This is a genomic window from Malikia granosa (assembly GCF_002980595.1).
Classification (GTDB): Bacteria; Pseudomonadota; Gammaproteobacteria; order Burkholderiales; family Burkholderiaceae_C; genus Malikia; species Malikia granosa.
Map to the genome: position 1 here is coordinate 56,589 of NZ_PVLQ01000008.1, position 55,397 is coordinate 111,985.

The 55,397-nt window shown below is 68.0% G+C and carries 51 protein-coding genes, 5 tRNA genes and 1 riboswitch (2 of these 57 cut by a window edge); of the genes, 34 read left to right on the top strand and 22 right to left on the bottom strand.

Annotated features, from left to right (window positions below; translation table 11 throughout):
- A protein-coding gene (glnE, locus tag C6P64_RS01365; RefSeq protein WP_105746986.1) for a bifunctional [glutamate--ammonia ligase]-adenylyl-L-tyrosine phosphorylase/[glutamate--ammonia-ligase] adenylyltransferase crosses the window boundary here: on the top strand, positions 1-2,337 show its 3' portion. Its footprint begins 441 nt before the window's first position; the window shows 2,337 of its 2,778 coding nt (coding positions 442-2,778); the start codon falls outside the window, past its left edge; the stop codon is at positions 2,335-2,337.
- Between the two features lie 84 nt (positions 2,338-2,421).
- On the opposite strand, the gene C6P64_RS01370 is transcribed toward glnE, so the two are convergent.
- Positions 2,422-3,039 (bottom strand): glutathione S-transferase C-terminal domain-containing protein, encoded by a 618-nt coding sequence (locus C6P64_RS01370; RefSeq protein ID WP_105746801.1) that lies wholly within the window; start codon positions 3,037-3,039, stop codon positions 2,422-2,424.
- Between the two features lie 79 nt (positions 3,040-3,118).
- On the opposite strand from C6P64_RS01370, the gene purB reads away from it, so the two are divergent.
- Positions 3,119-4,567 (top strand): adenylosuccinate lyase, encoded by a 1,449-nt coding sequence (gene purB, locus C6P64_RS01375; RefSeq protein WP_105746802.1) that lies wholly within the window; start codon positions 3,119-3,121, stop codon positions 4,565-4,567.
- Positions 4,568-4,646: 79 nt separating this feature from the next.
- On the opposite strand, the gene C6P64_RS01380 is transcribed toward purB, so the two are convergent.
- Positions 4,647-5,345, bottom strand: coding sequence for a ProQ/FinO family protein (locus C6P64_RS01380; RefSeq protein WP_105746803.1), 699 nt, complete (start codon positions 5,343-5,345; stop codon positions 4,647-4,649).
- Positions 5,346-5,402: 57 nt separating this feature from the next.
- On the opposite strand from C6P64_RS01380, the gene C6P64_RS01385 reads away from it, so the two are divergent.
- The 7 genes from C6P64_RS01385 (at position 5,403) to C6P64_RS01415 (ending at position 9,581) form a co-directional block, all read left to right on the top strand.
- Positions 5,403-5,478 (top strand) — tRNA-Lys (locus C6P64_RS01385).
- A gap of 85 nt (positions 5,479-5,563) precedes the next feature.
- Positions 5,564-5,639, top strand: a tRNA-Lys gene (locus tag C6P64_RS01390).
- 73 nt (positions 5,640-5,712) lie between these two features.
- A tRNA-Lys gene (locus C6P64_RS01395) sits at positions 5,713-5,788 on the top strand.
- 266 nt (positions 5,789-6,054) lie between these two features.
- A complete protein-coding gene (locus C6P64_RS01400) occupies positions 6,055-6,984 on the top strand; it encodes a branched-chain amino acid ABC transporter permease (RefSeq protein ID WP_105746804.1) in 930 nt (309 codons plus the stop codon).
- 15 nt (positions 6,985-6,999) lie between these two features.
- On the top strand, positions 7,000-8,076 hold the full coding sequence (locus C6P64_RS01405; RefSeq protein WP_105746805.1) for a branched-chain amino acid ABC transporter permease: 1,077 nt from the start codon (positions 7,000-7,002) through the stop codon (positions 8,074-8,076).
- Positions 8,077-8,092: 16 nt separating this feature from the next.
- Positions 8,093-8,863, top strand: a complete 771-nt coding sequence (locus tag C6P64_RS01410) for an ABC transporter ATP-binding protein (protein WP_105746806.1) — start codon at positions 8,093-8,095, stop codon at positions 8,861-8,863.
- A 1-nt stretch (position 8,864) separates the two neighbouring features.
- Positions 8,865-9,581, top strand: coding sequence for an ABC transporter ATP-binding protein (locus C6P64_RS01415; protein ID WP_105746807.1), 717 nt, complete (start codon positions 8,865-8,867; stop codon positions 9,579-9,581).
- A gap of 27 nt (positions 9,582-9,608) precedes the next feature.
- Here C6P64_RS01415 and C6P64_RS01420 read toward each other — a convergent pair whose 3' ends face one another.
- Both C6P64_RS01420 and C6P64_RS01425 read right to left on the bottom strand, forming a co-directional pair.
- A complete protein-coding gene (locus C6P64_RS01420; protein WP_146115839.1) occupies positions 9,609-10,919 on the bottom strand; it encodes a DUF5666 domain-containing protein in 1,311 nt (436 codons plus the stop codon).
- A gap of 204 nt (positions 10,920-11,123) precedes the next feature.
- Positions 11,124-12,074 carry a cation diffusion facilitator family transporter gene (locus tag C6P64_RS01425; RefSeq protein ID WP_105746809.1) on the bottom strand — a complete coding sequence of 317 codons (951 nt, stop codon included), beginning with the start codon at positions 12,072-12,074 and terminating at the stop codon, positions 11,124-11,126.
- Positions 12,075-12,242: 168 nt separating this feature from the next.
- Between C6P64_RS01425 and rsmB the strand changes: the two genes are divergently transcribed.
- From rsmB to C6P64_RS01470, 9 genes are all read left to right on the top strand, one after another.
- Positions 12,243-13,580 carry a 16S rRNA (cytosine(967)-C(5))-methyltransferase RsmB gene (gene rsmB, locus C6P64_RS01430; RefSeq protein WP_105746810.1) on the top strand — a complete coding sequence of 446 codons (1,338 nt, stop codon included), beginning with the start codon at positions 12,243-12,245 and terminating at the stop codon, positions 13,578-13,580.
- 25 nt (positions 13,581-13,605) lie between these two features.
- A complete protein-coding gene (locus C6P64_RS01435; protein WP_170073019.1) occupies positions 13,606-14,235 on the top strand; it encodes a DUF4390 domain-containing protein in 630 nt (209 codons plus the stop codon).
- Positions 14,235-16,514 (top strand): sensor histidine kinase, encoded by a 2,280-nt coding sequence (locus C6P64_RS01440; RefSeq protein WP_105746812.1) that lies wholly within the window; start codon positions 14,235-14,237, stop codon positions 16,512-16,514. The genes C6P64_RS01435 and C6P64_RS01440 overlap by 1 nt, the downstream gene beginning before the upstream one ends.
- Positions 16,515-16,531: 17 nt before the next feature.
- The gene (locus C6P64_RS01445; RefSeq protein WP_105746813.1) at positions 16,532-17,197 is read left to right on the top strand and encodes a response regulator; all 666 of its coding nucleotides are present in this window, start codon (positions 16,532-16,534) and stop codon (positions 17,195-17,197) included.
- A gap of 45 nt (positions 17,198-17,242) precedes the next feature.
- A tRNA-Phe gene (locus tag C6P64_RS01450) sits at positions 17,243-17,318 on the top strand.
- 125 nt (positions 17,319-17,443) lie between these two features.
- Entirely contained in the window at positions 17,444-17,827 is a 384-nt protein-coding gene (locus C6P64_RS01455; protein ID WP_105746814.1) for a hypothetical protein, read from the top strand.
- Positions 17,828-17,935: 108 nt separating this feature from the next.
- A complete protein-coding gene (locus tag C6P64_RS01460) occupies positions 17,936-18,538 on the top strand; it encodes a hypothetical protein (protein WP_105746815.1) in 603 nt (200 codons plus the stop codon).
- Complete coding sequence (locus tag C6P64_RS01465; protein ID WP_105746816.1) at positions 18,535-19,029, top strand: TlpA disulfide reductase family protein; 495 nt, start codon at positions 18,535-18,537, stop codon at positions 19,027-19,029. Before C6P64_RS01460 ends, C6P64_RS01465 begins: the two co-directional genes overlap by 4 nt.
- Before the next feature lie 311 nt (positions 19,030-19,340).
- A complete protein-coding gene (locus C6P64_RS01470) occupies positions 19,341-26,426 on the top strand; it encodes an ExeM/NucH family extracellular endonuclease (protein ID WP_170073020.1) in 7,086 nt (2,361 codons plus the stop codon).
- 201 nt (positions 26,427-26,627) lie between these two features.
- Here C6P64_RS01470 and C6P64_RS01475 read toward each other — a convergent pair.
- Positions 26,628-26,704: transfer RNA gene (locus tag C6P64_RS01475), tRNA-Pro, on the bottom strand.
- A gap of 82 nt (positions 26,705-26,786) precedes the next feature.
- Positions 26,787-27,770, bottom strand: a complete 984-nt coding sequence (locus C6P64_RS01480) for a polyprenyl synthetase family protein (protein ID WP_425436664.1) — start codon at positions 27,768-27,770, stop codon at positions 26,787-26,789.
- Positions 27,771-27,833: 63 nt separating this feature from the next.
- Positions 27,834-27,936, top strand: a riboswitch (S-adenosyl-L-homocysteine riboswitch).
- 76 nt (positions 27,937-28,012) lie between these two features.
- On the opposite strand from C6P64_RS01480, the gene ahcY reads away from it, so the two are divergent.
- From ahcY to C6P64_RS18415, 4 genes are read left to right on the top strand one after another with little or no spacing between them, the layout of a single operon-like run.
- Positions 28,013-29,449 carry an adenosylhomocysteinase gene (ahcY, locus tag C6P64_RS01485; protein WP_105746818.1) on the top strand — a complete coding sequence of 479 codons (1,437 nt, stop codon included), beginning with the start codon at positions 28,013-28,015 and terminating at the stop codon, positions 29,447-29,449.
- Positions 29,449-30,210 carry a TlyA family RNA methyltransferase gene (locus C6P64_RS01490; protein ID WP_105746819.1) on the top strand — a complete coding sequence of 254 codons (762 nt, stop codon included), beginning with the start codon at positions 29,449-29,451 and terminating at the stop codon, positions 30,208-30,210. Before ahcY ends, C6P64_RS01490 begins: the two co-directional genes overlap by 1 nt.
- Positions 30,195-31,025, top strand: coding sequence for a methylenetetrahydrofolate reductase [NAD(P)H] (gene metF / locus C6P64_RS01495; protein WP_105746820.1), 831 nt, complete (start codon positions 30,195-30,197; stop codon positions 31,023-31,025). The genes C6P64_RS01490 and metF overlap by 16 nt, the downstream gene beginning before the upstream one ends.
- Before the next feature lie 36 nt (positions 31,026-31,061).
- Complete coding sequence (locus C6P64_RS18415) at positions 31,062-31,706, top strand: septal ring lytic transglycosylase RlpA family protein (RefSeq protein WP_245911588.1); 645 nt, start codon at positions 31,062-31,064, stop codon at positions 31,704-31,706.
- Here C6P64_RS18415 and C6P64_RS01505 read toward each other — a convergent pair.
- From C6P64_RS01505 to C6P64_RS01515, 3 genes are all read right to left on the bottom strand, one after another.
- Entirely contained in the window at positions 31,700-32,617 is a 918-nt protein-coding gene (locus C6P64_RS01505) for a 23S rRNA (adenine(2030)-N(6))-methyltransferase RlmJ (protein ID WP_105746821.1), read from the bottom strand. The genes C6P64_RS18415 and C6P64_RS01505 overlap by 7 nt on opposite strands.
- Positions 32,618-32,709: 92 nt before the next feature.
- The gene (locus C6P64_RS01510) at positions 32,710-33,885 is read right to left on the bottom strand and encodes a branched-chain amino acid ABC transporter substrate-binding protein (protein ID WP_105746822.1); all 1,176 of its coding nucleotides are present in this window, start codon (positions 33,883-33,885) and stop codon (positions 32,710-32,712) included.
- Between the two features lie 97 nt (positions 33,886-33,982).
- Entirely contained in the window at positions 33,983-35,167 is a 1,185-nt protein-coding gene (locus tag C6P64_RS01515) for a branched-chain amino acid ABC transporter substrate-binding protein (RefSeq protein ID WP_105746823.1), read from the bottom strand.
- Between the two features lie 261 nt (positions 35,168-35,428).
- Here C6P64_RS01515 and rplM point away from each other — a divergent pair, with 261 nt between their 5' ends.
- From rplM to erpA, 3 genes are all read left to right on the top strand, one after another.
- Positions 35,429-35,863: a 50S ribosomal protein L13 gene (gene rplM / locus C6P64_RS01520; protein WP_105746824.1), complete on the top strand. Its 435-nt coding sequence runs from the start codon at positions 35,429-35,431 to the stop codon at positions 35,861-35,863.
- A gap of 9 nt (positions 35,864-35,872) precedes the next feature.
- The gene (gene rpsI, locus C6P64_RS01525) at positions 35,873-36,265 is read left to right on the top strand and encodes a 30S ribosomal protein S9 (RefSeq protein WP_105746825.1); all 393 of its coding nucleotides are present in this window, start codon (positions 35,873-35,875) and stop codon (positions 36,263-36,265) included.
- A 176-nt stretch (positions 36,266-36,441) separates the two neighbouring features.
- The gene (gene erpA / locus C6P64_RS01530) at positions 36,442-36,807 is read left to right on the top strand and encodes an iron-sulfur cluster insertion protein ErpA (protein ID WP_105728279.1); all 366 of its coding nucleotides are present in this window, start codon (positions 36,442-36,444) and stop codon (positions 36,805-36,807) included.
- Between the two features lie 130 nt (positions 36,808-36,937).
- Here the strand turns inward: erpA and C6P64_RS01535 are convergent, their stop codons facing one another.
- Both C6P64_RS01535 and C6P64_RS01540 read right to left on the bottom strand, forming a co-directional pair.
- A complete protein-coding gene (locus C6P64_RS01535) occupies positions 36,938-38,110 on the bottom strand; it encodes an anhydro-N-acetylmuramic acid kinase (RefSeq protein WP_281257928.1) in 1,173 nt (390 codons plus the stop codon).
- Between the two features lie 3 nt (positions 38,111-38,113).
- Entirely contained in the window at positions 38,114-39,445 is a 1,332-nt protein-coding gene (locus C6P64_RS01540; protein ID WP_105746826.1) for a M23 family metallopeptidase, read from the bottom strand.
- Between the two features lie 193 nt (positions 39,446-39,638).
- Between C6P64_RS01540 and tyrS the strand changes: the two genes are divergently transcribed.
- The 4 genes from tyrS (at position 39,639) to dbpA (ending at position 43,644) form a co-directional block, all read left to right on the top strand.
- A complete protein-coding gene (gene tyrS / locus C6P64_RS01545) occupies positions 39,639-40,904 on the top strand; it encodes a tyrosine--tRNA ligase (protein WP_105746827.1) in 1,266 nt (421 codons plus the stop codon).
- Positions 40,901-41,344 carry a D-aminoacyl-tRNA deacylase gene (gene dtd, locus C6P64_RS01550; RefSeq protein ID WP_105746828.1) on the top strand — a complete coding sequence of 148 codons (444 nt, stop codon included), beginning with the start codon at positions 40,901-40,903 and terminating at the stop codon, positions 41,342-41,344. Before tyrS ends, dtd begins: the two co-directional genes overlap by 4 nt.
- A complete protein-coding gene (locus C6P64_RS01555; RefSeq protein WP_105746829.1) occupies positions 41,337-42,050 on the top strand; it encodes a hypothetical protein in 714 nt (237 codons plus the stop codon). The genes dtd and C6P64_RS01555 overlap by 8 nt, the downstream gene beginning before the upstream one ends.
- 187 nt (positions 42,051-42,237) lie before the next feature.
- On the top strand, positions 42,238-43,644 hold the full coding sequence (gene dbpA / locus C6P64_RS01560) for an ATP-dependent RNA helicase DbpA (RefSeq protein WP_105746830.1): 1,407 nt from the start codon (positions 42,238-42,240) through the stop codon (positions 43,642-43,644).
- Here the strand turns inward: dbpA and C6P64_RS01565 are convergent.
- From C6P64_RS01565 to C6P64_RS01575, 3 genes are read right to left on the bottom strand one after another with little or no spacing between them, the layout of a single operon-like run.
- A complete protein-coding gene (locus tag C6P64_RS01565) occupies positions 43,622-44,809 on the bottom strand; it encodes a YbfB/YjiJ family MFS transporter (protein WP_105746831.1) in 1,188 nt (395 codons plus the stop codon). The genes dbpA and C6P64_RS01565 overlap by 23 nt on opposite strands.
- A 9-nt stretch (positions 44,810-44,818) precedes the next feature.
- Positions 44,819-45,277, bottom strand: coding sequence for an rRNA maturation RNase YbeY (gene ybeY, locus C6P64_RS01570; RefSeq protein ID WP_105746832.1), 459 nt, complete (start codon positions 45,275-45,277; stop codon positions 44,819-44,821).
- Position 45,278: 1 nt separating this feature from the next.
- Entirely contained in the window at positions 45,279-46,217 is a 939-nt protein-coding gene (locus C6P64_RS01575; protein WP_105746833.1) for a PhoH family protein, read from the bottom strand.
- 30 nt (positions 46,218-46,247) lie between these two features.
- On the opposite strand from C6P64_RS01575, the gene ruvA reads away from it, so the two are divergent.
- Together ruvA and ruvB are read left to right on the top strand one after the other, a co-directional pair.
- A complete protein-coding gene (gene ruvA / locus C6P64_RS01580) occupies positions 46,248-46,829 on the top strand; it encodes a Holliday junction branch migration protein RuvA (RefSeq protein ID WP_105746834.1) in 582 nt (193 codons plus the stop codon).
- A gap of 23 nt (positions 46,830-46,852) precedes the next feature.
- On the top strand, positions 46,853-47,917 hold the full coding sequence (gene ruvB / locus C6P64_RS01585; RefSeq protein ID WP_105746835.1) for a Holliday junction branch migration DNA helicase RuvB: 1,065 nt from the start codon (positions 46,853-46,855) through the stop codon (positions 47,915-47,917).
- A 21-nt stretch (positions 47,918-47,938) separates the two neighbouring features.
- Here ruvB and C6P64_RS01590 read toward each other — a convergent pair whose 3' ends face one another.
- The 6 genes from C6P64_RS01590 to C6P64_RS01615 all read right to left on the bottom strand — a co-directional run bounded on the left by C6P64_RS01590 (position 47,939) and on the right by C6P64_RS01615 (position 52,034).
- Positions 47,939-48,577 (bottom strand): histidine phosphatase family protein, encoded by a 639-nt coding sequence (locus C6P64_RS01590; RefSeq protein WP_105746836.1) that lies wholly within the window; start codon positions 48,575-48,577, stop codon positions 47,939-47,941.
- A gap of 80 nt (positions 48,578-48,657) precedes the next feature.
- The gene (locus tag C6P64_RS01595) at positions 48,658-49,350 is read right to left on the bottom strand and encodes a hypothetical protein (RefSeq protein ID WP_146115840.1); all 693 of its coding nucleotides are present in this window, start codon (positions 49,348-49,350) and stop codon (positions 48,658-48,660) included.
- Between the two features lie 66 nt (positions 49,351-49,416).
- A complete protein-coding gene (gene ttcA / locus C6P64_RS01600) occupies positions 49,417-50,382 on the bottom strand; it encodes a tRNA 2-thiocytidine(32) synthetase TtcA (RefSeq protein ID WP_105746838.1) in 966 nt (321 codons plus the stop codon).
- 40 nt (positions 50,383-50,422) lie between these two features.
- Positions 50,423-50,806, bottom strand: coding sequence for a dihydroneopterin aldolase (locus tag C6P64_RS01605; RefSeq protein WP_105746839.1), 384 nt, complete (start codon positions 50,804-50,806; stop codon positions 50,423-50,425).
- Positions 50,803-51,195, bottom strand: a complete 393-nt coding sequence (locus tag C6P64_RS01610) for a dihydroneopterin aldolase (RefSeq protein ID WP_105746990.1) — start codon at positions 51,193-51,195, stop codon at positions 50,803-50,805. The genes C6P64_RS01605 and C6P64_RS01610 overlap by 4 nt, the downstream gene beginning before the upstream one ends.
- Before the next feature lie 38 nt (positions 51,196-51,233).
- Positions 51,234-52,034, bottom strand: coding sequence for an SDR family oxidoreductase (locus C6P64_RS01615; protein ID WP_105746840.1), 801 nt, complete (start codon positions 52,032-52,034; stop codon positions 51,234-51,236).
- Between the two features lie 65 nt (positions 52,035-52,099).
- On the opposite strand from C6P64_RS01615, the gene C6P64_RS01620 reads away from it, so the two are divergent.
- The 3 genes from C6P64_RS01620 (at position 52,100) to trxC (ending at position 53,962) form a co-directional block, all read left to right on the top strand.
- A complete protein-coding gene (locus C6P64_RS01620) occupies positions 52,100-53,227 on the top strand; it encodes a class I SAM-dependent methyltransferase (RefSeq protein WP_105746841.1) in 1,128 nt (375 codons plus the stop codon).
- Positions 53,228-53,230: 3 nt separating this feature from the next.
- The gene (locus C6P64_RS01625; RefSeq protein WP_105746842.1) at positions 53,231-53,425 is read left to right on the top strand and encodes a DUF2905 family protein; all 195 of its coding nucleotides are present in this window, start codon (positions 53,231-53,233) and stop codon (positions 53,423-53,425) included.
- Between the two features lie 84 nt (positions 53,426-53,509).
- Positions 53,510-53,962: a thioredoxin TrxC gene (gene trxC, locus C6P64_RS01630; protein WP_105746843.1), complete on the top strand. Its 453-nt coding sequence runs from the start codon at positions 53,510-53,512 to the stop codon at positions 53,960-53,962.
- 42 nt (positions 53,963-54,004) lie between these two features.
- Here the strand turns inward: trxC and C6P64_RS01635 are convergent, their stop codons facing one another.
- Both C6P64_RS01635 and C6P64_RS01640 read right to left on the bottom strand, forming a co-directional pair.
- Positions 54,005-55,366 (bottom strand): multifunctional CCA addition/repair protein, encoded by a 1,362-nt coding sequence (locus C6P64_RS01635; RefSeq protein WP_105746844.1) that lies wholly within the window; start codon positions 55,364-55,366, stop codon positions 54,005-54,007.
- A protein-coding gene (locus C6P64_RS01640; RefSeq protein WP_105746845.1) for a metal-sensitive transcriptional regulator crosses the window boundary here: on the bottom strand, positions 55,363-55,397 show its final stretch. 277 nt of this gene lie beyond the right edge of the window; the window shows 35 of its 312 coding nt (coding positions 278-312); the start codon falls outside the window, past its right edge — the gene reads right to left on this strand; its stop codon occupies positions 55,363-55,365. Before C6P64_RS01640 ends, C6P64_RS01635 begins: the two co-directional genes overlap by 4 nt.

The window sequence follows — 55,397 nt, forward strand, 5'->3', positions numbered from 1 at the left end:
GTCGGCATGGGCAAGTTCGGCGCGCGCGAGCTCAACGTCTCGAGCGACATCGACCTGATCTACGTCTACGACAACGACGGCGACACCGCCGGCAACGCGCTCGGGCGCAACCGCATCAGCAACCGCGAGTATTTCGCCAAGGCGGTCAAGCGCATCTACGCCACCGTCGGCGACATCACCGAGCATGGCCAGGTGTTCCGCGTCGACCTGATGCTGCGTCCCAACGGCAGCTCGGGCCCGCCGGCGGTCTCGCTCGGCGCGCTGGAGGAATATTTCCTGATCCAGGGCCGCGAGTGGGAGCGCTTCGCCTGGCTCAAGAGCCGCATCGTCGCGCCGCAGGCCTCGATCCGCGACGGCAGCGCGGGCCAGCTGCGCGGCGTCGTGCTGCCCTTCGTGTTCCGCCGCTACCTCGACTACAACGTGTTCGATTCGCTGCGCAGCCTGCACCGCCAGATCCGCGAGCATGCGGCCAAGCGCGCTGCCGGCTACCCCGAGCGCGCGCATGACGTCAAGCTCTCGCGCGGCGGCATCCGCGAGATCGAATTCACCGTCCAGCTGCTGCAGGTGGTGCGCGGCGGCGCCTTCCCCGAGCTGCGCAAGCGCCCGACCCTCGACGCGCTGCAGCGCGTGACCCGTGCCAACCTGATGCCGGCCGCGACCGCGCAGCAGCTCGCCGCGGCCTACGACTTCCTGCGCCGGGTCGAGCACCGCATCCAGTACCTCGACGACCAGCAGACCCATATCCTGCCGACGCGCGACGACGACCTGGCCTGGATCGCGACCACCATGGGCCATGCCGATACCTGCGCCTTCCTGCATGCGCTCGACGCGCACCGGGAACTGGTGGCGCAGGAGTTCGACACCCTGCTCGGCCACTCGGGCCAGGGTGGCTGCAACGGCAACGGCTGCAACGGACAGCCGCGCAACGGCGTCGAGAGCCTGCAGTCGGTGCTGCCGCAGCTGCCCTCCGCCTTCGCGGCCAAGGTTGCCGAGTGGCTCGAGCACCCGCGCGTGCTGGCGCTGCGCGAGGATGCCCGGGTGCGGCTGGCGCGCCTGGTGCAGCGCACCGGGGCCTGGATCGAGGAAGGCAAGGTCAGCGAGCAGGGCGCATTGCGCATGGCCGACTGGATCGAGCCGCTGCTGCGGCGCGAGAGCTACCTGGCGCTGCTGCAGGAGCGGCCGGCGGTGCACGAGCGGCTGCTGCGCATCTTCGGTGCCGCCAAATGGCCGGCGCGCTACCTGCTCAAGCACCCGGGCGTGATCGACGAGCTCGCCAGCCACCAGCTGTTCGAGGACCGCTTCGATCCGGCCCAGTTCGAGTCCGAGCTCGAGGCGCGCCGCCAGTCGCTGGCCGCCACTGGCGAGGACGACGACGAGGCGCTGCTCGACCTGCTGCGCCGCGCCACCCATGCCGAGACCTTCCGTACCCTGGCGCGCGACGTCGAGGGCGTGCTCAGCGTCGAGCAGGTCGCCGATGACCTCAGCGCGCTGGCCGACACCGTGCTGCGCGTGACCGGGCGCTGGTGCTGGCAGCGCCTCAAGCAGCGCCACCGCGACGAACCGCGCCACGCCATCATCGGCTACGGCAAGCTTGGCGGCAAGGAGCTCGGCTACGGCAGCGACCTCGACATCGTGTTCGTCTACGAGGATGACGACGAGCGCGCGCCCGAGGCCTATTCGGCCTTCGTGCGCAAGCTGATCAACTGGCTCACCGTCAAGACCGGCGAGGGCGACCTGTACGAGATCGACACCGCGCTGCGCCCGAACGGCAATTCGGGCCTGCTGGTCACGACCTTCGACGCCTTCGCCGACTACCAGCAGCAGCGTGGCAGCAACACCGCCTGGACCTGGGAGCACCAGGCCATCACGCGCGCGCGCTGCGTGCTCGGTGCGCCCGAGCTGGCGGCGCGCTTCGACGCCGTGCGCGAGGCCGTCATGAGCGCGCCACGTGACATCCCGGCGCTCAAGGAAGAGATCCGCGCCATGCGCGAGCGCATGCGCGAGGCCCAGCATCTGCAGGCCGGGCGCTTCGACATCAAGCACAGCCCGGGCGGCATGATCGACGTCGAGTTCATCGTCCAGTTCCTGGTGCTGTCGGCCTGCGCCGACCATCCTGAGCTGCGCGGCAACGTCGGCAACATCGCGCTGCTGCAGCGTGCCGAGGCCGCCGGACTGCTGCCGGCCGGCATGGGCGAGGCGGCCGCCGCGGCCTACCGCGAGCTGCGCCACCTGCAGCACCGCGCCCGCCTCGACGAGTCCAGCACCCAGTTCGATCCGGCGCCGCTGCAGCCGCATATCGACGCAGTGCAGGCGCTCTGGACCCAGGTGCTGGGCTGATCCTGGCCGCGGCTGGCGGCGGTGCGCGCCTGCCGCTCGCAGCGCGCAGTCGCCAAGCGCTTGCTGCGAGCCCGTAGCTGCCGCTTACTGCGGCGGGCGCGTGTCGGCGAAGCTAGGCCGGGCCATGAGCTTGTCGTGCAGCTTGAGCAGCCTGGGGTGGCGCTGCCGCCAGTCCAGCTGCGGGAAGCGGAAGTCCAGGTAGCCCAGCGCGCAGCCCAGCGCCACGTCGGCCAGGCTCATGTGGATGCCGTGGCACCAGGGCCGCTCGCCCAGCTGGCGCTCCATCAGCGCCAGCGCGGCCTCGACCTTGCCGAGCTGGCGCGCGATCCAGGCCGGCGAGCGCTCGTCCTCGGCCCGGCCCGGCCAGTGCGATTCCTGGCGCGCCAGCACCGCGGCGTCGAGCAGGCCGTCGGCCAGTGCCTCCCATTGCTTGACCTCCATGCGCTCGCGGCCCGCCGCCGGGATCAGCCGGCCGACCGGCGACAGTGCATCGAGGTATTCGACGATCACGCGCGAGTCGAACACCGCCTCGCCCCCTTCCAGCAGCAGGCAGGGCACCTTGCCGAGCGGGTTGTGCCGCGCGGCCAGGCTGTCGGGCGCCATCACGTCGTCCTCGACATAGGGGCAGTCGAGCTTTTTCTCGGCCAGGACGATGCGTACCTTGCGCACGAAGGGGCTGGTGGCGGTGCCGATCAGTTTCATAGAGTCTTGTTGTCTGGGTGTTCCCTGAGCGGATCATTCTAGTCATGCCACCGCCCGCTCTTCTACAATCCGGGCCATCATGCAAGCAACCACTTCCGTCGAATTCTCCCCCGTCACGGCGTTGTCGCCGCTGGACGGCCGCTACGTTGGCAAGCTCGCCGCGCTGCGCCCCTTCATGAGCGAGTACGGCTACATGCACCGCCGCGTGCAGGTCGAGCTGGCCTGGTTCGAGCATCTCAGCGATGCCGGCTTCGCCGAATTCCCGCCGCTGTCCCCGGCCGCCCGCGCCCATCTGCGCGCCGTCGTCGCCAACTTCAGCCCGGCCGACGCCGAGGCGATCAAGGCGATCGAGAAGACCACCAACCACGACGTCAAGGCGGTCGAGTACTGGATCCGCGGCAACGCCGCCATGGGCGTCAAGGGCGCCTTCGACGGTTGGCCCGAGCTGCAGCAGGCCGGCGAGTTCGTGCACTTCGCCTGTACCTCCGAGGACATCAACAACACCAGCCACGCGCTGCAGATCAAGGCCGGTCGCGACCAGGTGCTGCTGCCGGGCCTCGACGGCATCATCGCCAAGCTGCGCGCGATGGCGCACCAGTTCGCCGCCGTGCCGATGCTCAGCCGCACCCATGGCCAGACCGCCAGCCCGACCACCGTCGGCAAGGAGCTCGGCAACGTCGCCGTGCGCCTGGCCACCGTGCGCGCCAAGATCGCCGACGTCAAGCTGATGGGCAAGATGAACGGCGCCGTCGGCAACTACAACGCCCACCTGAGCGCCTGGCCCGAGTTCGACTGGGAGGCGTTCAGCCGCGCCGTGGTCGAGACCCCGGAAGCCGATGCCGCCACCCCGGCCGACGCGAAGATCGGCCTGGGCCTGACCTTTCAGCCCTACTCGATCCAGATCGAGCCGCACGACTACATGGCCGAGCTGTTCGACGCCATCGCGCGCAGCAACACCATCCTGATCGACATCGCGCGCGACATCTGGGGCTATGTCTCGCTGGGCTACTTCAAGCAGAAGCTGAAGGCCGGCGAAATCGGCTCCAGCACTATGCCGCACAAGGTCAACCCGATCGACTTCGAGAACGCCGAGGGCAACCTGGGCCTGGCCAACGCGGTCCTGAAGCACCTGTCCGAGAAACTGCCGATCAGCCGCTGGCAGCGCGACCTGACCGACTCGACCGTGCTGCGCAACATCGGCGTCGCCATGGGCTACGCGGTGCTGGCGCACCAGTCGCTGCTGACCGGCCTGAACAAGCTCGAGCTCAACGAGGAAGCGCTGGCCGCCGACCTCGACGCAGCCTGGGAAGTGCTGGCCGAGCCGATCCAGACCGTGATGCGCCGCTACGGCGTGCCGGGCGCCTACGAGAAGCTGAAGGAAGTCACGCGCGGCAAGTCGGTCACGGCCGAGGCGCTGCACGCGCTGATCGTCTCGCTCGAGATCCCGCAGGCCGACAAGGATCGCCTGCTGGCCATGACCCCGGGCAGCTACATCGGCAAGGCGGTCGAGCTGGCTCAGCGCGTCTGACGGCAACTCCGCCCATTTGGGGCGGATCGCGCGGCAAAAAGCCCCTTTCCAGGGGCTTTTTGCATTCATGGGGCGGGCTTCAGGCCTGCTGGCTGCGCCGCTTGACGCGCTCGAGCATGCGCTGGACCTCGGCCGCAGGCAGGCCGTAGCTGTCGGCGAAGGCCGCCGGCTCCAGGCCGCTGGCGCTGTAGGCGCGGTGCAGCGCCGCGTCCTTGGCCGCGCGCGCCGCTGCCTCGTCGAGCGCCTGGTCGAACAGCGCCTGCACCGCCGGGTCGCGGCTCGGCAGCAGCGCGGCGTAGTCCTCGCGGCTCAGGCCCGAGGCCTCGAAGGCCTGCGCGATGCGCTGGCGCAGTTTTGGCTTGAGGTCTTCCTGGCTGCGCGCCTGGCGGCGGCGGTGCACTTCGAGCAGGGCATGCAGCACATGCTCGGGTGCCATTGCCTCGACCGCCTGGCCGGCCAGGTCGTGGCGCGCCTGGCCGGCGGCGACGCTGCTGAGGTAGCGGGTAGAACGGGTGTGCAGCGCCAACGCCGCCTTCAGTCCCTCGGCGTCCAGCCCCTCGGGTTGGGCCGCCAGCAGGTCGGCATAGATGCCGCGCTTGAGCGGGCGCGGCTGTTCGCCGAACAGCTTGGGATACCAGCCGGCCAGCTGCTGGAGCACCGGATGGGCAGGCGCTTGCGCGCGCTGCTGACCCTGGCCAGCCGGGGCCGGGCCACGGCGCCGACGCGGCTGGCTGGAGGGTTGGGTGGAGCGGGGCTGCTTGACTTGTGTATCGTTCATGAAAAATTGTCGCCGATTTTTCGGTATCCAGAATTTATGCCATAATAGCCGCTTCTCGGGTTCTTAGCTCAGTTGGTAGAGCAGCGGACTCTTAATCCGTAGGTCGAGTGTTCGAGTCACTCAGGACCCACCAAATACCGAGGAGCAGCGTAACTGCTGCAAATCTTCTTCCGTCAAGGAAGTTCAGCCTCCCGTTGGGAAGCTGGTGCCAGATGAATGGGTTCTTAGCTCAGTTGGTAGAGCAGCGGACTCTTAATCCGTAGGTCGAGTGTTCGAGTCACTCAGGACCCACCATTCAAGGCGCTGCAGGCGAAAGTCTGCAACGCCAGACTTTCGAGCAGATGGCGATCCGCCTTCACGCTTGATTGGGTCGTTAGCTCAGTTGGTAGAGCAGTTGACTTTTAATCAATTGGTCGCAGGTTCGAGTCCCGCACGACCCACCACACACAACCCCGCAGTCACAAGCTGCGGGGTTTTTTGTTTTTGAAAACACCGAGCTTGTCGAGCCAGGGTGTCCACGCGGGCGCAATTCTTGCAAGCGGGATCCTGGTCCGATGCGCGGTCTGTCCTCGTCCCGAGGGTGGACGCAGCGCTCGGTCGAGGGAAAACCCTTGGTGATGCAGCCGGTGCCGCCAAAAGCCGCTGCATACAATCGTCGCACCCGCTTGGCCCGCCCTGCCGGGCCGAGTCACCAGTCAATGGAGTTTTTATGGAAGTCTTGCTTCAGCAGATCATCAACGGTCTGGTGCTGGGCAGCATGTATGCCCTGGTCGCCCTGGGCTACACCATGGTCTATGGCATCGTGAACCTGATCAACTTCGCCCATGGCGAGGTGTTGATGGTCGGCGCACTGACCTGCTGGACCCTGGTCGGCTTGCTGCAGGGGGCCTTTCCCGCCTTGCCGGGCTGGGTCGTGCTGTTGGTCGCGATGGTGCTGGCCAGCGTGGTCGCCGCCGCGCTCAACTGGACCATCGAGCGCGTGGCCTACCGGCGCCTGCGCAACAGCCCCAAGCTGGCGCCGATGCTGACCGCGATGGGCATGAGCATCCTGCTGCAGACGCTGGCCATGATCATCTGGAAGCCCAACTACAAGTCCTTCCCGACCCTGCTGCCGAGCACGCCCTACGAGTTCGCCGGCGCCGTGATCACGCCGACCCAGATCATGATCCTGGGGCTGACGGCGGTGTCGCTGGCGGTGCTGATGTGGCTGGTCAACTCGACCAAGCTGGGCCGCGCGATGCGCGCGACCTCCGAGAACCCGCGCGTGGCCAGCCTGATGGGCGTGCGGCCCGATTTCGTGATCGGCTCGACCTTCGTGATCGGCGCCGTGCTGGCGACCATCGCGGGCGTGATGTGGGCGTCGAACTACGGCACGGTGCAGCACACCATGGGCATGCTGCCGGGCCTCAAGGCCTTCACGGCGGCGGTGTTCGGCGGCATCGGCAACCTGGCCGGTGCCGTGGTTGGCGGCCTGCTGCTGGGCTTGATCGAGGCGATCGGTTCCGGCTACATCGGCGAGCTGACCGGCGGCCTGCTCGGCAGCCACTACACCGACATCTTCGCTTTCGTCGTGCTGATCATCATGCTGACCCTGCGCCCCTCGGGCCTGCTGGGCGAGCGCGTGGCCGACCGTGCCTGAGGCCAGGAGAACCCCATGAAACTGAACCGACTTCAAAAGCTGCTGTTCCTGCTGGCGCTGCTGGCGCTGCCGCTGCTGCTGCAGAGCTTCGGCAACGCCTGGGTGCGCATCGCCGACATGGCGCTGCTCTACGTGATGCTGGCGCTGGGCCTGAACATCGTGGTCGGCTATGCCGGCCTGCTCGACCTGGGCTATGTCGCCTTCTTCGCGGTCGGCGCCTACCTCTACGGCCTGCTGTCCTCGCCGCACCTGACCGACACCTTCCCGGCCATCGCCGCGATGTTCCCGGCCGGCATGCACATGCCGCTGCTCGTGATCGTGCCGGCCGCCGCGCTGCTGGCCGGCATCGCCGGCGTGCTGCTGGGCGCGCCCACGCTCAAGCTGCGCGGCGACTACCTGGCGATCGTGACCCTGGGCTTCGGCGAGATCATCCGCGTCTTCATGAACAACCTGGATCATCCGGTCAACATCACCAACGGCCCCAAGGGCATCGACCAGATCGACGCGATCCACCTGTTCGGCTTCAACTTCGGCAAGAAGCTCGAGCTGTTCGGTTTCGAGATCGCCTCGGTCACGCTCTACTTCTACCTGTTCCTGGCGCTCGTGATGGGGGTGGTGCTGGTCTCGTACCGGATCGAGCACTCGCGCATCGGCCGTGCCTGGATGGCGATCCGCGAGGACGAGATCGCCGCCAAGGCGATGGGCATCAACACGCGCAACATGAAGCTGCTGGCCTTCGGCATGGGGGCGAGCTTCGGCGGCATCTCGGGCTCGATGTTCGCCGGCTTCCAGGGCTTCATCTCGCCCGAATCCTTCAGCCTGCTCGAGTCGGTCATGATCGTCGCGATGGTCGTGCTCGGCGGCATCGGCCACCTGCCCGGCGTGATCCTGGGCGCGGTGCTGCTGGCGGCGCTGCCCGAGGTGCTGCGCTATGTCGCCGGTCCCCTGCAGGCCATGACCGATGGCCGGCTGGACGCCTCGATCCTGCGCCAGCTGCTGACCGCGCTGGCGATGATCATCGTGATGCTGGTGCGTCCGCGCGGCCTGTGGCCGACTTCCGAGCATGGCAAGAGCCTGCAGCATGTCAAGTGAGCCGCAAGGAACAACCATGGCAGAAACCGTACTGAAAGTCGCCGGCATCTCGAAACGCTTCGGCGGCCTGCAAGCCCTGTCCGACGTCGGGCTCACCATCGAGCGCGGCCAGGTCTACGGCCTGATCGGCCCCAATGGCGCCGGCAAGACCACCTTCTTCAACGTCATCACCGGCCTCTACACGCCCGACAGCGGGACCTTCGAGCTCGGCGGCAAGCCCTACCAGCCCAGCGCCGTGCACCTGGTCGCCAAGGCGGGCATCGCGCGCACCTTCCAGAACATCCGGCTCTTTGCCGAGATGACCGCGCTGGAGAACGTGATGGTGGGGCGCCACCTGCGCACGAGCTCGGGCCTGCTGGGCGCGATCTTCCGCACGCCCGGCTTCAAGGCCGAGGAGCGCGCCATCATGGAGCGCGCGCGTGAGCTGCTCGACTATGTCGGCATCGGCAAGTACGCCGACTTCAAGGCGCGCACGCTGAGCTACGGCGACCAGCGCCGGCTCGAGATCGCGCGCGCGCTGGCGACCGATCCGCAGCTGATCGCGCTCGACGAGCCGGCCGCCGGCATGAACGCGACCGAGAAGGTGCTGCTGCGCGAGCTGATCGAGCGCATCCGGGCCGACAACCGCACCGTGCTGCTGATCGAGCATGACGTCAAGCTGGTCATGGGTCTGTGCGACCGCGTCACCGTGCTCGAGTACGGCAAGCTGCTGGCCCAGGGCACGCCGCACGAGGTGCAGCACAACGAGAAAGTCATCGAAGCCTATCTGGGCACCGGAGCACATTGATATGGCCGACGCATTGCTGAAAGTCAAGGGCCTGAAGGTCGCCTACGGCGGCATCCAGGCGGTCAAGGGGGTGGATTTCGAGGTCCGCGAGGGCGAGCTGGTGTCGCTGATCGGCTCCAACGGCGCCGGCAAGACCACCACCATGAAGGCCATCACCGGCACCCAGGCGATCCAGGGCGGCGAGATCGAGTACCTCGGCCGCAGCCTGAAGGGGCAGGGGCCCTGGGACCTGGTCGGCCAGGGCCTGGTCATGGTGCCCGAGGGTCGCGGTGTCTTCACGCGCATGACGATCACCGAGAACCTGCAGATGGGCGCCTACCTGCGCAAGGACAAGGGTGCCATAGCGGACGACATCGAGCGCATGTTCACCATCTTCCCGCGCCTGCGCGAGCGCAAGGACCAGCTCGCCGGCACCATGTCGGGCGGCGAGCAGCAGATGCTGGCGATGGGCCGCGCGCTGATGAGCCGCCCGAAGCTGCTGCTGCTCGACGAGCCCTCGATGGGGCTGTCGCCGATCATGGTCGACAAGATCTTCGAGGTGGTCAAGGAGGTCTACGACCAGGGCATGACGGTGCTGCTGGTCGAGCAGAACGCCAGCCGTGCGCTGGCGTTGGCCGACCGCGGCTACGTGATGGACTCGGGCCTGATCACGATGACGGGCAAGGGCAGCGAGATGCTGGACGATCCCAAGGTCAGGGCCGCCTACCTGGGCGAGTGAGCCCGGGCGCCTTGCCCCTTGCCGGTCTCAGCGGCTGCTCTTGGACTCGATCTTGACCACCTTGAAGCTGCTGCCCGACAGGTAGCCCTTGGCCTCGACGAAGCCGCTGACGACCTGGCCGTGCTCCCAGGTTGCCGAGCCCAGGTCTGCGCTGTAGCGCACCGTTCCGCTCTGCAGCGTGCAGGCGGTGTTGAGCGCCGAGCAGCTCAGGTTGCCGTAGAGCTCGAAGCTGCGCGAGGGGGCAGCCGGGGTCGCCGGGTCGTTCGAGGTCGGTGGCGCCAGGCGCCGGTAACGCAGGCCGTCATGGTCCGAGTCGTTCGAGTCGTCCGAATAGTCGGCGCTCCTGTGCTGACCTTCGAACTCGATGCGGGTCGCGTCCAGCACGCCGTTGACGATCCGGCCCTTGGCCTCGACATAGTCGCCGTCGGCGATGCTCGCGCACAGCGTCGTGCTGGTGGCCTGCACCGGCACCCCCTGGACCTTGAACGTGCAGCCATTGGCGCTCTTCGCCTGGTCGGAGATCACGCCGTAGAGCTCGTTGCGCTCCTCGGCCTTGCGGGTAGTGCCGATGTATTGACCCGCCTCGCTGGTGTAGCCCTGCACGCTCGTCGAGCGCACGCGCAGCCGGGTCGCCGAGTAGCTGCCCGGCGTGCCGCTGACCTCGAGCGCAACCACGGCGCCAGCCACCAGGCCTGGCACCGCGCCCAGGCTGGCGTAGCTGACCGTCACCGGCTGCGCGGAGCTGCCGAGCACCAGGGTCGCGGCCGTCGGATTGACGCTTGCGACCGTGCCGACGAGTCGGGTCGAGCCGGGCTGGGCCTGGGCTTCGATTCGGGTCGCCTGGTAGCTGCCGTCAGCCTGCGGCAGGCCGTGGACCTCGACTGCGACCCCTTGCAGCTGCTCGAGCGTCGTCACCTGGCCGTCGCTGGCCAGTACCAGCGTGCCGGCATCGGTCGTCACCGGCAGGCCGGAGACGCTCAGCCTCCCCTGGCTGACGCTGGCGATGCCCTTGATACCGCCCCGCACATGGATCTTGCCCGCGATCGGGCGCTGCGTCATGGCATCGACGCCGTTTTGCTCGATCTCGACCGTCATGCCGATGGCCAGCGGCGTCTTGATCTCGCGCGTCCGGTCGTCGGCGTCGAGCACGCTGGAGCCCACCGTCTCGTAGCGCATGCCGTTGACGATCACCGATCCCAGGCCGCTGATCGTGCCGGCGGTCGCAATGCTGGCGACCGGAGTGGCCGCTGGCGTGGTCGAGCCACCGCCGCCGCACGCGGCCAGCACCATGGTCACCGCAGCCATCACTGCCGTGGAGGGGGAAATTGTCTTGCTCATCGAATGACTCCTGCTCTTGCTTTGGATCGGGGGACGAAGGTCGGGACGGGCTGTCCACGGCTTGTACTGTGCGCAGGCAACATTAAGTCGACCTGAAATGCAACAAGCCCCTGCGGCCTGGCGGCAACAGGGGCTTGACGATCCCGCGGTGAGATGGGGCCGGACGATTCCGCGCCGGGGCCAGGCAGCGCCCCGGCTGGTGGCTCAGGCTACCTTGGCCTGGTCGTGATCGAGGTCGGGCTTGCGCCAGGGGTCGAGGTGGGTCATCAGGTTCAGCACCCGGTGCCGCTGCAGCACCCGGTTGCGCGCCGCGACGCTGATGTCGTGGCCGGCCTCGACGCTCAGGCTGGCATCGACTTCCAGGTGGGCATCGACCACGATCATGTCGCCCATCTTGCGCGTGCGCACGTCATGCACGCCTTCGACGCCCGGCGTGTCGAGCAGGGTCTGCCGGATCGCAGCCACTTCCTCCTCGTCGACGGCGCGGTCCATCAGGTCGTGCAGCGCTTCCCAGCTGAATTCCCAGCCCATCTTGGTCACCATGGCACCGACGATCAGCGCGGCGATCGGGTCGAGGATCGGATAGCCGGCCAGGTTGCCGATGATGCCGAGGCCGACCACCAGCGAGGAAGCGGCATCGGAGCGCGCGTGCCAGGCATTGGCGACCAGCATGCTCGACTTGACGCGCTTGGCGACCGCCAGCATGTAGCGGAACAGCAGCTCCTTGCTGACCAGCGCGCCGCCGGCGACCCAGAGCGCCAGCACATGCACCTCCTGCACGGTTTCGGGCGATTCGAGCTTGCGCACGGCGGACCAGAGCATGCCCAGGCCGACGGCCAGCAGCAGCAGGCCCAGCACCAGCGAGGCGGCGGTCTCGAAGCGGTGGTGGCCGTAGGGGTGGTCGGCGTCCGCGTCCTTGCGGCTGTGGTGGCTGGCCAGCAGCACCACGAAGTCGGCGACCAGGTCCGACAGCGAGTGGATGCCATCGGCGATCAGGGCCTGCGATTTCGAGAAGATGCCGGCCAGGATCTGCAGCAGCGTCAGCACCAGGTTGACGACGACGCTGACCCAGGTGCTGCGGGTCGCTGCCGCGATGCGTTCGGCGGGCGTGTGGCCGCTGTCTTCGCTGTCCTCGGCCAGGTCGGTGAATTTCATGAGGCTTTCCTTCTGGGCCGATTATCGACCCGGGATGCAAATCCGCCATCTTAGGTGTGGCAGATGAAGCGGAGATGATGCCCCGGGCCGGATGGCTTCGCGATAATGGCGGCATCCCGTCCTGAATCCGGCCTGGCGCCCTGTTGGCGCGGCCTGCCATCGCACCGAATGAACTCACCGATCCCCTTGTCCGATCAGCTGGCCGCTGCCGCCCGCACCCTGTTGGCCGTCGAGCAAGGCCGCTCCCTGACCGATGCGCTGGCCAAGACCCCGGCGCGGCTGCGTCCCGGCGTGCAGGCGCTGGCCTTCCATGCGCTGCGCCACTGGGGCGAGGCGGGCGTGCTGATCGGCCTGCTGGCCGAGCGCCCGCCCGAGGGCGCCGCGCGCGCGCTGCTCGGGCTGGCCCTGACGCTGCTGCTGCCGCAGGCCGTCGGCGGCAATGTCAGCTATGCCGCCCATACCGTGGTCGACCAGTCGGTGCAGGCGCTGGCGCAGCTCAAGCTGCCGGCGGGGCTGGCCGGCTTCGTCAATGCCTGCCTGCGCCGCTACTTGCGCGAGCAGGATGAGCTGCTGCGCCAGGCCAGCGAGGATGCCCAGGCGCGCTGGAACCATCCGTTCTGGTGGGTGCAGCGCGTGCGGCGCGACCACCCGCAGCATTGGCAGGCCATCCTGGCCGCCAACAACCGGCCAGCGCCGATGGTGCTGCGCGTCAACCGGCGCCGCGTCGGGCGCGACGACTATCTGCAGGCCCTGCTGGCGCAAGGCCTGCAGGCCGAGCCGGTCGGCCGCGACGGCATCGCGCTGGCGCAGGCGGTCGCGGTCGAGCGGCTGCCAGGCTGGGAGCAGGGCCATTGTTCGGTGCAGGACCTGGCAGCCCAGCTGGCTGCGCCGCTGCTGCTCGATGGCGCCGAGCTGCCGGCCGGCGCACGGGTGCTCGATGCCTGTGCCGCCCCGGGCGGCAAGACCGCCCATCTGCTCGAGTGCGCCGAGCTCGACCTGCTCGCGCTCGACGTCGATCCGCAGCGCTGCGAGCGCATCCGCGACAACCTGCAGCGCCTGGGCCTGCAGGCCGAGGTCAGGCCGGCCGATGCCGCCGACACCGCGCGCTGGTGGGATGGCCGCGCCTTCGCTGCCATCCTGCTCGATGCGCCCTGCACGGCATCGGGCATCGTGCGCCGCCACCCCGACGTGCGCTGGTTGCGTCGACCGGGCGACATCGCCCAGCTCGCCGCGCAGCAGCTGCGCCTGCTCGAGGCGCTCTGGCCGACACTGGGCGCGGGCGGACGGCTGCTCTACTGCACCTGCTCGGTCTTCAAGGCCGAGGGCGAGCAGCAGATGCGCGACTTCCTGCAGCGCCATCCCGATGCCCGGCTGCTGCCTTCCCCGGGTCACCTGATGCCGGGCGAGCCGGCCGATGCCTGGTTGAGCGGCAGCGTCGGTCCTGATAGCCTTGCCGGAATGGACGGATTCTTCTATGCCCTGCTGCTCAAGCGCCCGGCCGATTGACGGGCCAGCCGGGCGCCGCCGCGCCATGCGGGCGCTGGCGGCGACGCTGCTGCTGGCGGCCGGTGCCGCCAGCGCCGCGCTGGAGTCGCCCGCCGCCGATCCGGTCCAGCTCGTCCTGCAGCGCCGCAGCGAAGGCCTGTTCCTGTCGGCCCGCCTGCCGCTCGAGCTCAGCCCCGCGGTCGAGGAGGTGCTGCGCAAGGGAGTGCCGCTGCATTTCCTCTGGAAGGCCGACTTGATCCAGTCGCGCTGGTACTGGCTCGACAAGACCGTCGCCAGCGTGGCCCGCACGGTGCGCCTGGCCTATCAGCCGCTGACCAGGCGCTGGCGCCTGAGCTACGCCAACGGCACCCCCGGCGCCAGCGGACTGCAGTACGGCCTGCACCAGAACTTCGACAGCCTGGACGATGCCCTGCTCGGCGCCGGCCATGTCTCGAACTGGAAACTGGTCGATGCCGCGCGCTGGCGCAGCGCGGGCGAGCAGCGCGTCGAGTTCAGCTTCGCGCTCGACCTGACCCAGCTGCCGCGGCCGTTCCAGCTCGGCCTGTTCAACCAGAGCGGCTGGAACCTCTCGCTGCAAAAGACCCTCGAGGTGCCCGAGGCGGTCGGCAACGAGGCCGAGCCGGCGGCGGATTCCAGCGCCGAGGGCGACGCGTGATGCCTGGCTCCCCGGCTGCCTCGGTGCTGCCGTCCGGCCCCGGGCGCTGGGCCATCGTGCTCGGGCTGCTGTTCATGGCCGGGGTCGCGCTCGTGCTGCTGTTCCTGCTGACGCTGGCGACCGACAACCAGGCCTTCTACGAGGCCAACTTCGCACGCCTGGTCGGCATCAACGTCGCCGTCGCGATCGTGTTCCTGCTGGTGATCGTCGCGCTGGCGATCCAGCTGGTGCTGCGGCTGCGCCGGCGCCGCTTCGGCAGCCAGCTCATGCTCAAGCTTGCCGCGATCTTCTCGCTGGTGGGCTTCCTGCCCGGCCTGCTGGTCTATCTGGTGTCCTACCAGTTCGTCTCGCGCTCGATCGAGAACTGGTTCGACGTGCGGGTCGAGACTGCGCTGAGTGCCGGCCTCAACCTCGGCCGCACCACCCTCGACACGCTGGCGGTCGACCTGGCCAACAAGACCCGGGTCGCCGCCGCGGGCCTGGCGACCAGCAGCGATGCCGGTGCCGGTCTCGCGCTCGAGCGCCTGCGCGAGCAGCTCTCGGCCTCCGACCTCGTGCTCTGGAACTCGGGCGGGCGGCCCGTCGCCAGCGCCGGCGAGTCGCGCTTCAAGCTGACCCCGGAGCGCCCGAGCGCGTCCGACTTGCGCGCGGCCCGGCGCGACCGCGTGATCGCGAGCATCGAGGGGCTGGAGGAGCAGGACGGCAGTTCCACCCCGGGTGCACCCGCCAGCCAGCCGCGCATCAAGGTGCTGGCGCTGGTGGCTGCCGCGGGCTTCGGCCTGCAGGACGAGCCGCGCTACCTGCAGGTCAGCGCCCCGCTGCCGGCGCTGCTGGTGGCCGACGCGCTCGCGGTCCAGGTCGCGCACCGCGAATACCAGGAGCGTTCGCTGGCGCGCGACGGCCTGCGCCGGCTCTACATCGGCACGCTCACGCTCACGCTGTTCCTGGCGCTGTTCGGCGCCGTGCTGCTGGCCGTGCTGCTGGGCAACCAGCTGGTGCGGCCGCTGCTGATGCTGGCCGCCGGCATGCGCGATGTCGCGCGCGGCGACCTCGGCCCCAAGCTCGCGCTGTCCTCGCGCGACGAGCTCGCCGGCCTGACGCGCGACTTCGCGCACATGACGCAGGAGCTGGCCGATGCGCGCCAGGCGGTGCAAAGCAGCATGCAGCAGGTCGATACCGCCCGCGCCAACCTGCAGACCATCCTCGACAACCTGACCGCCGGGGTCGTGGTGCTCGACGACCAGGGCCGCATCCTGAGCGCCAACCCCGGTGCCACCCGCATCCTGCGTGCGCCGCTGGCGGCCCATCAATGGCAGGGCCTGCAGACCGTTGCCGGTCTCGAGGGCTTTGCCCAATGGGTGCAGCAGCAGTTCGAACGCTTCCTCGGCGAGTCGGTGCACGAGGAAGGCCATTGGCAGCAGTCCTTCGAGCTGCGTCCCGCTGCTGCCGATCGCGCCGACCTGTCCCACCCTGGCGCCAGCGACCATGTCACGCTGATCGCGCGCGGCGCGCTGCTGCCGCATGGCGATCGCCTGCTGGTGTTCGACGACGTGTCCGAGATCATCTCGGCCCAGCGTGCCCAGGCCTGGGGCGAGGTCGCGCGCCGGCTCGCGCACGAGATCAAGAACCCGCTGACCCCGATCCAGCTGTCGGCCGAGCGCCTGGCCATGAAGCTCGAGGGCAAGCTCAAGGGCCAGGATGCCGCGCTGCTGAGCCGCTCGGTGCGCATCATCGTCGACCAGGTCGATGCGATGAAGCGCCTGGTCAACGACTTCCGCGACTATGCCCGCCTGCCGGCGGCGCAGCTGGCGCCAGTCGACCTCAATGGCCTGATCAGCGACATCCTGGGGCTGTACGACCCCTCCAGCGTGCCGGTGCAGCTCGACCTCGAGCCCGTGCCCCTGGTGCTGGCTGATGCCCAGCAGGTGCGCCAGGTCATCCACAACCTGGTGCAGAACGCGCAGGACGCCACGCCGCCCGGCGCCGGCCCGGTGCTGCTGCAGACCCGACTGGCCGAGAGCGGGCGCCGGGTCAGGCTGGCGGTGCTGGACAACGGCCCCGGTTTTCCCGAGGCCATACTCAAGCGCGCCTTCGAGCCCTATGTGACCACCAAGTCCAAGGGCACCGGGCTGGGCCTGGCAGTGGTCAAGAAGATCATGGACGAGCATGGCGGCCGGATCGACATCGGCCACCGGCTCGATGGCGACCGGATCACGGGTGCCCGAGTCTCGTTATCATTCAAGGTTGCGCAAACGCAACAAGACCAAGCAAACAGTTAGGGATTATTGGCAAGGCCATGGCAAACATACTGGTAGTGGATGATGAACTGGGCATCCGCGAGCTCTTGTTCGAAATCCTCAACGATGAAGGCCATGCCGTCGAGCTGGCCGAGAATGCCGCCCAGGCGCGCGCCTTGCGCGAGCGCCAGCGTCCCGACCTGGTGCTGCTCGACATCTGGATGCCCGACACCGACGGCGTGACGCTGCTCAAGGAATGGTCGGCCGCCGGCCAGCTGACCATGCCGGTCATCATGATGAGCGGCCACGCCACCATCGACACCGCGGTCGAGGCCACCCGCATTGGCGCGATGGCCTTCCTGGAAAAACCGATCACCTTGCAGAAGCTGCTGCAGTCGGTCGCGCAGGGGCTGGACAAGCTCGCCAGCCGCCCGGCCTCCGCGCCTGCCAGCGCAGCCCTGGCCCCGCCCGATGCCGATGCGCCGCCTGCGCCTGAAACCGGTGCCGCCCCCGAGCGAGCCAGCGCCAGCCAGTTCGATTTCGACCTACCGCTGCGCGAGGCACGCGACGCCTTCGAACGGGCCTACTTCGAGTTTCATCTGGTCCAGGAGCATGGCTCGATGACCCGGGTGGCGGAGAAGACCGGCCTCGAACGCACCCATCTCTACCGCAAGCTCAAGCAGCTCGGCATCGACCTGTCCAAAACAAAGCGCGGCGCCGCGTGAAAAAACGGCGAAAATGCCTCTATAATCGTTGTACTGTTACAGTCAGGCCCGGTAGCTCAGTTGGTAGAGCAGCGGATTGAAAATCCGCGTGTCGGTGGTTCGATTCCGCCCCAGGCCACCAGATATCGCAAAAGCCCGTCGTCCAGCACGACGGGCTTTTGTCTTTGTGGTCACTGAACCGGCCCGGGCCGCCGATGCGCCTGTAGCGCCCGAACCCTCCCGGGCTCATTCAACAAGGACCCCCCCATGACGACTCCCCTGATTGCGCCCGCGCAGGCCGAACTGCTGGCAGCCATCCTGAACGGGCTCTGCACCCGCACGCTGGCCCAGTTTGCCGCCGAGTCCCGGCTCGACGGCGAGAGCCTGGCCGATGCGGTCGAGCGCTACGAGGTCGACTATGCCTGGCAGGTGCTGGCTGCCGAGCGCACCCGTGCGGCCGTCGTCGCGCGCCTGCAGTCCGAGCTGGGCCAGGAGCTGGCCGACCCGCTCGAGGCCTCGGTCGCCGAGGCCCTGCAGCTCGCGGCAGCCCAGCAGCCGACCGATCTGCTGATGAGCTTCGACAACGACCTGCCGGAACTGATCGCCGGCCTGCTGCGCGCCAGCCGCGAGCCGGCACAAGCCCTGGGCTGATCCGCAGCCCTGGCCGGCCAGTCCGGGGCGGTCGCCATCTCCTCTTGCCGCGCCTTGTCTGCCGCGTCGGCGCCGGCAGGCTGGGGCGAGCTCGGATACAGTGCTGGCATGAACCCCGATCTGATGCAGGAAATCGCCGCCGCCGCGGCCGCGCTGGTGGTCGACGAAGGGCTGGAATACGGTCCGGCCAAGCGGCGTGCGCTCAAGCAGCTCGGCCTGCCGCCGCGCACCGCCTTGCCCGACAACCTGGTCGTCGAGGCTGCCGTGCGCGAGCATCTCGCTATCTTCCATGCCGATACCCAGCCGGCCGAGCTGCACGCGCTGCGCGAGCTGGCGCTGCTCTGGATGGAACGGCTGGCCGAGTTCCAGCCCCATCTGGGCGGCGCAGTCTGGCACGGCACGGCGACCGAGTTGTCCGACATCTACCTGCAGCTGTTCAGTGACGACCCGAAGGCGGTCGAGCTGGCATTGATCAACCGCGGTGTCGATTACGAGGCGCGCAGCGTCCATGGCCTGCACGGCCATGAGGTCGAGGCGCTGAGCCTGCGCAGCCGCTGCGAGCCGCTGCAGGCCTGGGTCGGCGTGCACCTGCTGGTCAACGATGGCGGCGATTTCCGCGGCGCGCTGCTGCGCGATGCGGCCGGACGCAAGCCGCGCGGCGATGCACGCGCGCTGCGCGAGCGCATGGCCCAGCAGGCTTCGCTCCCATGAGGCGGCGCGAGTTGCTCCTGGGCGGCGGTGCCCTGGCTGCCCTGGCCGGGCTGTCCGCCTGCTCGCGCGGTGCCGAGCCGCCCGCGGCTTTCTGGTCCCAGTCCTGGGAGTCGCCGAACGGCCAGCCGCTGGCGGCAGCGGATCTGCGTGGTCGCCCTCTGCTGGTGAACTTCTGGGCCACCTGGTGCCCGCCCTGCGTCGAGGAGTTGCCGCTGCTCGACCAGTTCTACCAGTCCCGGCGCGCGCAGGGCTGGCAGCTGCTGGGGCTGGCGATCGACCAGCCCAGCGCGGTGCGCGCCTTCCTGGCCAGGCGGCCGCTGAGCTTTCCGATCGGGCTGGCCGGTCTTGGCGGCACCGAGCTGAGCCGCGAGCTCGGCAACAGCAACGGCGGCCTGCCGTTCAGCGTGCTGTTCGACCCTGCGGGCCGACTGGTCGAGCGCAAGCTGGGCCGGCTCCACGCCGAGGATCTGGAGCGCTGGCAGCGGCTCTGATCCGTGCCGCGGGTCGCTGAGCCGGCCAATCCGGCTCCGGCCAGGCTGCGGCGCAATCCGGGGCCTGGCTGGCGCTGGCGCCTGTTTTCTGTCGCGCCTTCCCGAATGAATGCCATGCTGGATGTGATTGTCAACTGACACATGGTTTTCATGGTCGGTACGTAAGGTGAGCCGTTTTCCCATCCCGGGTCTCACTTCACACAGGTAACGACATGGCACTTTCGGCTGGCAGCATTGCATTCGTTGGGTTCAACGCAGATGGAACGGATGGTTTCGCTTGTATCGTCTTGGATGAAATTCCTGCTGGACAGGTGATCTATTTCCGGGACGACGAATGGAACGGCACCGCCTTCAACACCGGTGAAGGCATCAGCAGCTGGACCAACAATACGGGGGCTCCGATTGCCGTCGGCACCGTCGTTGAATTTTCCGCTGTCAGCACCGCAGCACCGACCGCCAGCCATGGCCAGCTCGCTCTCGTTTCCGGATCGCAAAACCTGGGTGCCAGCGACGAGACCCTGTATGCCTACACCAGCACGGGGGATGCCACCACGGGCAGCTTCACCTTCCTGTCGGCAGTGGCCAGCGGCGGCTACACCGCGGCCATGACCCTGGACGGCACCGGCCTGACGGCGGGAATCGATGCGATCGACTTCAAGCCACAGGACGACGATGCCGATGTCTTCGCCTACAACCCTGCCAGCGGAGGCTCCAGCTTTGTCGATGCAGCGGCCGCCCGACTGGCCATCCATACCCTGAGCCACTGGATGTCGCAGGATGCCAGTGGCGATCAGAACGCGGACGGCGTATCGCCCGATGCCCCCTTCCTGATTGCCGATCAATCCCCGCTGAAGGGCGTGAGCTTCAGCATCGGTGCCGCCACCCCTTTCCCTGTCGTTCGCGTCATCTCCCTGTCGCTCAGCAGCGCCACCGGCACCGAGGCCGGCACCACGGTCATCACCGTCACCGCCACCGCTGCTGCGCCCGTCACCGGCGAGCAGGGCGTCGACCTGGCCGTCAGCGGTACCGGCATCACGGCAGACGACTACATCCTGTCCGGCAGCCGCATCACCATTGCCGATGGTGCCACCTCCGGCAGCATCACCTTCACCGTGCGGGACGATGCCTTGGTCGAAGGCAGCGAAACCGCCACGCTGACCCTCGGCAATCCCTCCTCGGGCATCGCGCTGGGCAGCAGCTCGTCGCTGGACCTGGCCATCGTCGACAACGAAGCCGTCGGCGCACTGGCCTACAGCGGCCAGCTCAACGAAGGGCTGGCATTCGATGGCTCGGTCAGCGGCAAGATCCTCATCACCCTGTCGGGCGGCGAAACCTTTGCCGGCAGCATCGGCGAGAACCTGCTGGCCGCTGTCATGCCCAAGGCCCAGCTCACGAATGTCCCTGCCGGCCTGACCGCCAGCCTCATCCTGACCGGCAGCAGCCAGGCCGAGCTGAGCTTCGCCGGCAAGGCCACGGCGCATGGCAATGCCAGCGATTTGGGCAATCTGACGCTCGCGTTCAACAACAGCGCGTTTGCAGGCAGCAACGCCAGCGCCATCACCGGCTCGACCCAGTCTGGCCTGGCCATCAACTTCGCCGACCTCGGCACGGCGGGCAGCCAGCAGACCTTCACACCGAATGCGGGCAGCAGCCTGGACAGCTCCGACGCTTCCACTGCCATTGCGCTCGATGCCAACTACATGGTGGTGGGCGACGACGAGGCCAGCGTGCTGCGCGTGTACGACCGCGCCGGTGGCCCCGCCCTGGTCGAGTGGAGCTATGCGGCTACCTTGGCCAACGGCGGCGAGCTGGACCTGGAAGCCGGGACCCGCATCGGCGACACCCTGTACTTCGTCGGCTCGCAGAGCAATACCAAGTCGGGCAACGACTCCGACCCGCGCGAGAACCTGTTTGCCGTCACCGTTTCCGGCACCGGGGCCCAGACGGCCTTCACTTACCTGGGCAAGTCCGGCAGCCTGGAAGCCGCGCTGTCCAGCTGGGACAGCAGCAATGCCCATGGCCAGGGGGCCAACTACTTCGGCTTCGCCGCCTCCAGCGCGGCAGGCGTGGTACCCGAAGGCGTGAACGGTTTCTCGATCGAGGGCCTGAGCGCCTCGCAGGACAGCAACCAGCTGCTGCTGGCCTTCCGCGCCCCGCAGACCGATACCGTCACCCGCCAGAAAGCGCTCATCGTTCCGGTGGCCGTCAGCGGCTTGATCGGCGGCAGCCCCAGCTTCGGTGCCCCGGTCGAGCTCGACCTGGGCGGGCGCGGCATACGTTCGATCGAGAAGGCGGCTGACGGCAACGGCTATCTGCTGCTGGCCGGGCCGGCCGGCTCGGCCAGCGCCGAGGTCACCCACGACTTCCGCATCTACCGCGTCAGCACCGATTTGACCCGCGTGACCGAACTCGACGTGAATCTCGATGCGCTGCGCGACGCCATGGGCGGCAGCTTCGAGGCCATCGTCGATGTGCAAGGCACGGTCGCAGGCACCCTGGTGCAATTGCTGCAGGACAACGGCGACACCGTCTGGCCGGGCAAGACTGGCGCGTCCAAGGACCTGCCGGCGGCCGAGCAGCAGTTCGTCGGCAACTGGGTCGAGCTTGGCAGCGATGTGGCCGATGCGACCGGTCCCAGGCTGGTCAGCAGCTCGCCGGCCGACAACGCCGTCAACGTCGGCGTTTCCAGCAAGCTGGTGCTGAAGTTCGACGAAGGCGTGAAGGCCGGTAGCGGCAGCTTCGTGATCAGGAAAACCAGCGACAGCAGCGTGGTCGACACGATCCAGGCCAGCAGCAGCCGGGTCGCGATCGCGTTCAACACCGTCACGATCGAGGCGGGCAATCTGGCCAACGCTACCGGCTATTACCTCGAGGCCACTGCTGACGCGCTGAGCGACCACGCGGGCAACGCCTGGGTTGGCATCTCCGGGGTCGACGCGCTGAACTTCGCGACCGTCTCTGCCGCACCCCGCTACGACCTGCTGATCACCGAGGTGAACTCCAACGCCGCTGGAGGCGACTTCTTCGAGCTGTACAACCATGGGACGACGCCGATCGACCTGACGGGCTGGAAATGGGACGACGACTCCGCCAACCCGGCCGACCCGGCTGCCGTGTCCTTGTCCGGGATGCTCAACCCCGGTGCGCGCCTGGTCGTGGTGGCGGCGGCCGATGCCGCGGCCTTCCGTTCCGCCTGGGGCCTGGCCGACCAGGTGCCCGTGCTCGCCACCGGCGGCCCGGGCTTGGGCAATGGCGATGCCGTGGTGGTGTTCGACCGCAACGGTTATGTCGCGGCCGGAGTGAACTTCAAGGCGACGCCGATCACCGCTACCGACGGCACAGTGATCACGCCCATGGTTCGCAGCGACGGCCTGGCATTGACCACGGCTCACGCCGGACTGGCCGTGGGGGGCAGCGCGACCGAATCTGCAGTCTGGGATGGCGTGTCCACTTCGGCTCCGCAGTACAACGATGCCGATGTCGGCGTGCTCGGTGCCTTTGCGCAGGGCGCGGCAGCGGCCAGCATCGGCTCGCCTGGCAATGTGCTGGCCGGGGCCGGCCTGGCCACTCCCTACACCGAAAGCTTCGGCACCAGCCTGGGTGAATTCACCGCCTACAGCAGCGACGGCGACAAGGCTGCGACCTGGTATCGCGCCAGTAGCGGCACCGCCGAGGTCAACGGCTTCGGCGATACCGCCCATGCCAATGACTGGTTGATCTCGAAGCCCTTCGACCTGAGCCAGACCAGCGTCGAATACCTGAGCTTCACCACCTGGACCCGCTACAGCGACGCCGGCATCGCCAACCCCGAGGTCAAGCTCAAGTACAGCACCGACTACCCCGGCAGCGGCGACCCCGCGCTCTACACCTGGACCGAACTGAGCTACAGCCCGTCGCCTGACAACAGCCAGGCCACCACCGCCTCTGGGTTGATCGACCTGTCTGCCATCCAGGGCAGCCATGTGCACTTCGCCTTCCACTACACCGCCTCTGGCGCCGGCAGCAACAGCTCGTCGAGCTGGCGCGTCGATGACGTGAAGATCGAAGGCTATGCCGGTGCCGTACTGTCGCTGGCCGCTACCAATGCCAGCCAGGCCGAAGGCCAGGGCGGCAGCAGCGCCTTCACCTTCACCGTGACCCGTGCCGGCGACATCAGCGGCACCACCACGGTGGACTACGCCGTCGGCGGTGCCGCCGTGGACGCCGCCGACTTTGGCGGCCAGTTGCCCAGCGGCACGGTCAGCTTTGCCGCCGGCGAGACCAGCAAGACCATCACCCTCAACGTGGCTGGCGACAGCACGGCTGAAAGCAACGAAGCCTTCACGCTGATCCTGGCCAATGCCGTCGGCGGCCAGATCATCGCTGCCACGGCCAGCGGCACCATCCTCGACGACGATGCCGCGCCGACCCTGATTTCGGCGATCCAGGGCTCTGGCAGCGCCAGCGCCATGCTGGGCCAGACGGTCACCATCCAGGGCGTGGTCACGGCCTACATGCCCAGCATGAAGGGCTTCTTCGTCCAGGAGGAGGCGGCCGACAGCGATGGCAATGTTCGTACCTCCGAAGGCATCTTCGTCTACTACAACAACAGCAATCCCGGCATCGCTGTCACCCAGGTGGGCGATGTGGTGCGCCTGACCGGTACCGTGGCCGAATACCAGGGCCAGACCCAGCTGACAGCCCCGAGCAATCTGCAACTCGTCACCGACCACGTCGACAGCAGTGCCCTGCCGGCACCGGTGCGGATCACGCTGCCGGTGGCCGACATGGTCGACTGGGAGTCCGTCGAGGGCATGTTGGTCGAGGTCTCATCGGCCACGGCTGGCGGCAAGCTGGTCGTCACCGACAACTACACCCTGGGTCAGTACGGCACGGTCACGCTGACCTCCGACACCCTGCTGCAGCAATACACTGAAACCAATGCGCCCAGCGTGAGCGGCTATGCCGCCTACATGGCGGCGACACAGAAGGATCAGGTCATTCTGGACGACGGCAGCAGCAGCCAGAATCTCGGCATCCACCCGGGCCGTGGCGGCAACGACCTGTCGGCCGGCAACACCCTGCGCGCGGGTGACAGCGTGACCAGCGTGGTCGGCGTGGTCGACCAGCTCACCGTAAGTGGAGCGCTGGCCTACGAGACCAGCTACCGCATCCAGCCGACCATCGAGCCGCTGTTCACCGGCAGCGCACGTCCCGCCGCGGCCGACCTGCCGGCTGCCATCACTGGAGCCGAGATCAAGGTGGCATCGGTCAACGTGCTGAACTACTTCACCACGCTCGGCAGCAGCAATTTCACCAACCCCAACGGCACCAGCCACCAGGGGCGAGGCGCCAGCAACGCCGCCGAATTCATTCGCCAGCAAGACAAGATCGTGGCCAACCTGCTGGGCCTGGATGCCGACGTGCTGGGCCTGATGGAAATGCAGAACAACGGCTTTGCCGATGGCAGCGCGATCGACTCGCTGGTCGACGCGCTCAATGCCAAGGCCGGTGCGGGCACCTATGCCTACATTGCCGGACCATTCAACGACGGGGCTGGCAGCGCAGGCGATGCGGCCACGGCGGGCGACGATGCCATCATGGTCGCCATCCTCTACAAGCCGGCCAAGGTCACGCCGGTGGGCCAGGCCGCGGTCGCCGATCCCGCGCTGTACGACGCGTTTTCGGCCAGCCTGGGCAGTCGCGTGCCGGTGGCGCAGACCTTCCAGGCCGTGGCCGACGGCGAGCAGTTCACGGTGGTGGTCAACCACTTCAAGTCCAAGGGCAGCGTCAACGATCCGGACATCGGTGACGGCCAGGGCGCCAACAACCAGGCCCGCCTGGAAGCCGCGCGCGACCTGCTGTCCTGGCTGGGCACCAATCCCACCGGCAGCACCGACAGCGACCTGCTGCTGCTCGGGGACTTCAACGCCTACAGCCAGGAAGACCCGATCACCTACCTCGATGCCAACGGCTACAACAAGGTCTCCAGCGGCCTGTCCTATTCCTTCGACGGGCTGTGGGGCTCGCTCGACCACGCTCTGGCCAGCGACAGCCTGAGCCGCCAGGTCAGCGGCGCCGTGAAGTGGGCCATCAACGCCGAGGAACCGGCGCTGCTGGACTACAACACCGAGTTCAAGAACGATGCGCAGGATGCCAGCTATTACGCCCCCGATGCCTACCGCTCCAGCGACCACAATCCGATCCTGATCGGCCTGAATCTGGCCTCGGTATCCGGGCCGGTCAAGCGGCCGACGCCGAACACGCCGTTCAACGACTTCAACGGTGACGGCAAGTCCGACCTGCGCTGGGTCAAGGACAGCGGCGAAGTCTCGCTGTGGCTGATGGACGGCACGACCCCGACCGCCAAGGCGAACTTCGGTTCCTTCGACGGCTGGAGCATCAAGGACAGCCGCCAGGACTTCAACGGCGACGGCAAGACCGACCTGCTGTGGACGAATCTGAACGGCGCGGCCTCGGTCTGGACCATGGACGCGCTGAACGCGACCTCGATCGCCAATCACGGCTCCTACGCCGGCTGGCAACTGGTCGATGGGGCCGGCGACTACAACGGCGACGGCAAGGCCGACCTGCGCTGGGTCCAGCAGAACGGCGAAGTGTCGCTGTGGCTGATGGATGGCGCAGCTCCGAGCGCCAAGGCGAACTTCGGCTCCTTCGAGGGCTGGAGCGTCAAGGACGGCAGCCGGGACTTCAACGGCGACGGCAAGACCGACCTGTTGTGGACGAACGCGAACGGCGCGGCCTCGGTCTGGACCATGGATGGGCTGAATGCGACCTCGATCGCCAATCACGGTCCTTATACGGGCTGGCAACTGGTCGATGGGGCCGGCGACTACAACGGCGACGGCAAGGCAGACCTGCGCTGGGTCCAGCAGAACGGCGAAGTGTCGCTGTGGTTGATGGACGGCACGACCCCGACCGCCAAGGCGAACTTCGGTTCCTTCGAGGGCTGGAGCGTCAAGGACGGCAGCCAGGACTTCAACGGCGATGGCAAGACCGACCTGCTGTGGACGAAGGCGAACGGTGCGGTCTCGGTCTGGATCATGGACGGGCTGAACGCGACCTCGATCGCCAATCACGCCTCTTATGCCGGCTGGCAACTGGTGGACGGGGCAGGCGACTACAACGGCGACGGCAAGGCCGACCTGCGCTGGGTCAAGGACAACGGCGAGATTTCGCTGTGGCTGATGGATGGCGTGAGCGCGCTCGCGAAGGCGAACTTCGATCCTGCGGTCGGCTTGAGCGTGAAGGATGGCAGCCGGGACTTCAACGGCGACGGCAAGACCGACCTGTTGTGGACGGATGCCAGCGGTGCGGAGTCGGTCTGGCTGATGGATGGCGTGAGCCTGGTGGGGACGGTCAACCCGGGTGATCTGGCGGGGTGGACCTTGATCTGAGCTCGCTGAGCTTCCTGACCTTCCCTGCCTGGCCGCAGGCAGGGCGGGCAGGAAGACTTCGGGCGGCTCGGCCGCTTTCCAGGCTGGCTTCTGGCTCCATTGACCCGAATCCGGTCACCGATTGGCCGGATTGCCTACGGGTCGTAGGTCTGAAAAGCAAAACGGGCTACAGCCGCTAAGACTGTAACCCGTCGATGTTTTTGGTCGGAATGAGAGGATTCGAACCTCCGACCCCTTCGTCCCGAACGAAGTGCGCTACCAGGCTGCGCTACATTCCGATTTGCTGTCTTGGCGTTCGCTTCAGATCAGCTGAGAAATGCATTGTAGCACGACTTTTTGAGATTTTCGTGCGAGCTTCGATTAAGTCCGGCGTTCGAGCAGCGAGGCTGCCAGGTCCACCATCGCTTCGGACCAGGGATTGGCCGGCAGGGCGCGCGCCGCATCGATCGCGCGCTGCGCCTCGTTCCGGGCGGCGCGGCGGGCATCTTCCAGGCCGCCGCAGCTGCGCACGATCGCGCTGATCTCTTCCAGCCGCTCGGTCTGACCTTGTTCGATCGCGTCGCGGATCAGTTCGGCCTGCGCTGCGTTGCAGCGCTGCAGCGTGCAGATCACCGGCAGAGTGACCTTGCCTTCGCGCAGGTCGTCGCCCAGGTTCTTGCCGAGCTCGGCGGCATCGCCCTCGTAGTCCAGCACGTCGTCGATGATCTGGAACGCCGCGCCGAGCGCCTGGCCGTAGTCGGCACAATGCGCCTCGGTCTGCGCGTCGGCACCGGCCAGGATGGCGGCCAGCCGGCTGCTGGCCTCGAACAGCTTGGCGGTCTTGGCCCGGATCACGCGCAGATAGGCCTGCTCGTCGAGCGAGGCATCGTGCATGTTCATGAGCTGCTGCACCTCGCCCTCGGCGATCACGTTGGTCGCCTCGGCCAGGATCTCGAGGATGCGCAGGTCGCCCGGCGCCACCATCATCTGGAAGGCGCGGGTGTAGAGAAAGTCACCGACCAGTACGCTGGCGGCGTTGCCGAACACCTCGTTGGCGGTGTCGCGTCCGCGCCGCAAGGTGGACTCGTCGACCACGTCGTCATGCAGCAAGGTGGCGGTATGGATGAACTCGACCACGGCCGCCATGTTGTGGCGCTCGGGATGCTCGCAGCCGAGCGCACCGCAGGTCAGCAGCAGCAGGGCAGGGCGTACCCGCTTGCCGCCGGCGCTGATGATGTATTGCGCCACCTGGCCGACCAGGGGCACGTCGCTGTTCAGGCGTTGCTGGATCACCTGGTCGACGGTGCGCATCTCGGCGGCTACCAGGGTCAAGGCTTGCGGGGTATGGGATGACGACGTACTCAAGATGGTGGACCGGGTTGTTTGAAGGGGAATTATAGGAACTGCCCGTGTTCTTTATAATGCCCGTATTCCGAGGAGCGTTGCAGCCCGGGCGCAAGGCCCGAGCGAGGCTCGGATTTCCCCCTCCCCCTCGTGGCGGGTCGGGCACAAACAACGGCGCTCACCCACTGGCGTGGCGTGAGTGCAGGCTTTTCCTCCAGCACGACCCGTCCGGTGGTCGATTCAAACTGTTGGAAAGCTCAATCATGAACGCACCGCTCAAGAACCCCGTCCATACCGACTGCGTGATCGCCGACATCGGCCTGGCCGCCTGGGGCCGCAAGGAAATCAAGATCGCCGAGACCGAGATGCCCGGCCTGATGGCGATCCGCGAGGAATTCGCTGCCAAGCAGCCGCTGAAGGGCGCGCGCATCACCGGCTCGCTGCACATGACGATCCAGACCGCCGTGCTGATCGAGACCCTGCAGGCGCTCGGCGCCCAGGTGCGCTGGGCCTCGTGCAACATCTTCTCGACCCAGGACCATGCCGCTGCCGCGATCGCCGCTGCCGGCACCCCGGTGTTCGCCGTCAAGGGCGAGACCCTGGTCGACTACTGGGACTACACCCACCGCATCTTCGACTTCGGCCCCGCCGGCAGCGAGGGCGAGGGCCCGAACATGATCCTCGACGACGGCGGCGATGCCACCCTGCTGATGCACCTGGGCAAGCAGGCCGAGCGCGACCCGTCGGTGCTGGCCAACCCGGGCAGCGAGGAAGAGCGCATCCTGTTCGCCGCGATCAAGGCCAAGCTGGCCGAGGACGCCAGCTGGTACAGCCGCAAGAGCGCCCAGATCATCGGCGTGACCGAGGAAACCACCACCGGCGTGCACCGCCTGAAGGAAATGTCGGTCAAGGGCACGCTGATGTTCCGCGCCATCAACGTCAACGACTCGGTCACCAAGAGCAAGTTCGACAACCTGTACGGCTGCCGCGAGTCGCTGGTCGACGGCATCAAGCGCGCCACCGACGTCATGATCGCCGGCAAGGTCGCGGTGGTCTGCGGCTACGGCGACGTGGGCAAGGGCTCGGCCCAGGCGCTGCGCGCGCTGTCGGCCCAGGTCTGGGTCACCGAGATCGACCCGATCAACGCCCTGCAGGCCGCGATGGAAGGCTACAAGGTCGTGACCATGGAATGGGCTGCCGACAAGGCCGACATCTTCGTGACCACCACCGGCAACCGCGACGTCATCACCTTCGAGCACATGGCGGCCATGAAGGACCAGGCCATCGTCTGCAACATCGGCCACTTCGACAACGAGATCCAGGTCGCCAGGCTGGAAGAAAACTGCCAGTGGGAAGAGATCAAGCCCCAGGTCGACCACGTGATCTTCCCGGACGGCAAGCGCATCATCCTGCTGGCCAAGGGCCGACTGGTCAACCTGGGCTGCGGCACCGGCCACCCGAGCTTCGTGATGAGCTCGTCCTTCGCCAACCAGACCATCGCCCAGATCGAGCTGTTCACTCACCCCGAAGGCTATGACGTGGGCAAGGTCTATGTGCTGCCCAAGCACCTGGACGAGAAGGTCGCGCGCCTGCACCTGAAGAAGGTCGGTGCCATGCTGACCGAACTCAGCGACGAGCAGGCCGCCTACATCGGCGTGCCCAAGCAGGGCCCCTACAAGCCCGACAGCTACCGCTACTGATGCGGGCCGACCAGCTGCTGGTCGAGCGCGGCCTGGCGGCCTCGCGCTCGCAGGCGCAGCGCCTGATCGCGGCCGGCCTGCGCTGGCGCGTCGGTTCCGGCGCCTGGAAGACCGTTACCAAGAACGGTGACCCGGTGCCGGAGGCGGCCGAGCTGCAGCTGGCTGACGCGGCCGAGTCGCGCTATGTCTCGCGCGGCGGTCTCAAGCTCGAGGGCGCCTTGCAGCGCACCGGGCAGCCGGTCGCGGGGCTGCGTTGCCTCGATGTCGGGCAGAGCACCGGTGGCTTCACCGACTGCCTGCTGCAGCAGGGCGCGGCGAACGTGGTCGGCGTCGATGTCGGCCATGGCCAGCTCAACGAGCGGCTGCGCGCCGATCCGCGCGTGGTCTGCGTCGAGAAGCTCAATGCGCGCGAGCTGAGCGCCGAGGCGCTGGTCGCTGCGGGCGGCGAGCCGGCGGCACCGCCCTTCGACCTGGTCGTGGGCGACCTGTCCTTCATCTCGCAGACCCTGGTCTGGCCGGCGATTGCGCCGCTGCTCAAGGCCGACGGCCACCTGCTGATGCTGGTCAAGCCGCAGTTCGAGCTGCAGCCCGAGCAGATCGGCAAGGGCGGCCTGGTGCGCGATCCGGCCAGCTACGCGCTGGTCGAGGCGCGCATGCGCCAGGCCTGCGCCGCCCTGGGCTGGCGCGTGCTCGATTACTTTGAAAGTCCGATCACCGGTGGTGACGGCAACCGGGAGTTTTTTGTATGGGCCTGCCCCTGAGTTTCGAATTCTTTCCGCCCAAGACGCCCGAGGGCGCAGCCAAGCTGCACGTGGTGCGCCAGCAGCTCTACGTCGCCAAGCCCGAGTTCTGCTCGGTGACCTATGGCGCCGGTGGCTCGACGCAGGACGGCACGCTGCAGACCGTGCAGGCGATCCTGGACGAGGGCCAGCAGGGCGCCTCGCATTTCACCTGCGTCGGTGCCTCGCGCGAGTCGGTGCGGGAAAAGCTGGCCTTGTTCAAGTCCATGGGCCTGCGTCGCCTGGTGGCCTTGCGTGGCGATCTGCCCAGCGGCTATGGCGCGATGGGCGAGTTCCGCTATGCCGCCGATCTGGTGGCCTTCATCCGTGCCGAAACCGGCGACCATTTCCACCTGGAGGTGGCCGCCTATCCCGAGACGCATCCGCAGGCCAAGTCGCCAGACGCCGACCTGCAGGCTTATGCCGCCAAGGTCAAGGCCGGTGCCAGCTCGGCGATCACGCAGTTCTTCTTCAACAGCGATGCTTATTTCCGCTTCGTCGACGACGCGTACAAGCTCGGCGCCGAGGTGCCGGTGGTGCCGGGCATCATGCCGATCACCAATTCCGCCGGCTTGCTGCGCTTTGCCGACAGCTGCGGCGCCGAGATCCCGCGCTGGATCCGGTTGCGCCTGCAGGCCTATGGCGATGACACCGAGTCGATCAAGGCCTTCGGCCTCGACGTGGTGACCGACCTGTGCGACCAGCTGCGCAATGCCGGCGTGCCGGGGCTGCATTTCTACACCATGAACCAGAGCGCACCGGTGCTGGAAATCCTGCGCCGGCTCGATCTGGGTTAAATTCGGCCAGGTGTCCCTGACGCCTGGAGCTTGCCTTTGCGCCAACTGTCTCATTTCCTTCTGCCGCTCGCCGTCCGCTGGCTGCGCCGATTGGGCGGATCAGCCGGCTGGCGCTGGCCCGCAGCAGCCTGGCTGCTGCTGGGCCTGGCGCCGCTGCAGGCGGCCGAGCCCGTCGCGGCTAGCCCGGCGACCCCGGTGCCGGCGCTCACGGCCGCGCCCACCGCCTCGGCTCACCATGGCCTGGCACCCGCCGAGCTGCTGCGCCAGGCCAAGGGCGTGGTGCAGGACTCGCTGCATGCGGGCGCCGACTGGCTGGCCGGCGCCAAGTCCGAGCCGCTGGTGCTCGAGCAGGGCACGGCGTCCTTCCTGGCCAACATGCTGCATGGCCGCAAGACCGCCAGCGGCGAGCGCTACGACATGAACGAGCTGACCGCCGCGCACAAGACCTTGCCCTTCGGTACCCGGGTCATCGTGCGCAGCCTGCAGACCGGGCGCGAGGTGGCGGTCCGCATCGTTGACCGTGGCCCGCACCTGAAGAACCGCATCATCGACCTGAGCCACGCGGCGGCGGCCGCGCTGGGCATCAAGGGGCACGGCATCTCCGAGGTCCAGATCGTGCAGCAGATGCCCGCCAGGCCGGCAGCCGGGGAGCTGGCTCCCCGTTCGGCCAGTCCTCAGTAGTTGCCGCTCTCGACCGTCCAGCCGGAACCGATAGGGTCCTGCAGCGCCTCGGTCACGAAGGGCAGTGCCTCGCGCAGCTGCGCGGCGAGCGTGAAGGGCGGATTGATCACATGCATGCCGCTGGCGCGCATTGCGGTATGGGCGCGACCCTGCGCGACCTGGGCGCTGGTGCCTTCGGTCGGGGTCAGGCCCACGTTGAGTTCCGCCTGCACCCAGCTGCGCTGCAGGCGCTGGCTCATGGCCTTGAGCTTGCGCGCCAGTGAATGCGCCTCCGGGCGCCCGATCACCGGATACCAGACCGCGTAGCTGCCGGTCGGGAAGCGCTGCAACGCCTCCTCCAGGCAGTCGATCACGGCCGCGTAGTCGGTCTTGAGCTCGTAGCTCGGGTCGATCAGCACCAGGCCGCGTCTTGTTGGCGTCGGCAGCAGCGAGCGCAGACCCTCGAAGCCGTTGCGGCGCAGCACCTCGATCTGCTTGCCGCGCTCGAGCTCGGCCACCTGCCGATCCAGCAGGCGCGAGTCGGTCGGATGGACCTCGAACAGCTTGAGCTTGTCCTGCGGGCGCAGCAGCGCCTGGCTGATCCAGGGCGATCCGGGGTAGACGCGCAGGTCCTTGCCCTGGTTGAAGCTGCGCACCTGCTGCAGGTAGTTCTTCACCAGCTCGGGCACCGGCTGGCTGCCGGCCTTGGCGGCCTCGACGGCGGCCAGCAGGCGGAAGATGCCGGCATCGGACTCGGCCGACTTGCGCGCGTGGTCCTGGTCCAGGCGATAGACGCCCGCGCCAGCGTGGGTGTCGACCACGGTGAAGCCGGTGTCTTTCTGACCCATGTATTGCAGGATGGCGACCAGCGTCATGTGCTTGAGCACGTCGGCGTGGTTGCCCGCGTGGAAGGCGTGGCGGTAACTGAACATGGGGCGGATGGTAACGCAAGGGGGCGCCAGCCTGAAATGAAAAACGGCCCTGCTGGGCCGTTCTCGGAGCGCTGCCGCTTGGGGCTCGTCGATCAGCGGATCACGGCCAGCTGGGCGCGGGCACCGTTCCTGAAGGTGTAGAGGGTCAGCGCGGCGTTCTTGCGGTCGCCCTTCTCGTCGAACTCCACCTTGCCGGAAGCGCCCTGGTACTGGATCTTCTTGAGCTCCGGCAGGTACTTGGCGGGTTCGGCCGAACCGGCCGCCTGCATGGCCTGGGCCAGCAGCTTGACGCCGTCGTAGGCGTAGGGCGAGTAGGCCTGGACCTCGACCTTGTACTTGTCCTTGAAGGCGGCGCGGAACTTCTCGTTGCCGCTGACCTCGTCGCCGTCGACGCCGCCGGCCTCGACGCAGTAGACCCGGTCGTCGCCCAGCGCCTCGGCCGAGAGCTGGATCATCTGTGCGGTGCACAGGCCGTCGCCGCCGACCAGCTTGGCCGGAATGCCGAGCTGCTTCATCTGGCGCAGCATCGGGCCGCCGACCGAGTCCATGCCGCCGAAGAAGATCACGTCGGGCTTCTTGGCCTTGATCGTGGTCAGGATGGCCTTGAAGTCGGTCGCCTTGTCGTTGGTGAACTCATGGGCCAGCACCTGGGCGCCAGCAGCGGCGGCGGCCTTCTCGAACTCGTCAGCCAGGCCCTGGCCGTAGGCGCTGCGGTCGTCAATCACGGCCACGGTCTTGGCCTTGAGCGTCTCGACCGAATAGCGGCCCATGGCGCCACCCTGCTGGGTGTCGTCGGCCACCAGGCGGAATACGCCGGCATAGCCCTGGCGGGTGATCTTGGGGTTGGTCGACGAGGGCGTGATCTGCGGGATGCCGGCGTCGTTGTAGATCTTCGAGGCCGGCAGGGTGGTGCCCGAGGTCACATGACCGACCACGCCGTTGATCTTGGCGTCGACCAGCTTCTGCGCGGCGGCGGCGCCCTGCTTGGGATCGGCGGCATCGTCCTCGGCCAGCAGCTCGAACTTGGCGCTCTTGTCGCCGATCTTGATGCCGGCTGCGTTGAGCTCCTCGACCGCCAGGCGGGCGCCGTTTTCGGTGTCCTGGCCGAAATGTGCCACCGGGCCGCTGGTCGGGCCGACATGGCCGATCTTCACGACCAGCTGTTCGGCGGCCGGGGCGGCGCCAGGTGCCTGGGCTTCTTCCTTCTTGCCGCAGGCGGCCAGGGCCACGCTGGCAGCCAGGGCGATGAGCTTGATTTCAGTACGCATGATGATGATTTTTTTCAGTGGGTCGTAGCTGCCCGCCGGAGGGCGGGCGCATGGATGGCAGGCCTGGCTGACGCCGTCGTGCCGGCCGGCAGTCCGGTCAGCGGATGATCGCCAGCTGGGCGCGGGCACCGTTCCTGAAGGTGTAGAGGGTCAGCGCGGCATTCTTGCGGCCACCCTGCTCGTCGAACTCCACCTTGCCGGAAGCGCCCTGGTACTGGATCTTCTTGAGCTCCGGCAGGTACTTGGCGGGTTCGGCCGAACCGGCCGCCTGCATGGCCTGGGCCAGCAGCTTGACGCCGTCGTAGGCATAGGCCGCATAGGCCTGCACATCGGCCTGGTACCTGGCCTTGAAGGCAGTGCGGAACTTCTCGTTGTCGTTGACTTCGGCGCCATCGACGCCGCCGGCCTCGACGCAGTAGACTTGGTCGTTGCCCAGTGCCTCGGCCGAGAGCTTGATCATCTCGCCGGTGCACAGGCCGTCGCCGCCGACCAGCTTGGCCTTGATGCCGAGCTGCTTCATCTGGCGCAGCATCGGGCCGCCGGCCGAGTCCATACCACCGAAGAAGATCACGTCGGGCTGCTTGGCCTTGATCGTGGTCAGGATGGCCTTGAAGTCGGTGGCCTTGTCGTTGGTGAACTCATGGCCCACCACCTGGGCGCCAGCGGCAGCGGCGGCCTTCGCGAATTCGTCAGCCAGGCCCTGGCCGTAGGCGGTGCGGTCGTCGATCACGGCCACGGTCTTGGCCTTGAGCGTCTCGACCGAGTAGCGACCCAGGGCGCCGCCCTGTTGTGTGTCGTCGGCCACCAGTCGGAAGGCACCGGCATAACCCTGGCGGGTGATCTTGGGGTTGGTCGACGAGGGCGTGATCTGCGGGATGCCGGCGCCGTTGTAGACCTGAGAGGCGGGCAGGGTGGTGCCCGAGGTCAGGTGGCCGATGACGCCATTGACCTTGGCATCGACCAGCTTCTGCGCGGCAGCCGTGGCCTGCTTGGGGTCGGCGGCGTCGTCCTCTGCCAGCAGCTCGAACTTGGCGCTCTTGTCGCCGATCTTGATGCCGGCGGCGTTGAGCTCCTCGACCGCCAGCCGGGCGCCGTTCTCGTTGTCCTTGCCCAGATGGGCCACCTGGCCGCTGGTCGCGCCGACATGGCCGATCTTCACCACCAGCTGGTCGGCAGCCGGTGCAGCTGCAGGGCTTACAGGAGTAGCGGCTTCTTCTTTCTTGCCGCAAGCCGCCAGGGTCACGGCGGCGGCCAGCACGGCCAGCTTCAGTTCAGTGCGCATAGAGATTGTCTTTCGATGAGGCTTGCGGCAATCCCGCACCCACGCGGATGCTCGCCCCACGCTCGGGTGGTGTGGCGATTGTATGTTCGGCTGGGTGAGCAGTCATCCTTGCCATAGTTGAAGCCCCAACCTATAATGGAGGGCTTCGCAGCGATCCATGGGCTCCGCGGCGAAGTTCATCCCCACCTAAGAGGCTTCCTCCAGAGAAGCACCGACCGTGGAAAAGAGCCCGCCAAACCTCACTCTTTCAAAGAGAAACTTATGCAAAAGACTACTGTCAGCGCCAAGCCCGCTGAGGTTGTGCACGAGTGGTTTGTGGTTGACGCCACCGATAAGGTGCTCGGACGTGTCGCCAGCGAAGTGGCACTCCGTCTGCGCGGCAAGCACAAGGCCATTTATACCCCTCACGTCGACACCGGCGATTTCATCGTCGTCGTCAACGCAGCCAAGCTGAAGGTCACGGGCACCAAGGCCCTGGACAAGGTGTACTACCGTCACTCGGGTTTCCCGGGCGGTATCTACGGCACCAACTTCCGCGATCTGCAAGCCAAGCACCCCGGCCGCGCGCTGGAGAAGGCCGTCAAGGGCATGCTGCCCAAGGGCCCGCTCGGCTACGCCATGATCAAGAAGCTCAAGGTGTACGGTGGTGCTGAGCACCCGCACACCGCCCAGCAACCCAAAGTGTTGGACATCTAAGGAGCTGCCATGATTGGTGATTGGAACAATGGCACCGGCCGTCGCAAATCCAGCGTCGCCCGCGTGTTTCTGAAAAAAGGCTCTGGCAAGATCACGGTCAACGGCAAGGACATCGAAGCTTTCTTCGGTCGCCAAACCTCGATCATGATCGCCAAGCAACCGCTGGCCCTGACCGAGAACCTGGAAGCCTTCGACGTGCAAGTCAACGTGCACGGCGGCGGTGAATCCGGCCAGGCAGGTGCAGTGCGTCACGGCATCACCCGCGCCCTGATCGACTACGATGCGGCCCTCAAGCCCGCACTGAGCGCTGCTGGTTTCGTGACCCGCGACGCCCGCGAAGTCGAGCGTAAGAAGGTCGGTCTGCGTTCCGCACGCCGCGCCAAGCAGTTCAGCAAGCGTTAATTCGCCAGCCCTGCTGCAAAAGACCGCCTGCCAGCCCCGCGCTGGAGGGCGGTTTTTTTATGGCCTGTCCGTAAAGACCCTGTTGCCTGCATCGGTATCACGGGCCTTGCCGCAAGCTATACCCGAGTTTTTTGCTATAGTATTAACCATTCTTCTGATTTCTAGGGTTGCACACCATGAGCGAACAAGCCGTTGCCGTTGATACCGAAATGCCCGCCCCGCTGGTCTTCACCGACAGCGCCGCGATCAAGGTGGCCGACCTGATCGCCGAGGAGGGCAATCCCGACCTCAAGCTGCGCGTCTTCGTCCAGGGTGGCGGCTGCTCGGGCTTCCAGTACGGCTTCACCTTCGACGAGATCGTCAACGAGGACGACACGGTGATGAGCAAGAACGGCGTCTCGCTGCTGATCGACGCCATGAGCTACCAGTACCTGGTCGGCGCCGAGATCGACTACAAGGAAGACCTGCAGGGCGCGCAGTTCGTGATCAAGAACCCGAACGCCAGCACCACCTGCGGCTGCGGTTCCAGCTTCAGCGTCTGACGCCAGCCGGGCCGGGTCCGGCCTGCCGCGCCAGCGCACATCCGCCTAAAGCCTGCCGACCTGCCGTCGGCGGGCTTTTGCGTTTCTGGCCTCCCTCTGGGCCTTGTCGCGCTGCGGCCTGCCGCGGGACTCAGGCTGGGTAGATCGCGCCCAGGATGCGCGGTCCGGCGGCACCGGTGACCGCGCTCAGGTTGCCCGGCCGGCCTTCCAGTGCCTGCCAGGCCAGCCAGGCAAAGGCGGCGGCCTCGACCAGGTCGACCGGCCAGCCGCGTTCGGCGGTCGTCAGTACCGGGCAGGGCGCCAACTCGCGGCGCAGCGCGGCCATCAGCGCGTCGTTGCAGGCGCCGCCGCCGCAGACCAGCAGTTCGGACAGCTCCGCCTCGCCCCAGGGCAGATCGCGCAGCGCCTGGGCTATGCTGCGCGCGGTCAGCTCGACCAGGGTGGCCTGCACATCGGCCGGCGCCAGGGCCTCGAAGCCCTGCAGCTGGCGCTGCAGCCAGTCGGCGTGGAACAGGTCGCGCCCGGTGCTCTTGATGCCCTGCAGCGCGAAATAGGGTTCTGCCAGCAGCCTGGCCAGCAGCGCCGGGTCGGCCCGGCCGCTCGCGCCCCAGGCGCCGCCACGGTCGTAGCGCGCCCCGGTATGGCGCGCGCACCAGAGGTCGAGCAGCATGTTGCCGGGGCCGGTGTCCAGTCCCAGCACCCGGCCGTCGCTGGTGAGCGCCGTGACATTGGCGATGCCACCGATGTTGACGACCGCGACCGACGATCCAGCCTGGCCGAACACCTCGCGGTGGAAGGCCGGCACCAGTGGCGCACCCTGGCCGCCAGCGGCGATGTCGCGGCTGCGGAAGTCGGCGACCACGGCGATGCCGCCGAGTTCGGCCAGCAGCGCGGGCTGGTTGAGCTGCAGGGTGTAGGGCGGAAAACCGGGGTCCTGCGCATCGACCCGGCGGCCGCGCAGCCAGGCCCCGGGCGGGTGGTGGCGTACCGTCTGGCCATGGGCGCCGATCGCCCGCACCGCGCTGGCCTCGAGGCCGCTGGCGCCCAGCAGCGCCCGCACCACCTCGGCATAGACCAGGGTCAGCTGGTGCGCCGCGACCGCCGCGCGATGCAGTTCATCCGCTCCGCTGGCATTGAGCGCGAGCAGTTCGGCGCGCAGCCCGGGCGGCAGGGGCAGGCCATGGCTGGCCAACACGCGCGCGGGCCGGGCCGCGAAGTCGATCAGCACGCCGTCCACCCCGTCGAGCGAGGTGCCGGACATCAGGCCGATGTAGAGCGCCGGGCTGGCGCAAGAGCTGGACAAGGCTTACTCGGCGCTGGCTTGCACCACCGTGGCGGCGGCGTCGAGCTGCTGGCGGATGGCCTGGGCCTGGCGCTTGAATTCGGCCTTGGCGCTGGCCGTCACCGTCTGGCTGCCGCCATCGCGCGCCAGGGTCAGCGGGTCCTGGTGCTGGTTGCGCACCAGGTATTCGAAGTGCAGGTGTGGCCCGGTCGAGGCGCCGGTGCTGCCGACGGCGCCGATCAGCGCGCCCTGTTCGACCGACTGGCCCTGGCGCACGCCGATGCGGCTCAGGTGGGCATAGGCGGTCGATTTCTGGTCGCTGTGCTGCACGATCACGATGTTGCCGTAGCCGTTCTTCCAGCCGGCGAAGCTGACCTTGCCGTCGCCGACCGAGCGCACCGGGGTGCCGGTGGGGGCGGCGAAGTCCACGCCCAGATGGGGCGTCTCGCGGCCCGAGATCGGATGGAAGCGCATGCCGTAGCGGCTGCTGACGCGCGAGAACGCCAGCGGCGAGGCCAGGAAGGCCCGCTTGAGGCTCTGGCCGTCCGGGCTGTAGAAGGCCCCCTTGCTGCCAGGCTCATGGAACCAGATCACCTGGTGCTTCTGGCCGCGGTTGACGAATTCGGCGCCCAGCAGCTGGCCGAAGCTCAGCACTTCGCCCTCGGCCTCGAAGGTCTCGTAGGCGACCTGGAAGCGGTCGCCCGGGGCGAGGTCGCGCCGGAAGTCGATCTCGCCGGCGAATACGTCGGCCAACTGTTCCGCCACGCTGTCGGGCAGCTTGGCGGCATCGGTGGCCTCGAACAGGCTGCTGCGTATGGTGGCACCGGCCAACCGCACCTTGCGCTGCAGCGGGCCCATTTCCAGCTTGGACTGCAGGCCCTTGGCACCACGATCAATCCGTAGGCGGGCAAATTCCTTGCCGTTCTTGGCTGGCCAGAGCACCCGCAGCTCGAGCAGCTTGCCCTTGTCGCTGGTGCGCGTCGAGGCCAGCTTGCCGGCCGGGCCATCGAGCAGCAGGCGGCGCGTGACCGGATCGCGTGCCAGGAAGGTCACGGCTTCGCTGTCGCTGACCCCGAGTCGCTTGAGCAGGCTCTGGACCGAGTCGTTGCGCCGGGTCAGGTCGCTGTTGAACAGCTCGAAGCGGGCCGGCGGCTTGCCCTGTGCCGGCGCCGCGGCCGGCACCGGCGTGACCGGCTCGATCACCTGCTGGACCGGCAGATCGGCGGCATCGGGTGCCAGTGGGGCCACCGCGACCGCGGTGACGCCGGTGCCCAGCAGCAGGGCGCCCAGCCCGGCCATCAGACGGCGCGGGTGGCGCTGCATGGTTTGCACCAGCAGTTCGAAACGTTGCTTCATCAAAAAGTAGATCCGGTGGCAGCGGGCGGAATGCGGCCGCTGCGATAAGGGGGAAGTCGGCCGCCAGTAACGCGGTGCATACCGGGAACAGCAGCGCCTGCCAATAGGCCAGAGGCGCGCCAACTAAAATCCCGGTTTGAGACATCCGTCTATTTTACCTAGGCCAGAGAAAGCCGCAACTGGAAAAAACCTTATGAATGAACAAGTTGAGTCCGGGAAAGACGCAGATCTGACAACTGGCCAGGCTGTGCCCGTGCTGTCCGACCGGGTCCGGCACGCGCTGGCCGTGACCCGCCGTGGCTGCGAGGAGCTGATTCCCGAGGCGGACTGGATCAAGAAGCTGGTCAAGAGCGAGGCCAGCGGCCAGCCGCTGCGCATCAAGCTCGGCCTGGACCCGACCGCGCCCGACATCCACATCGGCCACACCGTGGTGCTCAACAAGATGCGCCAGTTGCAGGACCTGGGGCACCAGGTGATCTTCCTGATCGGCGACTTCACCAGCCTGATCGGCGACCCGTCGGGCCGCAACAGCACGCGTCCGCCGCTCACCCCCGAGCAGATCAAGCTCAACGCCGAGACCTACTACAAGCAGGCCAGCCTGGTGCTCGATCCCGCCAGGACCGAGATCCGCTACAACAGCGAATGGTGCCTGCCGCTGGGCTCGATGGGCATGATCCAGCTCTCGGCCAAGTACACGGTCGCGCGCATGATGGAGCGCAACGACTTCCACGATCGCTTCAAGGCCGGCACGCCGATCTCGGTGCACGAGTTCCTCTATCCGCTGATGCAGGGCTACGACTCGGTTGCGCTGAAATCCGACCTCGAGCTCGGCGGTACCGACCAGAAGTTCAACCTGCTGATGGGTCGCCATCTGCAGCAGGAGTACGGCCAGGAGCCGCAGTGCATCCTGACCATGCCGCTGCTGGAAGGCCTGGACGGCGTCGACAAGATGTCGAAGTCGAAGAACAACTACATCGGCATCACCGAACCGGCCAACACCATGTTCGCCAAGGTGCTGTCGATCAGCGACACGCTGATGTGGAAGTGGTACACCCTGCTGTCCTTCCGCAGCGAGGCCGAGATCGCCGCGCTCAAGGCCGCGGTGGCCCAGGGCGCCAACCCGAAGGACGCCAAGGTCGCGCTGGCCAAGGAGATCACCGCGCGCTTCCACAGCGCGGCGGCGGCCGACGCGGCCGAGCAGGACTTCATCAACCGCAGCAAGGGCGGGGTGCCCGACGAGATCCCCGAGGTCGCGCTGTCGGGCGCGCCGCTGGGCATCGGCGCCTTGCTGAAGTCGGCCGGCCTGGCTCCGTCGACCAGTGAGGCCAACCGCCTGATCGACGGCGGTGGCGTGCGCATCGACGGCGCGGTCGTCAGCGACAAGGGTCTCAAGCTCGACGCCGGCACCTTCGTGGTCCAGGTCGGCAAGCGCAAGTTCGCGCGCGTGACGCTGGCATGAAGGCCGTCTTGCAGCGCGTCAGCGAAGCCCGGGTCACGGTCGAGGGCGAGCTGATCGGCGAGATCGGCCAGGGCCTGCTGGTGCTGTTGTGCGCCGAGCGCGGCGACACCGAGGCCATCGCCGACAAGCTGCTGGCCAAGCTGCTCAAGCTGCGCATCTTCTCGGACGAGGCTGGCAAGATGAACCGCAGCCTGCAGGACATCGGTGGCGGCCTGCTGCTGGTGAGCCAGTTCACGCTGGCGGCCGATACCTCGGGCGGCAACCGGCCCAGCTTCGGCCAGGCCGCCGCGCCCGACGAGGGCCGCCGGCTCTACGACTATGTCGTCGCGCAGGCGCGTGCCGCTCACCCAGTCGTGCAGACCGGGCGCTTCGCGGCCGACATGAAGGTGCAGCTGGTCAACGACGGGCCGGTGACGATACCGCTGCAGATGAATGCCTGAGCCGGGTGAATCGGTGTTTGCCGGGCTGGACCAGCATGGCCTGAACCTGCAGGCGGTGTTCGACCTGGCCGATTTGCCGCCCGAGCTGCTGGCGCCGCTTGGCCTTGACGGTGCCGGGCGCGCGCGTTTTCGCCAGCTGATCCTGATCGGGCACCTGGGGCGCGATTTCTGGGACGCGCTGCAGCGGCGCGGCATGCATGGCGCCCATCCGGTGGACCAGTTCGTGACCGAGCGGGTCGTGGCCTGGATGGCGCAGGCGCTGCCGGACCATGAATGGCAACAGGTCTTTCCTGGATCGGTGCCGGTCGGGCTGCAGCGGCTGGGCGCGCTGGCAGGCTGGCACCAGGCTTCGCCGTTCTGGGTCGGCGTCGATGCCGAATGGGGCAGCTGGTTCGCCTACCGTGCGGTCCTGCTGGCCGATACCGCTTTGCCCGTCACGTCCAGGCGCGAGCTCGGATCGCCCTGCGCCGCTTGCGTGGACAAGCCCTGCATCAGCGCCTGTCCGGCCGGTGCGCTGGCCACTGAGCAAACCGGCGGCTGGCGGCTGCAGGCTTGCCTGGACCATCGCAAGCAGCCTGGCTCGTCCTGCCAGGATCGTTGCCTGGCACGCAATGCCTGTCCGGTCGGCGAGCGCTACCGTTACCGGGACGAGCAGATCGCCTACCACTACCTGCATTCGCTGCATTTCATCCGCCAGCATTGCTGAAGAGTTGTGCGCTCCAGGGCCGGGGTGACGCCGGGCTCCTCATGCTGCGAGCAGAAATCGTCACCCGGCGCCACCTCGGCCCTGTTGCTTCGGGTGTGGCACCAAGCTCCTCATGCTTCGAGCAGAAATCGTCGCCCGGTGCCCCTCGGCCCTGTTGCCAACGGGCCCTCCCGCCGATAATCGCGCGATGAACGAATCCCTGAAAAACCCGGCCGCTGGCGCCGCCTTCAGCCAGCTGCCGCTGGCCGTCTCCACCCTGGACAACCTGGAGCAGCTCGGCTACCGCGCGATGACGGCGATCCAGTCCGCTAGCCTGCCGCTGGCCTTGGCCGGCCAGGACCTGATCGCCCAGGCCAGCACCGGCAGCGGCAAGACGGTGGCCTTCGGCATCCCGCTGGTCGAGAAGCTCGATCCGGCGCAGTGGCAGGTGCAGGCGCTGGTGCTGTGCCCGACGCGCGAGCTGGCCGACCAGGTCACGCTCGAGATCCGTCGCCTGGCGCGCGCGCATGGCAACATCAAGGTCGTGACGCTGTGCGGCGGTGTCGCGCTGCGTGGCCAGACCCTGAGCCTGGAGCATGGCGCCCATGTGGTGGTCGGCACGCCGGGCCGCATCCTCGATCACCTGGAGCGCGGCCACCTGAGCCTGGCTGCCGTGCGCACCCTGGTGCTCGACGAGGCTGATCGCATGCTCGACATGGGCTTCTTCGACGACATCGCCCAGGTTGCCAAGCTCTGTCCGGCGGACCGCCAGACCCTGTTGTTCTCGGCCACCTATCCGGAAGGGGTGGACCGGTTGGCGGCGCAGTTCATGCGCGCGCCGCAGACCGTCAAGGTGCAGGCCCAGCATGCGGCCGATAAGATCCGCCAGCATTTCTACGAGGTGAAGAACAGCGAGCGGCTGTCGGTGGTCGCGCGGCTGCTGAACCATTTCCGGCCTGAGTCGACGCTGGCCTTCTGCAACACCAAGCAGCAATGCCGCGACCTGGTCGCGCTGCTGCAGGGCCAGGGCTTCGCGGCGCTGGCGCTCTACGGCGAGCTGGATCAGCGCGAGCGCGACCAGGTGCTGGTGCAGTTCGCCAACCGCAGCTGCTCGGTGCTGGTGGCGACCGATGTCGCGGCGCGCGGGCTCGACATCGCCCAGCTCGACGCGGTGATCAACGTCGACTGCACGCCCGACGCCGAGGTGCATATCCACCGCATCGGCCGCACCGGCCGCGGCGAGGCCGAGGGCCTGGCGCTTACCTTGGCCAGCCTGGACGAGATGGGCTCGGTCGGCAAGATCGAGCAATTGCAGGGCCGCGAGGTCGCCTGGCAGCCGCTGGACAGCCTGACCCAGGCGCCGGGTGGCCCGCTGCGCCCGCCGATGGCGACGTTGCAGATCCTGGGCGGACGCAAGGAGAAGATCCGCGCTGGCGACGTGCTCGGCGCGCTGACCGGCGAGCTGGGCTACACGCGCGAGCAGATCGGCAAGATCAACATCAACGAGTTCTCGACCTATGTCGCCGTCGAGCGCGCCATCGCCAAGCAGGCCGAGGCCAGGCTGGCCGCCGGTCGCATCAAGGGCCGCAGCGTCAAGGTGCGCTTACTGGCCTGAGCGGCACGCGCTTGAGCAGCAGCAGCAAGGCGGTGCCCAGCAGCATGATGCCCGCCGCCAGGTAGAGCCCGGACTGGTAGCTGCCGAAGCGGGTCGCGAGCCAGCCGGTCACGGCCGGACCGACGATCTGCGCGCTGCCGTAGGCGAGCGACATCTTGCCCATCATCTTGGCTGGACGGCCGGGGTAGTAGCGCCCGGCCATCGTCAGCACCAGGCTCACGATGCCGACGAAGGTGCCGCCGAACAGCAGCGCGCCGGCCAAGGTCGTTGCCAGTCCGCCGCCGGCCAGCGGCAGCAGGATGCCTGCGATCTGCAGCAGTGCGGCCGTGATCAGCGCGTTGAGGTCGCCGATGCGCCGCGCGACGAAGTCCCAGACGATGCTGGCGGGCGCCGCGGCGATCCCGATCGCCAGGAAGGCCCATTTGCCCTGTCCCGCTAGTCCTGGCAGCCGCTCGACGATGGCGACGATGAAGGTGGTGCTGACCACGTAGCCGATGCCGGCGCAGAAATACGCCGCCATGAACAGGCGCAGGAAGGCCGGGCTTGGTGGGCTGTCCTGCCAGGTCTGTGCGCCCTGGCTGGCCATGCTGCGCGGCGGCACCGGCAGCCAGGCCAACGCGGGAATGGCGAGCAGGCCGCCGAACGCCGTCAGCGCCAGCCATTGGCCGCGCCAGTCCAGGTGCTCGCCCATCCAGGCCACTGCGACCGAGCACAGCACCACGCCGAGCCCGACGCCGCTGTAGTGGATGCCGAGCTCGCTGCGGTGGCCATGGCGGATCAGCCAGTTCAGTACCAGCCCGGCACCGAACAGCATGCCGGCCGCGCTGCTCAGGCCCGCGAGGTAGCGCGAGATGGCCCAGATGGTGAAGTCGTTGCTCAGCCCCATCATCGCGGTGCTGGCGACGGCCACCACCAGTCCGAGGCGGTAGAGACGGTCCTTGAGCACCAGGTCGCCGCCCAGCATCGCGAGCAGCGCGCCGCTCAGGTAGCCGGCGTAGTTGATCGCGGCCAGCCAGCCCGCCTCGGCGACGCCAAGCCCGGCCTGCTGCTGCATCAGCGGCAGCAGCGGCGTGTACGCGAAGCGCGCCACGCCCAGCGTCAGCAGCAGGCTGAAGATGCCCGCGGTCATTACCTTGAGACGGGCACGCTGGCCCTGGCTGCTCATGAAGGCGCCTTATTCGGCGTAGGGATTGGGGAAGCCTAGGCCTTCAAGGATCTCGATCTCGTAGGCCTCCATCTCCTCGGCGTCCTGCTCGCTGGTTTCGTGGTCCCAGCCCTGGGCGTGCAGCGCGCCGTGCACCAGCAGGTGGGCGTAATGCTGCTGCAGCGTCTTGCCCTGCTCGGCGGCTTCGCGCGCGACCACCGGCGCGCACAGCACCAGGTCGGCTTGCACCACGGGGTCCTGCGCGTAGTCGAAGGTCAGCACATTGGTCGCGTAGTCCTTGCCGCGGTAGTCGCGGTTCAGGCTCTGGCCTTCCTCGGCGTCGACGATGCGCACGGTGAATTCGCCGTCATCGGCCAGGGCATGGCGCAGCCAGCGCATGACTTTCTGGCGCGGCAGCGCGGCGCGGTGCTCGGCCACGCCGTCGAAGCGAGCGAATTGCAGGGAGAGGGTCAGGTCGGGCAGGGCCATGTCAGTCTTTCGGGGCGGTTTTGTCGTAGGCATCGACGATGCGAGCGACCAGCGGGTGGCGCACCACGTCGGCGCTGGTCAGTCGGTTGAAGGCGATGCCCTGCACGCGCTTGAGGACGCGCTCGGCATCGATCAGGCCGCTGAGCTGGGTGCGCGGCAGGTCGACCTGGCTGACGTCGCCGGTGATGACGGCCTTGCTGCCAAAGCCGATGCGGGTGAGGAACATCTTCATCTGCTCGGGCGTGGTGTTCTGCGCCTCGTCGAGGATCACGAAGGCGTGATTCAGCGTGCGCCCGCGCATGAAGGCCAGCGGCGCGATCTCGATCTGCTGGCGCTCGAAGGCCTTCTGCACCTTGTCGAAGCCCATCAGGTCGTAGAGCGCGTCGTACAGCGGCCGCAGGTAGGGGTCGACCTTCTGCGTCAGGTCGCCGGGCAGGAAGCCCAGCCGCTCGCCGGCCTCGACCGCCGGTCGCGTCAGCACGATGCGCTGCACCGCGCTGCGCTCGAGCGCATCGACCGCGCAGGCCACCGCGAGGTAGGTCTTGCCGGTGCCGGCCGGGCCGATGCCGAAGGTGATGTCGTGGCAGGCCATCTGGTCGAGGTAGCGCTGCTGGTTGGCGGTGCGCCCGCGCACCTCGCCGCGTCTCGTCTGCATCGCGACATGCTCGACGCTGTCCTCGGGCAGGGCGCTGTCGCCCGCGAGCATGAGCTGGACCTGCTCGTTGGGGATGGGGCGCTTGGCGATCTCGTACAGCGCCTGGATCACCTCCATCGCCTGTTCGGCCCTGGCCTTGGGGCCCTCGACGCGGAACTGCTCGAAACGGTGCGCGACCTTGACCTGCAGCGCAGCCTCGATCGTGCGCAGATGGCTGTCGAGCGGCCCGCACAGGTGGGCCATGCGCTCGTTGTCGGGCGGAGAGAAATGGTGTCGCAGAATCAAACCGATAATTCCAGCTAAAGGAAAACGTCAATGATAGGCAAACTCACCGGCACCCTGCTGGAAAAATCTCCGCCCCAGGTCCTGATCGACTGCGGCGGCGTGGGCTACGAGGTCGATGTGCCGATGAGCACCTTCTACGGCCTGCCCCATCTGGGCGAGAAGGTCGCGCTGCTGACGCATTTCGTCGTGCGCGAGGACGCGCAGCTGCTCTACGGCTTCGCGACCGCCACTGAACGTGAGGCCTTTCGGCAATTGATCAAGGTCAGCGGCGTCGGCCCGCGCATGGCGCTGAGTCTGCTGTCGGGCATGAGCGTGGCCGAGCTGGCGCAGGCCGTGAGCGCGCAGGAGCCGGGTCGCCTGGTCAAGGTGCCGGGCATCGGCAAGAAGACTGCCGAGCGGCTGCTGCTCGAGCTCAAGGGCAAGCTCGGCGCCGACCTGGGCGCCCTGGCCGGCGGCGGCCTGCCGCTGGAGGATGCGCATGGCGACATCGGTCAGGCGCTGATCGCGCTCGGCTACAACGAGAAGGAGGCCGCCGCCGCGCTCAAGGCGCTGCCGGCCGAGGTCGGGGTGAGCGAGGGCATCAAGCTCGCGCTCAAGGCGCTGGCGAAGTGATTTTCAAGCGGGGATAAGCACCGATGGCCATAGAAACCGACGATTTCGCCCGCGCGCCGCGCCAGCCGCGCATGGTCTCCGCCGCGCCCGAGTCCAGCCGCGAGGAGGCGCTCGAGCGCGCGCTGCGGCCCAAGGGCCTGCAGGAATACGTGGGCCAGGCCAAGGTGCGCGAGCAGCTCGAGATCTTCATCGGCGCGGCCAGGAAGCGCCAGGAGGCGCTCGACCATGTGCTGCTGTTCGGTCCGCCCGGACTCGGCAAGACGACGCTTTCGCACATCATCGCGCATGAGCTCGGCGTCAACCTGCGCCAGACCAGCGGTCCGGTGCTGGAAAAGCCCAAGGACCTGGCGGCGCTGCTGACCAACCTCGAGCCCAACGACGTGCTGTTCATCGACGAGATCCACCGACTCTCGCCAGTGGTCGAGGAGATCCTCTACCCGGCGATGGAGGACTACCAGATCGACATCATGATCGGCGAGGGACCGGCGGCGCGCTCGATCAAGCTCGACCTGCAGCCCTTCACCCTGGTCGGCGCGACCACGCGCGCCGGCATGCTGACCAATCCGCTGCGCGACCGCTTCGGCATCGTCGGCCGGCTCGAGTTCTACAACGCCAGCGAGCTGGCGCTGATCGTCAAGCGCAGCGCCGGCCTGCTGAATGCGCCGATGGACGAGGCGGCGGCGTTCGAGGTCGCTAGAAGGTCGCGCGGCACGCCGCGCATCGCCAACCGGCTGCTGCGCCGGGTGCGCGACTACGCCGAGGTCAAGGGCGATGGTCGCATCACGCTCGAGATGGCGAACCGCGCGCTGACCATGCTCGATGTCGATCCGGTCGGCTTCGACCTGATGGACCGCAAGTTGCTCGAAGCCGTGATCCACAAGTTCGACGGCGGCCCGGTCGGGCTCGACAACATCGCGGCCAGCATCGGCGAGGAGGCCGGCACGATCGAGGACGTGATCGAGCCCTACCTGATCCAGCAGGGCTATCTGCAGCGCACCACGCGCGGGCGGATCGCGACCCAGGCGGCGTTCCGCCATCTGGGGCTGGAGCCGCCCAAGGTCGATCCGGCGCTGTACGGCGACGACTGATTCGCTGCTGCAGCCCTGGCTTCAGGTGCTGGCGTCGTCGTCCGAGTCGTCCTCGAGATGGCTGGCATCGGCCCAGCCGACCAGGCTCAGGCCCTCGGGCGTCCAGAGCAGGCGGTTGATCGCCGCGTTCTCGACCGTCCAGGTGCGTGGCGCCTGCAGCTCGAGCCCGGTCGCCAGCCGATACACCATGTCGAGCACGCCGCCATGGGCGACGATGACGATCTGCTCGCCGGGGTGGCGCGCCGCGATCCCGTCGAAGGTGGCCTCGATGCGCTCGCGCAGCTGCAGCAGGGTCTCGCCACCGCCCGGTGCGAAGTCGGGCACCCGGGTGCGCCAGGCCTGGGTCGCCTCGGGCTCCTCGACCTCGAGCTCGGTCCAGGTCTTGCCCTGGAAGGCACCGAAATGGCGCTCGCGCAGACCGCTGTGCGTGCGCACCTCGAGCGCCAGCGCGGCCGCGATCGCGCGCGCGGTCTGGTGCGCGCGCGCCAGGTCGCTCGAATAGACCGCGGCGATCGGCTCTTCGCGCAGCGCGGCGGCCGCGCGCGCGGCCTGCCAGTGGCCGCGCTCGTTGAGCGGGATGTCAAGCTGGCCCTGCAGGCGCTTGTCCTGGTTCCAGGTCGTCTCGCCGTGGCGCAGTGCCAGGATGCGGGTGAATTCCATGCTGGGGCCTCTTGGGGCGGTGTGGGGTTGGCTGGCCTTGGCCTGTCGTCGCTGCGGCTAGGTTGCTGCAACGCTGCGGATCAGCGCGGGACTTCGATCACGACCCGGCGCGGACCGGCTGGCGGCTGCGGGAAGCCCTGCAGCGCCGCGTCGAGCAGCGCCGCCCACAGCGTCGGGTTGTCGGACCAGGGGCCGTCGTGCGAGGCCTGGGTCTCGTACACCACCCGCGCGCTGCGCGCGTCGCGCAGCGCCAGCGAGACCTCGCGCTGGTAATAGGGCGTCGTCAGGTGGGGGAACAGCGGCATGCCGATGCCGACCGAGCCATGCGGGAAGACATGGCCGATGCCGATGTTGACGCCGAAGCGAGGCCTGGCCGGCTCGTCCCAGGGCGCATAGGGCAGGCGGATCGAGCGCGCGCCGAGCTCGACCGTCCAGCGCGGCAACGCCGCGCCGGCAGGCAGCGCTTCGGGCGCGGCGCGCAGGCCTACCCGCTCGAGCGCCTGGCGTGCCAGCTCCTCGAGTGCCTCCTGTTGCAGGCTCGGCGACTGCAGCTGCGAGGGCCGGCGCTCGAAGCGGTAGCGGTCGCCGGGGGCCGGCCTGGTCGATTCGCCAGCCGCGCCGGCTGACCAGTCGGCATAGCTGCGCACCTCGTTCTCGAGCCGGATCGCGCCAGCGCAGCCGCCCAGCAGCAGCGCGCCGGCCAGCAGGCTCAGGCCGCCCAAGCGGTGGAGCCGGGTCCTGCCGGATCGGATGGTGACTGGGGAACGGGACATGGCAGGCTCCTGCATGAGAGGGGGCGTCCGGTGGCGGCCTGGGCTTGGCCACCGGCAGGGCGCCGATCAGCGCGCCGGCGTCAGGCTGATGACCTGCTCGGCCGGCAGGGCGGGCGGCATCGGCAGCTCCTCCTCGTCGAACACCAGGTCGCCATTCTCGTCGGCGATGCCGGTGGTGCGCAAGGTCTCGAAGGGGTGCAGCTGGCGGTCCATCAGGTGGCTCGGCACGACGTTCTGCAGCGCGCCGAGCATGCTCTCGATGCGGCCCGGGAACTTCTTGTCCCATTCGCGCAGCATGTTGCCGACTTGCTTGCGCTGCAGGTTCTCCTGGCTGCCGCAGAGCGTGCAGGGGATGATCGGGAACTCGCGCACCTGGGCCCAGCGGATCAGGTCCTTCTCGGGCACATAGGCCAGCGGGCGGATCACCATGAACTCGCCGTTGTCGCTGACCAGCTTGGCCGGCATGCCCTTGAGCTTGGCGCCGAAGAACATGTTGAGGAAGAAGGTCTGCAGGATGTCGTCGCGGTGGTGGCCGAGCGCGATCTTGGTGCAGCCGAGCTCCTTGGCCACCCGGTACAGGATGCCGCGGCGCAGCCGGCTGCACAGGCTGCACATGGTCTTGCCCTCGGGGATCACCTTCTTGACGATGGAGTAGGTGTCCTGGGTCTCGATGTGGAACTTGATGCCGAGCTGCTTGAGGTACTCGGGCAGGATATGGTCGGGGAAGCCCGGCTGCTTCTGGTCTAGGTTGACCGCGATCAGCTCGAACTTGACCGGCGCGCGCGCCTGCAGCTTCATCAGGATGTCGAGCAGGCCGTAGCTGTCCTTGCCGCCCGACAGGCAGACCATCACGCGGTCGCCTTCCTCGATCATGTTGTAGTCGGCGATGGCGCGGCCGACCTCGCGGCACAGGCGCTTCTCGAGCTTGCGGTCCTCGCGCTCGATCTTGTGCTTCTTCTGCGCCTCGGCGGCGTCGGCAGCGGATTCGGCGGCCGTCTCGGCGGCCTCGTTCCAGGTGGCGGTATCGTTCATTTCAATCTCAGAATTTGGGTGATGCTGGCGCCGGATGCGCTCACCACTGGCCGCTTTCCATGCGGATCGCGACTTCGCAGTCGTCGAAGATCTCGAGCTTGGCGATCTTGATGCGCACGCCGATCACGCCGGGCAGTTGCAGCAGGCGGTGGCCGAGCTTGCCGATCAGGGTCTCGAGCAGGTTCACATGCTCGGCGGTGCATTCGTCGATGATGATCTGGCGCACCTTGCGGTAGTCCAGCACATGGTCGATGTCGTCGTCGTGCGGCAGCAGCGGCTGCACGCCCTGGTTCAGCTCGGCATCGACCTGGATCGGCTGCGGGCGGGTCTTCTCGTGCTCGAGGATGCCGAGGTTGGCGACGAAGCGCAGTCCGGTCAGGGTCAGGATCTGCTGGCCGGCTTTCGGGGCTTGGATGGGATTCATGGCTGGGCAGTGGCGGGCTTGACGTGGAACACTTCCACGCCGACGGCCTCGCAGTCGGGGTAGACGTCGGGTTTGCAGGTCGACAGGCGCACGGCGCGCACGCCGGGGTGGGCAAGCAGGCGTTGTGCCAGGTCGTCGCACAGGGTTTCCTGCAACTCGACATGGCCTTGCTGCAGGCGCAGCGCGACCTCGGCGCGCACGAAGTCGTAGTCGACCACCTCGTGCAGCGAGTCGAGCGCGGGGGTGGAGCGCTCGAACGGCACCCAGAGCTCGACATCGATCCACAGGCGCTGGGTCACGCCCTTCTCGAAGTCGTGCGCGCCGATATGGGCCTGCACCTCGTGGCGGCGCAGGAAGAGCTTGCGGCAGCTCAGGCGCAGCTCGTCCATCAGGGACAGCTGCACCGGCAGGGTCAGGTCGGGAGCGTTCATGGGGTGGGATTGTCCTCGACCGCGAACATCACGTCGCGTGCCAGTGGCACCAGATGCTGGCCGCTGTCGACGCACAGGGTGCTGCCGGTGATCGATGGCGTCTGCGCCAGGAACAGGCAGGTGCGCGCCACGTCGGCCGGATCGGTCGGCCGGCGCAGCAGGTTGACGCGGCTGGCGCGGTCGAAGTTCTCCTGCGTCTGCGGGCCGCTCAGGTACATCAGTCCCGGCGCCACGCCGCAGACGCGCACGCGCGGCGCCAGCGCCTGCGCCTGCAGCGCGACCGCGCGCTCCAGCGCCAGCTTGGTCACGGTATAGGAGAAATAGTCCGGGTTCAGGTTGAACACCTTCTGGTCCAGGATGTGGATCACGCTGGCGTCGACATCCGCACCGGCGGGCAGACCGGCGGTCAGCTCGCGCGCGAGCGACAGCGGAGCGATCAGGTTGACCTCGAGCTGGGCGCGCGCGAGTTCGGCGTCGAAACCGGGTCCGCTGTCGGGCTCGAAGGCCGAGGCATTGTTGACCAGGCAGCTGAGCGGGCCGGCAATCTGCGCCGCGCGCGCCATCAGCTCGCGCCGGCCGGCCTCGCTGGTCAGGTCGCCCTCGATCGCGGTCGCGTCCAGGCCCTGCTCGCTCAGCTGCCGGCACAGCGCCTGTGCGGCGTCGCCCGAGCGGCGGTACTGGCACAGCACGCGCCAGCCGGCCTGCGCGAAGGCGCGACAGATCTCGGCGCCCAGGCGCACGCCGCCGCCCGTGACGAGCACGGTCGGGACTGGGGCGATGGGGGTACTGCAGCTCATGGGGCGTCTTTCATGGGGTGGCGGCGCTTATGATGGCGCCGCACCCGTAACCAGATGGCAGAACCATGTCGAGCGATTTGTCCGAGAAGCTGAAAGCCCATATTGTCCGCGAGCTGGAGATTTCCGGCGGCTGGCTGCCCTTTGACCGCTTCATGGCGCTCGCGCTGTACCAGCCCGGCCTGGGCTATTACGCCAACGACAGCGTCAAGTTCGGTGCCATGCCCGGCAGCGGCAGCGACTTCGTCACCGCGCCCGAGCTTTCGCCCTGGTTCGGCCGCACGCTGGGGCGCCAGGTCGCGCAGGCGCTGGCAGCCACCGGCTGCTCGGAGGTCTGGGAGTTCGGTGCCGGCAGCGGCGCGCTGGCGCAGCAGATCCTGACCCAGCTCGACGCCATGGGCCAAGGCGAGGTGCGCTATCGCATCGTCGACCTGTCGGGCACGCTGCGCGCGCGCCAGCAGCAGACCTTGGCGGCCTTCGGCGACCGGGTCGAGTGGATCGACCGGCTGCCGGAACGCTTCGAGGGCGTGATCGTCGGCAACGAGGTGCTCGACGCGATGCCGGTGCAGCTGCTGCAGCGGCGCGGCGCGGTCTGGTTCGAGCGCGGTGTCGCGCTCGCACCGGCTGGCCAGCCATCCGCCGAGTCGCCGGCCTTCGCCTGGGCGGACCGCCCGACCGAACTGCGCCCGCCGCTCGAGATCGAGGGCCCGCACGACTACCTGACCGAGATCCACCCGCAGGCCGAGGCCTTCGTGCGCACCCTGGCCGAGCGCTGGACCCGCGGCGCCGCCTTCTTCATCGACTACGGCTTTCCCGAGTCCGAGTACTACCATCCGCAGCGCCACATGGGCACGCTGGTCTGCCACCGCAGCCACCAGGTCGACCACGATCCGCTGACCGAGGTCGGGCTCAAGGACATCACGGCCCATGTCAACTTCACCGGCATCGCGCTGGCGGCGCAGGACGCCGGCCTGCCGGTGCTGGGCTATACCAGCCAGGGCCGCTTCCTGATCAATGCCGGCCTGATCGCGCTGGCTGGCGAGGTGCCGGTGGCTGAGCGCGCCAACCTGGCCAAGCTGGTCAACGAGCACGAGATGGGCGAGCTGTTCAAGGTGCTGGCCTTTGCCCCGGCAGCTTGCGCCGAGGGCTGGGTGCCGCTCGGCTTCGCGGCCGGCGACCGCAGCCACACGCTGTAAGCCATGCTGCGCTGGCTGATCGTCGTGCTGCTGGCCCTGGTGCTGGTGCAGGGCCTGACGGGGTGGTTGCGCAAGATCGGGCTCGGCCGGCTGCCGGGCGACCTGCGCTTTCGCGCCTTCGGTCGCTACTGGGAGCTGCCGATCGCGACCGCGCTGCTGCTGAGCTGGATCGCCGCGCTGCTGCAGCATCTGCTCTGAATGGCTTGCCGGCTGGCGGGCCGGCCTTGAAAAACCGCCAGCCGCCGCCTACTCTGTCCGTGAGCCCACCTTCCCGGAGAAGCCATGTCCAGCCCTGATACCCTGCACCTTGTCTGCCCGCATTGCCACACCACCAACCGCGTCGCGCTACAGCATCTGTCGAGTGCGCCGGATTGCGGCAAGTGCCACCAGCCGCTGTTCACCGGGCAGCCGGTGGCGCTCGACGCGGCCAGCTTCGACCGGCACCTGAGCCGCAGCGACCTGCCGCTGCTGGTCGATTTCTGGGCGCCCTGGTGCGGTCCCTGCCGCATGATGGCGCCGGCCTTCGAGGCGGCAGCGGCCCAGCTCGAGCCGCAACTGCGTCTGGCCAAGGTCAACACCGAGGACGAGCAGGCACTCGCGGCCCGCTACCAGATCCGCAGCATCCCGACGCTGGCGCTGTTCTGGCAGGGCCGCGAGATCGCGCGCCAGCCCGGTGCGATGGGGCAGGCCGACATCGTGCGCTGGACCCGCGCGGCGCTGGCGCGACCGCGCTGAGCCATCCCTGCTTCGGCAGCTGCGGGGCGCCGCCAGCCGCCTTCAGGCGCTGACTGGCGTGTCGCGCTGCGCCGGGTTCAGCGCCTGCGCGATCGCCGCGCTGCGCGCGTGCTCGATCGCCAGCGCGATCAGCGGACCCAGTCGGCGCGGGTCGCCGCCTTGCTGCTTGACTTCCTCGCTCACGCGCGCCGCGATCGGCGCCGTCGCCACCGCGAGCGCGGCCTCGAGCGCGGTCAGCAGCCGCCTGGCCTGGGGGTAGGGTGCCTGCTCGAAGTTGAGCCGGCCGCGCGCGTCGCACTCGCAGGCCTGCAGGAACTCGACGAAGCGCTCGGGCCGGCGGATCGCATCGCAGCGCTCGAGCAGTCGCAGCGTCGCTGGCGCCGACAGGTCGGTGCAGCGGTGGATATGGCCATGTTCGCGCGCGACCACCTCGGCCAGTTCCTTGCAGTCGCGCGGCACGCGCCAGCGTTCGCACAACTTGAGCAGCAGCTTGACGCTGCGCATCTCGTGGCCGATGTGGCGCGGCAGCACGTCGGCGGGCGTGTTGCCCTTGCCGAGGTCGTGGCACAGGCAGGCGAAGCGCACCGTCAGCGGCGCCTGCAGGCTGGCCGCCATGTCGAGCACCATGCCCAGGTGCACGCCGGTATCGACCTCGGGGTGGTAGTCGGCGCGCTGCGGCACGCCCCAGAGTCGGTCGACCTCGGGCAGCAGTACCTTGAGTGCGCCGCACTCGCGCAGCAGCTCCAGCATGCGCGAGGGCTTCTGTTCCATCAGCCCGCGCGACAGCTCCTGCCAGACCCGCTCGGGCACCAGGTGATCGACCTCGCCCTGCTCGACCATGGAGCGCATCAGCTCCATGGTCTCGGGCGCGACCTGAAAATCGGGCCAGCGCGCCGCGAAGCGCGCCATGCGCAGGATGCGCACCGGGTCCTCGTGGAAGGCGTCGGTCACATGGCGCAGCACCTTGTGCTGCAGGTCGCTCCGGCCATCGTGGGGGTCGACCAGGCGCGGGTCGTTCGGGTCGAAGCGGCCGTCTGCGTCGAGCGCCTCGGCCGGCAGCGCGATCGCATTGATGGTCAGGTCGCGCCGCGCCAGGTCTTCTTCCAGGCTCACGTCGGTGTCGGCGTGGAAGGCGAAGCCGTGGTAGCCGCGCGCGGTCTTGCGTTCGGTGCGCGCCAGTGCGTATTCCTCGCGCGTGCGCGGATGCAGGAACACCGGAAAATCGCGCCCGACCGGCAGGAAGCCCAGCGCCGTCATCGCCTCGGGCGTGCTGCCGACGACGACCCAGTCGCGGTCGGCATGCGGGCTGCCGTCGGGCAGCTGATGCACGGTATGGAAATGGCCCAGCAGGCCGTCGCGTACCGCGCCGCCGACCAGGTAGGTCTGTGCGCCGGCCGGCTTCATGCGTACTTTTCCAGGATGCGGGTCGAGCGCT

Bases quoted from the DNA above. Each gene is read 5' to 3' on its own strand.
- rplM (WP_105746824.1), top strand. From the start codon at position 35,429: ATGCAAAAGACTACTGTCAGCGCCAAGCCCGCTGAGGTTGTGCACGAG.
- C6P64_RS01615 (WP_105746840.1), bottom strand. From the start codon at position 52,034: ATGAGCTGCAGTACCCCCATCGCCCCAGTCCCGACCGTGCTCGTCACG.
- tyrS (WP_105746827.1), top strand. From the start codon at position 39,639: ATGAATGAACAAGTTGAGTCCGGGAAAGACGCAGATCTGACAACTGGC.
- C6P64_RS01400 (WP_105746804.1), top strand. From the start codon at position 6,055: ATGGAAGTCTTGCTTCAGCAGATCATCAACGGTCTGGTGCTGGGCAGC.
- C6P64_RS01465 (WP_105746816.1), top strand. From the start codon at position 18,535: ATGAGGCGGCGCGAGTTGCTCCTGGGCGGCGGTGCCCTGGCTGCCCTG.
- C6P64_RS01590 (WP_105746836.1), bottom strand. From the start codon at position 48,577: ATGGAATTCACCCGCATCCTGGCACTGCGCCACGGCGAGACGACCTGG.
- C6P64_RS01460 (WP_105746815.1), top strand. From the start codon at position 17,936: ATGAACCCCGATCTGATGCAGGAAATCGCCGCCGCCGCGGCCGCGCTG.
- metF (WP_105746820.1), top strand. From the start codon at position 30,195: ATGGGCCTGCCCCTGAGTTTCGAATTCTTTCCGCCCAAGACGCCCGAG.
- rpsI (WP_105746825.1), top strand. From the start codon at position 35,873: ATGATTGGTGATTGGAACAATGGCACCGGCCGTCGCAAATCCAGCGTC.
- ahcY (WP_105746818.1), top strand. From the start codon at position 28,013: ATGAACGCACCGCTCAAGAACCCCGTCCATACCGACTGCGTGATCGCC.
- C6P64_RS01440 (WP_105746812.1), top strand. From the start codon at position 14,235: ATGCCTGGCTCCCCGGCTGCCTCGGTGCTGCCGTCCGGCCCCGGGCGC.
- C6P64_RS01610 (WP_105746990.1), bottom strand. From the start codon at position 51,195: ATGGACGAGCTGCGCCTGAGCTGCCGCAAGCTCTTCCTGCGCCGCCAC.
- C6P64_RS01455 (WP_105746814.1), top strand. From the start codon at position 17,444: ATGACGACTCCCCTGATTGCGCCCGCGCAGGCCGAACTGCTGGCAGCC.
- ybeY (WP_105746832.1), bottom strand. From the start codon at position 45,277: ATGGCCCTGCCCGACCTGACCCTCTCCCTGCAATTCGCTCGCTTCGAC.
- ruvA (WP_105746834.1), top strand. From the start codon at position 46,248: ATGATAGGCAAACTCACCGGCACCCTGCTGGAAAAATCTCCGCCCCAG.
- C6P64_RS01625 (WP_105746842.1), top strand. From the start codon at position 53,231: ATGCTGCGCTGGCTGATCGTCGTGCTGCTGGCCCTGGTGCTGGTGCAG.
- dbpA (WP_105746830.1), top strand. From the start codon at position 42,238: ATGAACGAATCCCTGAAAAACCCGGCCGCTGGCGCCGCCTTCAGCCAG.
- trxC (WP_105746843.1), top strand. From the start codon at position 53,510: ATGTCCAGCCCTGATACCCTGCACCTTGTCTGCCCGCATTGCCACACC.
- C6P64_RS01425 (WP_105746809.1), bottom strand. From the start codon at position 12,074: ATGAAATTCACCGACCTGGCCGAGGACAGCGAAGACAGCGGCCACACG.
- C6P64_RS01445 (WP_105746813.1), top strand. From the start codon at position 16,532: ATGGCAAACATACTGGTAGTGGATGATGAACTGGGCATCCGCGAGCTC.
- C6P64_RS01380 (WP_105746803.1), bottom strand. From the start codon at position 5,345: ATGAACGATACACAAGTCAAGCAGCCCCGCTCCACCCAACCCTCCAGC.
- C6P64_RS01370 (WP_105746801.1), bottom strand. From the start codon at position 3,039: ATGAAACTGATCGGCACCGCCACCAGCCCCTTCGTGCGCAAGGTACGC.
- purB (WP_105746802.1), top strand. From the start codon at position 3,119: ATGCAAGCAACCACTTCCGTCGAATTCTCCCCCGTCACGGCGTTGTCG.
- C6P64_RS01605 (WP_105746839.1), bottom strand. From the start codon at position 50,806: ATGAATCCCATCCAAGCCCCGAAAGCCGGCCAGCAGATCCTGACCCTG.
- C6P64_RS01565 (WP_105746831.1), bottom strand. From the start codon at position 44,809: ATGAGCAGCCAGGGCCAGCGTGCCCGTCTCAAGGTAATGACCGCGGGC.
- C6P64_RS01505 (WP_105746821.1), bottom strand. From the start codon at position 32,617: ATGTTCAGTTACCGCCACGCCTTCCACGCGGGCAACCACGCCGACGTG.
- C6P64_RS01595 (WP_146115840.1), bottom strand. From the start codon at position 49,350: ATGTCCCGTTCCCCAGTCACCATCCGATCCGGCAGGACCCGGCTCCAC.
- erpA (WP_105728279.1), top strand. From the start codon at position 36,442: ATGAGCGAACAAGCCGTTGCCGTTGATACCGAAATGCCCGCCCCGCTG.
- C6P64_RS01635 (WP_105746844.1), bottom strand. From the start codon at position 55,366: ATGAAGCCGGCCGGCGCACAGACCTACCTGGTCGGCGGCGCGGTACGC.
- C6P64_RS01415 (WP_105746807.1), top strand. From the start codon at position 8,865: ATGGCCGACGCATTGCTGAAAGTCAAGGGCCTGAAGGTCGCCTACGGC.
- dtd (WP_105746828.1), top strand. From the start codon at position 40,901: ATGAAGGCCGTCTTGCAGCGCGTCAGCGAAGCCCGGGTCACGGTCGAG.
- rsmB (WP_105746810.1), top strand. From the start codon at position 12,243: ATGAACTCACCGATCCCCTTGTCCGATCAGCTGGCCGCTGCCGCCCGC.
- C6P64_RS01435 (WP_170073019.1), top strand. From the start codon at position 13,606: ATGCGGGCGCTGGCGGCGACGCTGCTGCTGGCGGCCGGTGCCGCCAGC.
- C6P64_RS01410 (WP_105746806.1), top strand. From the start codon at position 8,093: ATGGCAGAAACCGTACTGAAAGTCGCCGGCATCTCGAAACGCTTCGGC.
- C6P64_RS01515 (WP_105746823.1), bottom strand. From the start codon at position 35,167: ATGCGCACTGAACTGAAGCTGGCCGTGCTGGCCGCCGCCGTGACCCTG.
- C6P64_RS01620 (WP_105746841.1), top strand. From the start codon at position 52,100: ATGTCGAGCGATTTGTCCGAGAAGCTGAAAGCCCATATTGTCCGCGAG.
- C6P64_RS01540 (WP_105746826.1), bottom strand. From the start codon at position 39,445: ATGAAGCAACGTTTCGAACTGCTGGTGCAAACCATGCAGCGCCACCCG.
- C6P64_RS01490 (WP_105746819.1), top strand. From the start codon at position 29,449: ATGCGGGCCGACCAGCTGCTGGTCGAGCGCGGCCTGGCGGCCTCGCGC.
- ttcA (WP_105746838.1), bottom strand. From the start codon at position 50,382: ATGAACGATACCGCCACCTGGAACGAGGCCGCCGAGACGGCCGCCGAA.
- C6P64_RS01555 (WP_105746829.1), top strand. From the start codon at position 41,337: ATGCCTGAGCCGGGTGAATCGGTGTTTGCCGGGCTGGACCAGCATGGC.
- C6P64_RS01405 (WP_105746805.1), top strand. From the start codon at position 7,000: ATGAAACTGAACCGACTTCAAAAGCTGCTGTTCCTGCTGGCGCTGCTG.
- ruvB (WP_105746835.1), top strand. From the start codon at position 46,853: ATGGCCATAGAAACCGACGATTTCGCCCGCGCGCCGCGCCAGCCGCGC.
- C6P64_RS01510 (WP_105746822.1), bottom strand. From the start codon at position 33,885: ATGCGTACTGAAATCAAGCTCATCGCCCTGGCTGCCAGCGTGGCCCTG.
- C6P64_RS01420 (WP_146115839.1), bottom strand. From the start codon at position 10,919: ATGAGCAAGACAATTTCCCCCTCCACGGCAGTGATGGCTGCGGTGACC.